At 60.1% G+C, this 57031-nt stretch carries 54 protein-coding genes and 1 pseudogene (2 of these 55 only partly in view); 21 read left to right on the top strand and 34 right to left on the bottom strand.

What is annotated here, in order from left to right:
* Positions 1-185, top strand: partial view of a tellurite resistance TerB family protein gene (locus tag MLC70_RS07105; protein ID WP_248182563.1) — the 3' portion only. The gene continues 541 nt to the left of window position 1, outside the view; the window shows 185 of its 726 coding nt (coding positions 542-726); its start codon lies off the left edge, out of view; the stop codon is at positions 183-185.
* Between the two features lie 23 nt (positions 186-208).
* On the opposite strand, the gene MLC70_RS07100 is transcribed toward MLC70_RS07105, so the two are convergent.
* Positions 209-547: a zinc ribbon domain-containing protein YjdM gene (locus tag MLC70_RS07100; RefSeq protein ID WP_248182562.1), complete on the bottom strand. Its 339-nt coding sequence runs from the start codon at positions 545-547 to the stop codon at positions 209-211.
* A 70-nt stretch (positions 548-617) separates the two neighbouring features.
* Positions 618-1157: a histidine phosphatase family protein gene (locus tag MLC70_RS07095; protein ID WP_248182737.1), complete on the bottom strand. Its 540-nt coding sequence runs from the start codon at positions 1155-1157 to the stop codon at positions 618-620.
* Between the two features lie 316 nt (positions 1158-1473).
* Between MLC70_RS07095 and MLC70_RS07090 the strand changes: the two genes are divergently transcribed.
* The 8 genes and pseudogenes from MLC70_RS07090 to MLC70_RS07050 all read left to right on the top strand — a co-directional run bounded on the left by MLC70_RS07090 (position 1474) and on the right by MLC70_RS07050 (position 12053).
* Complete coding sequence (locus MLC70_RS07090; protein ID WP_248182559.1) at positions 1474-1926, top strand: YaiI/YqxD family protein; 453 nt, start codon at positions 1474-1476, stop codon at positions 1924-1926.
* Between the two features lie 101 nt (positions 1927-2027).
* Positions 2028-3818, top strand: coding sequence for an ABC transporter ATP-binding protein (locus tag MLC70_RS07085; protein WP_248182557.1), 1791 nt, complete (start codon positions 2028-2030; stop codon positions 3816-3818).
* A gap of 109 nt (positions 3819-3927) precedes the next feature.
* Positions 3928-4701 (top strand): ABC transporter ATP-binding protein, encoded by a 774-nt coding sequence (locus tag MLC70_RS07080; RefSeq protein ID WP_248182555.1) that lies wholly within the window; start codon positions 3928-3930, stop codon positions 4699-4701.
* Positions 4691-5623 carry an iron-siderophore ABC transporter substrate-binding protein gene (locus MLC70_RS07075; RefSeq protein ID WP_248182553.1) on the top strand — a complete coding sequence of 311 codons (933 nt, stop codon included), beginning with the start codon at positions 4691-4693 and terminating at the stop codon, positions 5621-5623. Before MLC70_RS07080 ends, MLC70_RS07075 begins: the two co-directional genes overlap by 11 nt.
* On the top strand, positions 5613-7643 hold the full coding sequence (fhuB, locus tag MLC70_RS07070; protein WP_248182551.1) for a Fe(3+)-hydroxamate ABC transporter permease FhuB: 2031 nt from the start codon (positions 5613-5615) through the stop codon (positions 7641-7643). The genes MLC70_RS07075 and fhuB overlap by 11 nt, the downstream gene beginning before the upstream one ends.
* On the top strand, positions 7630-8490 hold the full coding sequence (locus MLC70_RS07065) for a (2Fe-2S)-binding protein (protein WP_248182549.1): 861 nt from the start codon (positions 7630-7632) through the stop codon (positions 8488-8490). Before fhuB ends, MLC70_RS07065 begins: the two co-directional genes overlap by 14 nt.
* 163 nt (positions 8491-8653) lie before the next feature.
* Positions 8654-10839 (top strand): annotated as a pseudogene (locus MLC70_RS18640) (TonB-dependent siderophore receptor).
* Between the two features lie 86 nt (positions 10840-10925).
* Positions 10926-12053, top strand: a complete 1128-nt coding sequence (locus MLC70_RS07050; RefSeq protein WP_248182547.1) for a PQQ-dependent sugar dehydrogenase — start codon at positions 10926-10928, stop codon at positions 12051-12053.
* 29 nt (positions 12054-12082) lie between these two features.
* Here the strand turns inward: MLC70_RS07050 and MLC70_RS07045 are convergent, their stop codons facing one another.
* A complete protein-coding gene (locus MLC70_RS07045; RefSeq protein ID WP_248182545.1) occupies positions 12083-12496 on the bottom strand; it encodes a GFA family protein in 414 nt (137 codons plus the stop codon).
* A 132-nt stretch (positions 12497-12628) separates the two neighbouring features.
* On the opposite strand from MLC70_RS07045, the gene dkgB reads away from it, so the two are divergent.
* Positions 12629-13438, top strand: coding sequence for a 2,5-didehydrogluconate reductase DkgB (gene dkgB, locus MLC70_RS07040; RefSeq protein ID WP_248182542.1), 810 nt, complete (start codon positions 12629-12631; stop codon positions 13436-13438).
* Positions 13439-13492: 54 nt separating this feature from the next.
* On the opposite strand, the gene MLC70_RS07035 is transcribed toward dkgB, so the two are convergent.
* Together MLC70_RS07035 and MLC70_RS07030 are read right to left on the bottom strand one after the other, a co-directional pair.
* Positions 13493-14263, bottom strand: a complete 771-nt coding sequence (locus MLC70_RS07035) for a glutathione S-transferase N-terminal domain-containing protein (protein WP_248182540.1) — start codon at positions 14261-14263, stop codon at positions 13493-13495.
* A 40-nt stretch (positions 14264-14303) separates the two neighbouring features.
* A complete protein-coding gene (locus tag MLC70_RS07030; protein ID WP_248182538.1) occupies positions 14304-14777 on the bottom strand; it encodes a sterol desaturase family protein in 474 nt (157 codons plus the stop codon).
* 314 nt (positions 14778-15091) lie between these two features.
* On the opposite strand from MLC70_RS07030, the gene dacB reads away from it, so the two are divergent.
* The 3 genes from dacB to yfiB all read left to right on the top strand — a co-directional run bounded on the left by dacB (position 15092) and on the right by yfiB (position 18050).
* Positions 15092-16630 carry a D-alanyl-D-alanine carboxypeptidase/D-alanyl-D-alanine endopeptidase gene (gene dacB / locus MLC70_RS07025; protein ID WP_248182535.1) on the top strand — a complete coding sequence of 513 codons (1539 nt, stop codon included), beginning with the start codon at positions 15092-15094 and terminating at the stop codon, positions 16628-16630.
* A gap of 205 nt (positions 16631-16835) precedes the next feature.
* Positions 16836-17210, top strand: a complete 375-nt coding sequence (locus MLC70_RS07020) for a DUF4398 domain-containing protein (protein WP_248182533.1) — start codon at positions 16836-16838, stop codon at positions 17208-17210.
* Between the two features lie 27 nt (positions 17211-17237).
* A complete protein-coding gene (yfiB, locus tag MLC70_RS07015) occupies positions 17238-18050 on the top strand; it encodes an outer membrane lipoprotein YfiB (protein ID WP_248182532.1) in 813 nt (270 codons plus the stop codon).
* A gap of 15 nt (positions 18051-18065) precedes the next feature.
* Here the strand turns inward: yfiB and MLC70_RS07010 are convergent, their stop codons facing one another.
* Positions 18066-18338, bottom strand: a complete 273-nt coding sequence (locus tag MLC70_RS07010; protein WP_248182531.1) for a DUF2798 domain-containing protein — start codon at positions 18336-18338, stop codon at positions 18066-18068.
* Between the two features lie 131 nt (positions 18339-18469).
* On the opposite strand from MLC70_RS07010, the gene MLC70_RS07005 reads away from it, so the two are divergent.
* Complete coding sequence (locus MLC70_RS07005) at positions 18470-19390, top strand: DUF6279 family lipoprotein (RefSeq protein ID WP_248182530.1); 921 nt, start codon at positions 18470-18472, stop codon at positions 19388-19390.
* A 4-nt stretch (positions 19391-19394) separates the two neighbouring features.
* On the opposite strand, the gene MLC70_RS07000 is transcribed toward MLC70_RS07005, so the two are convergent.
* The 5 genes from MLC70_RS07000 to MLC70_RS06980 form a co-directional block, all read right to left on the bottom strand.
* Positions 19395-20165, bottom strand: coding sequence for an SDR family oxidoreductase (locus tag MLC70_RS07000; RefSeq protein ID WP_248182529.1), 771 nt, complete (start codon positions 20163-20165; stop codon positions 19395-19397).
* Between the two features lie 15 nt (positions 20166-20180).
* On the bottom strand, positions 20181-20870 hold the full coding sequence (locus MLC70_RS06995) for a histidine phosphatase family protein (RefSeq protein ID WP_248182528.1): 690 nt from the start codon (positions 20868-20870) through the stop codon (positions 20181-20183).
* Positions 20870-21934, bottom strand: coding sequence for a phosphotransferase family protein (locus MLC70_RS06990; RefSeq protein ID WP_248182527.1), 1065 nt, complete (start codon positions 21932-21934; stop codon positions 20870-20872). The genes MLC70_RS06995 and MLC70_RS06990 overlap by 1 nt, the downstream gene beginning before the upstream one ends.
* 47 nt (positions 21935-21981) lie before the next feature.
* Positions 21982-22800, bottom strand: coding sequence for an SDR family oxidoreductase (locus MLC70_RS06985; protein WP_248182526.1), 819 nt, complete (start codon positions 22798-22800; stop codon positions 21982-21984).
* Positions 22801-22972: 172 nt separating this feature from the next.
* Positions 22973-24184: an acyl-CoA dehydrogenase family protein gene (locus tag MLC70_RS06980; protein ID WP_248182524.1), complete on the bottom strand. Its 1212-nt coding sequence runs from the start codon at positions 24182-24184 to the stop codon at positions 22973-22975.
* 146 nt (positions 24185-24330) lie between these two features.
* On the opposite strand from MLC70_RS06980, the gene MLC70_RS06975 reads away from it, so the two are divergent.
* Positions 24331-25224: a LysR family transcriptional regulator gene (locus tag MLC70_RS06975; protein WP_248182522.1), complete on the top strand. Its 894-nt coding sequence runs from the start codon at positions 24331-24333 to the stop codon at positions 25222-25224.
* A gap of 8 nt (positions 25225-25232) precedes the next feature.
* Here the strand turns inward: MLC70_RS06975 and MLC70_RS06970 are convergent, their stop codons facing one another.
* Together MLC70_RS06970 and MLC70_RS06965 are read right to left on the bottom strand one after the other, a co-directional pair.
* Entirely contained in the window at positions 25233-25589 is a 357-nt protein-coding gene (locus MLC70_RS06970) for a hypothetical protein (protein ID WP_248182519.1), read from the bottom strand.
* 19 nt (positions 25590-25608) lie between these two features.
* Positions 25609-26373 carry an EAL domain-containing protein gene (locus MLC70_RS06965; RefSeq protein WP_248182517.1) on the bottom strand — a complete coding sequence of 255 codons (765 nt, stop codon included), beginning with the start codon at positions 26371-26373 and terminating at the stop codon, positions 25609-25611.
* Between the two features lie 183 nt (positions 26374-26556).
* Here MLC70_RS06965 and MLC70_RS06960 point away from each other — a divergent pair, with 183 nt between their 5' ends.
* On the top strand, positions 26557-27708 hold the full coding sequence (locus MLC70_RS06960; protein ID WP_248182515.1) for an isocitrate/isopropylmalate dehydrogenase family protein: 1152 nt from the start codon (positions 26557-26559) through the stop codon (positions 27706-27708).
* 32 nt (positions 27709-27740) lie between these two features.
* On the opposite strand, the gene MLC70_RS06955 is transcribed toward MLC70_RS06960, so the two are convergent.
* From MLC70_RS06955 to MLC70_RS06945, 3 genes are all read right to left on the bottom strand, one after another.
* A complete protein-coding gene (locus tag MLC70_RS06955) occupies positions 27741-28310 on the bottom strand; it encodes a YceB family lipoprotein (RefSeq protein WP_248182513.1) in 570 nt (189 codons plus the stop codon).
* An 89-nt stretch (positions 28311-28399) separates the two neighbouring features.
* Entirely contained in the window at positions 28400-28594 is a 195-nt protein-coding gene (locus MLC70_RS06950; protein WP_248182512.1) for a CPXCG motif-containing cysteine-rich protein, read from the bottom strand.
* 7 nt (positions 28595-28601) lie between these two features.
* Positions 28602-29828, bottom strand: a complete 1227-nt coding sequence (locus MLC70_RS06945) for a pyridoxal phosphate-dependent aminotransferase (protein ID WP_248182510.1) — start codon at positions 29826-29828, stop codon at positions 28602-28604.
* A gap of 258 nt (positions 29829-30086) precedes the next feature.
* Here MLC70_RS06945 and MLC70_RS06940 point away from each other — a divergent pair, with 258 nt between their 5' ends.
* Positions 30087-31076: a D-2-hydroxyacid dehydrogenase gene (locus tag MLC70_RS06940; protein ID WP_248182509.1), complete on the top strand. Its 990-nt coding sequence runs from the start codon at positions 30087-30089 to the stop codon at positions 31074-31076.
* 27 nt (positions 31077-31103) lie between these two features.
* Here MLC70_RS06940 and MLC70_RS06935 read toward each other — a convergent pair whose 3' ends face one another.
* From MLC70_RS06935 to MLC70_RS06920, 4 genes are all read right to left on the bottom strand, one after another.
* Positions 31104-32192 (bottom strand): fatty acid desaturase family protein, encoded by a 1089-nt coding sequence (locus MLC70_RS06935; RefSeq protein WP_248182508.1) that lies wholly within the window; start codon positions 32190-32192, stop codon positions 31104-31106.
* A gap of 302 nt (positions 32193-32494) precedes the next feature.
* Positions 32495-33160, bottom strand: a complete 666-nt coding sequence (locus tag MLC70_RS06930) for a response regulator transcription factor (protein ID WP_248182507.1) — start codon at positions 33158-33160, stop codon at positions 32495-32497.
* Between the two features lie 40 nt (positions 33161-33200).
* Positions 33201-35147 (bottom strand): acetate--CoA ligase, encoded by a 1947-nt coding sequence (acs, locus tag MLC70_RS06925; RefSeq protein WP_248182506.1) that lies wholly within the window; start codon positions 35145-35147, stop codon positions 33201-33203.
* A 281-nt stretch (positions 35148-35428) separates the two neighbouring features.
* Positions 35429-36964, bottom strand: a complete 1536-nt coding sequence (locus tag MLC70_RS06920) for a fatty acyl-CoA reductase (protein WP_248182505.1) — start codon at positions 36962-36964, stop codon at positions 35429-35431.
* A gap of 796 nt (positions 36965-37760) precedes the next feature.
* Here MLC70_RS06920 and MLC70_RS06915 point away from each other — a divergent pair.
* Together MLC70_RS06915 and MLC70_RS06910 are read left to right on the top strand one after the other, a co-directional pair.
* A complete protein-coding gene (locus MLC70_RS06915) occupies positions 37761-38414 on the top strand; it encodes a class I SAM-dependent methyltransferase (RefSeq protein ID WP_248182504.1) in 654 nt (217 codons plus the stop codon).
* A 51-nt stretch (positions 38415-38465) separates the two neighbouring features.
* Positions 38466-39473 carry a DUF2156 domain-containing protein gene (locus MLC70_RS06910; RefSeq protein WP_248182502.1) on the top strand — a complete coding sequence of 336 codons (1008 nt, stop codon included), beginning with the start codon at positions 38466-38468 and terminating at the stop codon, positions 39471-39473.
* Here the strand turns inward: MLC70_RS06910 and murI are convergent.
* Together murI and nudC are read right to left on the bottom strand one after the other, a co-directional pair.
* Entirely contained in the window at positions 39451-40284 is an 834-nt protein-coding gene (gene murI / locus MLC70_RS06905; RefSeq protein WP_248182501.1) for a glutamate racemase, read from the bottom strand. The two genes, MLC70_RS06910 and murI, sit on opposite strands and share 23 nt — an antisense overlap.
* A gap of 25 nt (positions 40285-40309) precedes the next feature.
* The gene (gene nudC, locus MLC70_RS06900) at positions 40310-41122 is read right to left on the bottom strand and encodes an NAD(+) diphosphatase (protein WP_248182499.1); all 813 of its coding nucleotides are present in this window, start codon (positions 41120-41122) and stop codon (positions 40310-40312) included.
* A gap of 165 nt (positions 41123-41287) precedes the next feature.
* Here nudC and plsB point away from each other — a divergent pair, with 165 nt between their 5' ends.
* Positions 41288-43753, top strand: a complete 2466-nt coding sequence (plsB, locus tag MLC70_RS06895; RefSeq protein ID WP_248182497.1) for a glycerol-3-phosphate 1-O-acyltransferase PlsB — start codon at positions 41288-41290, stop codon at positions 43751-43753.
* Here plsB and MLC70_RS06890 read toward each other — a convergent pair whose 3' ends face one another.
* The 7 genes from MLC70_RS06890 to ppc all read right to left on the bottom strand — a co-directional run bounded on the left by MLC70_RS06890 (position 43754) and on the right by ppc (position 51496).
* Complete coding sequence (locus tag MLC70_RS06890) at positions 43754-44572, bottom strand: class I SAM-dependent methyltransferase (protein WP_248182495.1); 819 nt, start codon at positions 44570-44572, stop codon at positions 43754-43756.
* Positions 44572-44928: a UDP pyrophosphate phosphatase gene (locus MLC70_RS06885; RefSeq protein ID WP_248182494.1), complete on the bottom strand. Its 357-nt coding sequence runs from the start codon at positions 44926-44928 to the stop codon at positions 44572-44574. Before MLC70_RS06885 ends, MLC70_RS06890 begins: the two co-directional genes overlap by 1 nt.
* A gap of 85 nt (positions 44929-45013) precedes the next feature.
* Positions 45014-45811 carry an undecaprenyl-diphosphate phosphatase gene (locus MLC70_RS06880; RefSeq protein ID WP_248182491.1) on the bottom strand — a complete coding sequence of 266 codons (798 nt, stop codon included), beginning with the start codon at positions 45809-45811 and terminating at the stop codon, positions 45014-45016.
* Between the two features lie 33 nt (positions 45812-45844).
* The gene (gene tsaB / locus MLC70_RS06875; protein WP_248182490.1) at positions 45845-46540 is read right to left on the bottom strand and encodes a tRNA (adenosine(37)-N6)-threonylcarbamoyltransferase complex dimerization subunit type 1 TsaB; all 696 of its coding nucleotides are present in this window, start codon (positions 46538-46540) and stop codon (positions 45845-45847) included.
* A gap of 47 nt (positions 46541-46587) precedes the next feature.
* A complete protein-coding gene (gene adk / locus MLC70_RS06870) occupies positions 46588-47241 on the bottom strand; it encodes an adenylate kinase (protein ID WP_248182489.1) in 654 nt (217 codons plus the stop codon).
* A gap of 208 nt (positions 47242-47449) precedes the next feature.
* Positions 47450-48820 (bottom strand): HDOD domain-containing protein, encoded by a 1371-nt coding sequence (locus tag MLC70_RS06865; protein ID WP_248182488.1) that lies wholly within the window; start codon positions 48818-48820, stop codon positions 47450-47452.
* A 30-nt stretch (positions 48821-48850) separates the two neighbouring features.
* Positions 48851-51496, bottom strand: a complete 2646-nt coding sequence (ppc, locus tag MLC70_RS06860) for a phosphoenolpyruvate carboxylase (protein WP_248182487.1) — start codon at positions 51494-51496, stop codon at positions 48851-48853.
* 83 nt (positions 51497-51579) lie between these two features.
* Here ppc and MLC70_RS06855 point away from each other — a divergent pair, with 83 nt between their 5' ends.
* The gene (locus MLC70_RS06855) at positions 51580-51813 is read left to right on the top strand and encodes a hypothetical protein (protein ID WP_248182485.1); all 234 of its coding nucleotides are present in this window, start codon (positions 51580-51582) and stop codon (positions 51811-51813) included.
* Positions 51814-51885: 72 nt separating this feature from the next.
* Here MLC70_RS06855 and MLC70_RS06850 read toward each other — a convergent pair whose 3' ends face one another.
* From MLC70_RS06850 to cysM, 5 genes are all read right to left on the bottom strand, one after another.
* Positions 51886-52230 carry a pilin assembly protein gene (locus MLC70_RS06850; protein ID WP_248182484.1) on the bottom strand — a complete coding sequence of 115 codons (345 nt, stop codon included), beginning with the start codon at positions 52228-52230 and terminating at the stop codon, positions 51886-51888.
* Between the two features lie 148 nt (positions 52231-52378).
* Positions 52379-53221: a nucleoside triphosphate pyrophosphohydrolase gene (gene mazG, locus MLC70_RS06845; RefSeq protein ID WP_248182482.1), complete on the bottom strand. Its 843-nt coding sequence runs from the start codon at positions 53219-53221 to the stop codon at positions 52379-52381.
* On the bottom strand, positions 53218-55455 hold the full coding sequence (gene relA, locus MLC70_RS06840; RefSeq protein ID WP_248182480.1) for a GTP diphosphokinase: 2238 nt from the start codon (positions 55453-55455) through the stop codon (positions 53218-53220). Before relA ends, mazG begins: the two co-directional genes overlap by 4 nt.
* A 54-nt stretch (positions 55456-55509) precedes the next feature.
* Complete coding sequence (gene rlmD / locus MLC70_RS06835) at positions 55510-56868, bottom strand: 23S rRNA (uracil(1939)-C(5))-methyltransferase RlmD (RefSeq protein ID WP_248182477.1); 1359 nt, start codon at positions 56866-56868, stop codon at positions 55510-55512.
* A gap of 21 nt (positions 56869-56889) precedes the next feature.
* On the bottom strand, positions 56890-57031 hold the 3' end of the coding sequence (cysM, locus tag MLC70_RS06830) for a cysteine synthase CysM (RefSeq protein WP_248182475.1). 752 nt of this gene lie beyond the right edge of the window; only the last 142 of its 894 coding nucleotides appear in the window; the start codon falls outside the window, past its right edge; the stop codon is at positions 56890-56892.

The following is a 57031-nucleotide window of genomic DNA, read 5'->3' as shown; positions in this document are numbered from 1 at the left end:
CCGCGGAACTGGCACGCAATGCCGACTCTCCCCAGGCAAGCCGTGAAATCTATCTGGTCAGCGCGATCATGATCGACAACCAGAACCCCATGGAACGGGCATGGCTGGATCAACTGGCAAACGCGTTAAAACTGGAACCGGAACTGGCCCGGCAGCTTGACCATCAAGTCCAGAGCGCCGCCTGACCGCGGCGCTGTTCAAGTCAGTCTCAGGCTTTTTTCACAAATTCCGATTTCAGCTTCATGGCGCCAATACCCTCGACCTTGCAGTCGATGTCATGATCACCGTCCACCAGACGGATGTTTTTCACTTTGGTGCCCACTTTCACCACCAAACTGGAGCCTTTCACCTTCAGATCCTTGATCACCGTAACCGTATCGCCGTCCTGCAGCTCGTTACCGTTGGCGTCGCGGATAGTATTGCTCGCTTCGGCGGCCGCGGCTTCCGCCTCCGTCCATTCATGGCCACACTCCGGGCAAACCAGCTGTTCTCCATCTGTGTAGGCGTATTCGGACTGACATTGGGGGCAAGGCGGTAGCTGGGACATGCGCTGATTCCTGTAGCGGTAAAAAAGTACGCAGTTTACCAGAAACCGCCGACACCGGTTGCAAGGCCCATCAGGTTTCGGGCGAAACCCGCGCCAGAATGGTCGGGGCCTCAGACAATGGCAGAGCAATGATGACCCCCTCGTTGGACGCCGGAAACACCCCTGCGAGCCGGGTGATATTGACCTGATGAGACACCAGCACAACCGGCAGCCCCTCACCCAGCTCGTTGACCCGCGCGATGGTCTGCTTCGTTGCCATACCGCCATCCGCCCGATTGCGGAAGAATGAATTCAGCGACGGCCACTCCGTCACCTCCCCCACATCCATCCCGCGGGCCGTTTCCAGGCAGCGGCACCACTGGCTGGTGAACACCCGGGCCTCATCAATGCCCTGATCCCGCAAAAACGGCTTCCAGGCCTTCGCCTGCGCCCGCCCCTGATCATTCAGATTGCGCTGGGTGCTGCAGTCATCCAAATCGAAGTTGGCCGGATCACCGGTGCCGGGCGCCAGGGCATGACGCAGCATCAGCACGGCCCGGCCTTCTCGCAGGGCTTCCCAGGCCTCCGACTCGTCGGCATTCACGGTTTGCGGTGCCCCAATGAGCGCCATCAACACAAAAACGAAAGCAAATCGTGCCATTCCTCAAACTCCCCTGAGCTGCTATTTAACACGGCTCGGTCGCGGAGTTTTCCGTGAAGCCGGACGGCGCTCTTGCGGATCACGTTCCAAAAATGTCGGAGGCCATGGATGGCCGGAGATCAAGCGCACACGGATGTGCTCGTAGCGTTTTTTGGAAAGTGATCTGCAAGAGCGCCCCGCGCCCAAGTCGCAGGCCTGATCATAAATACGCGGACCAGAACTACCAGGCTCACAACAACAAACGGTAAACTCCTCCCCAAGAGCCAAACCGACAAAGGAACCAACCATGCCAATCTGGGTCGACGCCGACGCCTGCCCCGTGCCCATCCGGGAAATCCTCTGCCGTGCCGCCGCCCGCTGGCAAATCCAGACCACCTTTATCGCCAACCACGCCATCACCCTGCCTCCGAGCCCCTACATCAGCCGCCGGCAGGTCCCCCAGGGCTTCGACGTCGCCGACAACGAAATTATGGACCAGATGCACAAAGGCGACCTGGTCATAACCCAGGACATCCCGCTGGCCGCCGAAGCCATCGAAAAAGGCGCAGACGTCTTCAACCCTCGGGGCCAGGCGTTCACCAAAGAAAATATCCGCCAGCGCCTCGCCATGCGTAACTTCATGGAAGAGATGCGAAACGCCGGGCAGGTTACCGGGGGCCCCGCGCCGTTCAACCAGGGCGATCGCAAGGAATTCGCAGACAAACTGGACCGCTGGTTGCAACAGAACAACCGTAAGTGATAATGATTCTCTTTTAAACGATCAGTAAATCCGCTACCCTTGCCGCCTTTACACCTGCAGGCCGCTCATTGCCCGCGCGTTTCACAGGAGAGAAGCGGAGTATGTCTTCAACCAGCCAGAACACCACCAGTAGCTTTGCCGCCCTGGCACGCCTGCTCAGGTATGCCCGGGGTTACCGCCGCCAGATCATCGCGGCCGCCACCTGCTCGGTCATCAACAAGCTGTTCGACATTGCGCCGGAAATTCTCATCGGCGTGGCCATTGATGTGGTGGTCAACAAGGAAGCAAGCTTTGTGGCCGGCCTCGGGTTTGAGACCGCGCAAGAACAGATCACCATTCTGGCCATCCTGACCTTCTTCATCTGGGCCGGTGAGTCCCTGTTCGAATACCTGTTTCAGATCCTCTGGCGCAATCTGGCCCAGCGGCTGCAGTCGGATCTGCGACAGGATGCCTATGAGCATGCCCAGCGCCTGGACATGAGCTTTTTCGAGGCCCGCAGCTCCGGTCAGTTAGTGGCCACCATGAACGACGACGTAAACCAGCTGGAACGCTTCCTCGACGGCGGTGCCAACGCCATGATCCAGGTGGTGGTCACCGTGATCGCTGTGGGCGCGGTCTTCTTCGTCCTATCCCCACTGATTGCGCTGCTCGCCTTCACGCCGATCCCGCTGATCATCTGGGGCGCGTTCTATTTCCAGCGCAAGGCCGGCCCGCTGTATGCCGACGTGCGGGAAAAAGTGGGGGATCTGTCCAGCCGCCTCGCCAACAACCTCGGCGGCATTGCCACCATCAAGAGTTTCACCGCTGAAACCCGGGAAGCCCGGCGCCTGAAAGAAAGCAGCGAAGCTTACGTGGAGGCCAATCGCCGCGCCATTCGCATCAGCTCGGCGTTTATCCCGATCATCCGCATGGCCATTCTCGCCGGCTTCCTCGCGACATTCACCGTGGGTGGCATGATGGCCCTGAGTGGCGACCTGAACGTGGGCGCCTACGGCGTGCTGGTGTTCCTCACCCAGCGCTTGCTCTGGCCGCTGACCGGACTGGCGGAAGTGATTGACCTGTTCGAGCGCGCCATGGCCAGCACCCGACGCATCCTCGACCTGCTGTCGGAACCGGTCCACGTGCGGGACGCAGCCGGCAAGGCGCTCAGCGAGCCGGTTCAGGGCGAGGTCACCCTGAACAAAGTAAGCTTTCACTATCCCAGCAGTGGCGCCGGCATTTGCGATATCGACCTGCATGTACCGGCGGGCAATACCCTGGCGCTGGTGGGCGCAACCGGCTCCGGCAAGTCGACGCTGATCAAACTGCTGCTGAGGTTCTACGACCCCAGCCACGGCGATATCCGCATCGATGGCCAGCCCATTCAGGGCATCAGCCTGAAATCCCTGCGTAAAGCCATCGGACTGGTGAGCCAGGATGTGTACCTGTTCGAGGGCAGCATTCGCGACAACCTGACCTACGGCAAGCCAGATGCGTCAGACAGCGAGATCATCGACGCCGCGAAGACCGCCGAAGCCTGGTCCTTTATCGAAGCCCTGCCCGATGGCCTCGATACCCCGGTGGGGGAGCGTGGCATTCGCCTTTCCGGTGGCCAGCGCCAGCGCCTTTCCCTGGCCCGCGCGCTGCTCAAGAATCCGCCCATTCTGGTTCTGGACGAAGCCACCAGTGCCGTAGACAACGAAACCGAAGCCGCCATCCAGCGCTCCCTCAAGCGCATTGGCCATAACCGCACGGTGATCATGATTGCCCACCGCCTGTCCACCATCGTCGATGCGGACACCATCGCCGTTGTGGATGCCGGCACGGTGGTGGAAAGCGGCACGCATCAACAGCTGCTGGACCACGATGGCGCCTACGCGGCCCAATGGCGGGTGCAGACCGGCCAGGTCTGAACCACCGTAGCTCTGGCTTAAATTATATTGATAGTAATTCGCATTTAGATTATTCTGCAGGCCCTCGGAGCTTATCCCTCTGAAACGTCCCACAAATCCGGGAGCCTGCATGTCTGCGTTCTTCAAAGTATCCGGCCTGGGTGTGCGCATCGGTGACGCCGCCATCCTTCGCAATGTCACTCTGGACTTTCGCGAAGGCGAAGTGACTGCACTGCTCGGTCACAATGGCTCCGGCAAGTCCACGCTGTTGAAAATCCTGGCGCGTCAGATGGCGCCGTCTGCTGGCGACGTCCGTGTGCTGGGCACCTCTTTCCAACGCACCGGTGCCCGCGAGTTTGCGCGTACGGTGGGCTACCTGCCCCAGCACCCGCCGGGAACCGACGGACTGACCGTGCGCGAACTGGTTGCTCTGGGTCGCTACCCCTGGCGGGGGCCACTCGGGCGTTACAACGCCGAAGACCATCGGTTGATCGACCAGGCCATCAACGATACCGGGCTTACCCGGTTCCAGCATCGCTCGGTGGATACCCTGTCGGGCGGCGAACGGCAGCGCGCGTGGATCGCCCTGTTGCTTGCCCAGCAGACCCGCTGCCTGCTGCTGGACGAGCCCATCTCCGCCCTCGATGTGAAACACCAGGTCGAGACCCTGCGGCTGGTGCATCGCCTCGCAGAGGAACGGGAACTCACGGTGGTGGTGGTGCTGCACGATGTGGACCTCGCGGCCCGTTTCTGTGACCGACTGGTGGCGCTGAAGTCCGGAGCGCTGGTCGCCGATGGCAGCCCCCGCAACATCATGGATTCCGGCATCCTCGAGTCTATCTACGGCGTGCCCATGGGCGTGCTCGAACGCGCACCGGGCCAGTGGGTGTCCTATGTTCACTGAACACCGGCCGGTTCACCTGGTTATGGCACTGCTGTTGAGCCTGGCCCCCATGCTGGCGGGTGCGGCTACATGGCAACATGAGTACGGCACGGTCAGCCTGGATGAACCGCCAGCGCGGGTGGTCACCCTCAACTGGGCGGCCACGGAAGCGTTGCTGCTGCTGGGTGTGACGCCGATCGGCATGGCGGATCGTGACGGCTATTCCGTCTGGGTCAAGGAGCCGGAACTCCCGGAGGGTGTGCACAATATCGGCACCCGCGTGGCACCCAGCCTTGAGGCCATTGCCGAGCTGAAACCGGACCTGATTGTCACCAGTGCCGAAATGGCACCGGCCGCAGAACTGCTGGAGCGGATCGCCCCCACCTACGTCATCAGCGTGTACCGGGAAGGCAGCCGACCACGGGAGAAATCTCGTGAAATGCTGGTGACACTGGGGCAGATGCTGGGTCGCGAAGACCGCGCAGACGCCGTGATTGCCGATATCGAGGAAACCCTGGCGATCCAACGGCAAAGACTGGAAACCGCAGACCTGAGCGACCGCCCGGTGGCTCTGGTGAATTTTCTGGACGACCGCCATGTGCGGATCTACGCCCCCAACGGCCTCTACCAGACCGTTCTGGACGGCCTCGGCCTGAGCAACGCCTGGCCGCGGAAGGGCAATTTCTGGGGATTTTCCGTGGTCGGTCTGGAAGCGCTTGCGCCTTATGGGAACAGTCGCATCGTGGTGATTTCCCCCCTGCCGCCGGGGCTCGCGGACACGCTGGCGATCAGCCCGTTCTGGACCTATTTGCCACCGGTAAAACAGCAGCAGATCTATCCGGTCGATACCACCTGGCCTTTCGGCGGCCTGTTCCAGATCAAACGGCTGGCGGTTCAGCTCACCGACAGCCTGTTGGCCGGAGGCCACGACAATGTACGCTGAGTCCGCCCGCCTGCCATCGGCGCGCCCGACCATCCGGGCCACGCTGCCCATCGCGGCGGTTGTCCTCTGGCTGGGTGCCCTGGCCGCAAGTGCCATGCCCTGGCTCAACCAGCTGCAGCCCGCTGCCCTGGTTGCCGCCTTCTGGACTTTCGATCCGGATCAGTATTCCTCGGTGCTGGCGCACTACAGCTGGGCGCCGCGGGTGTCGATCGCCGTACTGATTGGCTGCGGCCTGGGCCTGGCCGGCGCCGTGACCCAGCAGATTCTCGGCAATCCACTGGCGTCGCCCACCACACTCGGGGTGGAAGCCGGCGGGCAATTCGGGGTCACGGTGGCCACCCTGTTCGCTCCAGGCCTGCTGGCCTTTAACCCGGATCTGGCGGCACTGGCCGGCGGGCTGCTGGCCATCGGGCTGGTGATCGCGCTGACATGGCGCCTGGGCTTTTCGCCGGTCACCGTGATTCTGGCCGGGCTGGTGATCACCTTTTTCCTCGGTGCCATGAACATGGCCTTCCTGCTGCTGAAAGGCGAGTGGCTCGGCAACCTGTTTATCTGGGGTGCCGGCTCTCTGGTTCAGAACAACTGGGGGCCGTTCATGGATCTCTGGCCGCGGGTGCTGGTGCTGGCCATGCTGATGCTGGCACTGATTCGGCCCTTGCAGTTGCTGCAGCTGGGGCAGGCCTCCGCCAGCTCGCTGGGGGCAAAAGTCGCCCTGGTCCGGATGCTGGCCCTGCTTCTGGTGGTGGTCATGAGCACGACCGTGGTCAGTCGGGTCGGTGTCGTGGCGTTTATCGGGTTGGCCGCTCCGGTGCTGGCGCGCCTGCTCGGCGCCCGCACCCTCGGCAGCCGGCTGCTGTGGAGCACCTTGCTGGGCGGCGGCCTGTTGCTGCTGGCCGACACATTGGCGCACTGGGCCTCGACCTGGGGTGACGGCTCACTGGTGCCCACCGGTACGACCACCGCATTGATCGGCGGACCGGTTATCCTGCTGGCTCTGCAGGGCTTCAGAGACACCCACCGTATGCCGGGTCAGGAATCAGGCCCCGCCAGGTTCCCGCCGCAACGCCGGTCCCCCGTGCTGATTGGGGGTGCACTGGTCACCCTGCTGCTGGCCACCATCGTGATCTCCATGGGCTGGTCACCAGGCCTGGAAGGCTGGAACTGGACCCTGATCAGCCAGTGGCACGAGGCCTGGGTCTGGCGGGGGCCGAGATTGCTGGCAGCCATGCTGGCCGGAGTCGCGCTGGGGCTGGCCGGCACGCTGATACAACGGATGACCGGCAACCCCATGGGCAGCCCGGAAATGCTGGGCATCAGCGGGGGCGCGGCACTGGTGATGGTGGTGATCGTGGTTTCCGGACTGGAGGTGGGTCGGGTGGGTCAGCTGGGCGCGGCCACACTCGGTGCCGCCGCGGCCCTAGGCCTGCTGATCCTGCTGGCCCGCAAACACCGCTTTGCCGGCAACCAGCTTCTGCTTGGTGGCCTGGCACTGTACGTGTTCATGGACGCCGGCCTGCGACTGGTGATGGCCTCCGGCGGCCCCGTTGCGGCCCCGTTGCTGAACTGGATGTACGGCTCCACCTGGCTGATTTCGGAACATGAAGCGTTCGGCCTGATGGCCTTTGTGTTGCTGATCTGCGGGCTGTTGGGCCTGGTAGTGCGTCCGCTCACCCTGCTGCCTCTTGGCGACACCTCGGCCTCATCGCTGGGGTTGCCGGTGGCTCGGGCCCGACTGTTGCTGCTGTTGGTAGCGGCGGTGCTGACGGCTTCCGCCACGGTGGTGATCGGGCCGCTGAGTTTTGCCGGCCTGATCGCGCCCCATCTGGCCCGTGTGCTGGGACAGCAAACTGTTGGCCGCCAGATGATTGTGGCGGGTCTGGTGGGCGGGCTGCTGCTTGCCGTTGCCGATTACCTGTCCCGCATCGTGGTGTTCCCGGCTCAACTTCCGGCCGGGTTGTTGGCAGCGCTGGTTGGCGGCGTTTACTTCCTGTGGGGATTAAGCCGACATGGCCGCGCCTGACACCGACAACCGGCAATGGCCGCAACGCTACCACGACCTGCTGGCAAAGGCCGGGCTGGACCGGGATGCCGAACTGGGGGTAGCGCTGAAGGGAGCAATTAAGGGAGCGCTGCAACCACAGGAGCCCCGGCAGCCTGCCCTGATGTCTCTGGCACAATGCCTCAGCGAACCGGAACGGCTGACACGACAGATCCGCGATGACTATGCAGACGCGCAAACCGCCAGAGCCGTCACCGCGCGGTTATCGGTATTGCAGCAGGATCTCGCACTCAACATTATTGCGCCGCTGACCCTGCGGCTGTTTCTGCAGGGTGAAACGCCACTGCCCGATCCGGATCGCATCTTTTTCACAATGCTCCCGACGCGCACGGCGTTCGATGCTGTGGACACGCCCCCGACACGCTGGGGGATGACAAGCAGCGGGCCCCCGGTGTCGGTGCCCGGGTTTGTCAGCGGCATGGCAGCCCTCGCCAACGACTGGTATCCGATGTTCCGCAAGGTACTGGGGATCAGCCCGGGGGCCTACTGGAGCAGCATCGGTCTCGGGCTGGGCGCCCCTTTCTCGGTGGTCTGGAACCGGGCCGAACCCACGGCCCTGTGCCAGCTGGCGCAGGCCTGGCTCAAGCAGTTCGAGTGCGATGCCAATCGTTTTATCGACTGGATTCCCACCGAGTTCAGCAAGCAGCCCTGTGCGATTCCGCAGCGCAGAGGCTGCTGCCTGAAGTATCTGCTGCCGGATGGCGGCTACTGTGGCACTTGCGGCATCTACCGCAAGGACCGTATCGCCGCGGCTAGACGCCAGCCAGTGCCGAGCCAAGCAGCAGGATACTGGCCAGCACCAGAATAGACAGGCCGCAGCTTGCGGCCAGTTTCAGTCCTTCGATGGCTTCCTCTTCCGGTGTCATTGCGCCCTCCCTAATCGCTACCTGACGTCACCCCACCAATTTACATCACAACATTGCAAATGTTAATCGTTATCATTATTATTAGCGCCGAATTAAAACCCGGCAATGTTACTTGTTCGTCGGCGAGCATCTTCCATACAGACCAAAGGTAAGCTGTCCATGTTGTCTGAAAAATGCACCCGTGCACCCCGTGTTTCCTCTTTAACTGCGTCCGCCTGGCTCACGTCCGGCCTGTTGTTGACACCGCTTCTCGCTCCCGCTGCCCAGGCCGAAACCGCCACGCTGGGCGCCATCGAAGTGACCGGCGAGCGCCTGGAAGATCCCCGGGCACCGGTCGACGGCTACCGCGCAAAAACGGCGTTGAGCGCCACCAAAACCAGCACGCCGATTGCAGAAACCCCGCAGGCCATTTCGGTCGTCACCCGTCAACAGATGGAAGATCAGGGCGTCACCAGTGTGCAGGAAGCCCTGCGTTATTCCGCCGGTGTCGGCGCTGAACAGTTCGGCCTGGACAGCCGGGGCGACTGGCAGTCCATCCGCGGTGGGGATCCGGTGATTTTCCTTGATGGCATGAAGAAGGGCTTCGGTTTCTATAACCGCCCCCGCACCGAGCCCTACACTCTGGAACGCATTGAAATCGTAAGGGGGCCTTCGTCGGTGATGTTCGGGCAGGGCAATGTCGGCGGCATCATTAACCTGGCCTCCAAACGCCCGCTCGCGGAGCAACAGAGCGAACTGAGCCTGCAGGTTGGCAACAACGGCCGCAAACAGGCCGCCATCGACACCACCGGCCCGCTCAATGCCGACGGCACCCTGCTCTATCGCCTGGTAGCGCTGGGCCGGGACAGCGACACCCAGGTCAAACAGGTGGAAGACAACCGCGTGGTCATTGCCCCGTCCATTACCTGGCGCCCGAGCGACCGCACCGACTGGACCCTGATGGCGTTGCACCAGGAGGACCGCGGTGGCTCCACCACCCAGTTCCTGCCCCACGCCGGAACCGTGAAACCGGCGCCCAATGGCCTGCCGGACATTCCCATCGACGTCTTCATGAGTGAGCCGGATTTCGACCGCTATGACACCAAGGAAGATGCGGTAACGTCCCTGTTCAGCCACCGCTTCAACGACACCTGGGCCGTTCGCCAGAACCTGCGCTACTCGGAAAGCGAAGTGACCTACCAGTCAATCTACCCGTCTTTCCCGCCCACTCTGCAGGACAACGGCGATATTTCACGGGTGGCCTACGCCAATGAACCCAACCTGAAATCGCTGACAGTGGACAACCAGGTGGAGGCGGTCTTCGGCCCCGACAACTTCACCCACACCGTCATTGCCGGGCTGGATTACCAGCGGGCCGAGAGCGACGGTCGCACCGCGTTTCTGGCGGACATCGGTGATTTGAACCTGTACAACCCGGTGTACGGTAATGACACGCGCATCACCGATGCCGATTACAGCGACATTCCGGAAAACACCGTGCGTCAGACTGGCGCGTACCTGCAGGATCAGGTGGCCATCAACGAGCGCTGGATTGCCGTGCTGGGACTTCGCTACGACAACGCCCGTAACAAGACCGAAGGCGGGGAAAGCTTTGAGGACAACGAAGTTACCACCCGCGCCGGGTTGATGTACAAGACCGGCTTCGGGCTGTCGCCTTACATCAGTTACTCCGAATCGTTCGAACCTATCAACGCGCTCGACGCCTTCAACCAGCCCTTCAAGCCGCTGGAAGGTGAACAGATCGAGCTGGGCGCCAAGTATCAGCCAGCTTCTTCACGGCAACCGTTTACGACCTGCAGGAGAAGAACCGCCGCGCGCCTGATCCGGCCAACCCCAATAATCAGATCCAGAACGGGAAAACCGAGGCCCGGGGTGTGGAACTGGAGGCCTACATGGCGCTCAATCCGGGATGGAATGTTCTGGCCAGCTACGCCTACACCGACACAGAAGTGAAAGAAGGCGCCAATGAAGGCGCACGCCTGGCCAGTATTCCCGAGCACACCGCGTCTGCCTGGAGCCAGCACGACTTCGCCATCGCCGGTATTCCGGGATTCCGTGCCGGGGCGGGCGTACGCTATGTCGGTAGCAGCTGGGACGGTGCCGATGAGCTCAAGACACCCGCCGTAACGCTGTTTGATGCCATGATTGGCTACGGCCGAGGCAACTGGGATCTGAGCCTGAACGTTAACAACATCGAGAACGAAACCTACTTCTCCACCTGCCTGGCCCGGGGCGACTGCTTCGTTGGCACCAAGCGGACGGTGATCGGCTCTGTGACCTACAAATTCTGATACCTGCAGCGTCTCCCTTCGTATCCGATGCTAGACTGCATTCATAATGGATGTTCCGGCAGACACGAACGAAGGGAGACGGGTACATGAACCTGGCCGCTCGAATCGCAACCGCACTGACGCTCACCGGTATTGCCACTGTCAGCCACGGTGCCGCGCAAACCCTCACTTCCGACAAAGCCACGTTCCAGCTGGAAACCATCGCGGAGGGCCTTGCCCACCCGTGGGCACTGGCCTTTCTGCCCGACGGCTCGCAACTGGTCACCGAGCGTAACGGGCAGCTTCGCCGCATCCGCGACGGAAAGCTTCAGAAAGTCCCCATCGAGGGTCTGCCCGATCTGGTGGTATCCGGCCAGGGTGGGCTGCTGGACGTCATCCTGCACCCGGATTTCGAGAACAACCAAACTCTGTTTCTCAGCTACGCCCACAAAGTCAGCCGCGAGGGTATGACCACCCGCGTCGCCCGGGCAACCCTGCAGGGAGACCGGCTTGAGGATGTGGAGGTGATTTTCGAAGCCATGCCACGGGGTGACACCAGCCGGCACTTCGCCGGCCGCATGGAGTTTGATGCCGAGGGCCGCCTCTATGTAGCCGTGGGCGACCGCGGCAAGATGGACCGGGCCCAGCTAACCGACGACGACGCCGGTGGGGTTCACCGCATTACCATTGAAGGCGACCCCGCCCCGGGCAACCCGTTCCTCGACGATTCGGCGGTAAACGATTCTTTCTTCACCTATGGCAACCGCAATATCCAGGGTATGACCATTCATCCGGAAACTGGCGAGATCTGGAGCAACGAACACGGTCCCAGAGGCGGCGACGAGATCAACATCATCCGCGCCGGCAACAACTACGGCTGGCCGACGGTGACCTACGGCATTGACTACTCCGGCGCTACCATCTCCAACAAGACCACCATGGAGGGCGTTACCGATCCCCTGCACTACTGGGATCCGTCCATCGCTCCATCCGGCATGGCGTTCTATACCGGGGAACAGTTTCCGGAATGGCAGGGCGACCTGTTCGTGGGCGCTTTGAAAATGCGCAAACTGGTGCGTTTGCGCATTGAAGACGAAAAAGTGATCGAAGAGGAGGATTTGCTGACCGACCTCGGTGAGCGCATCCGCGACGTACGGATGGGACCGGACGGCGCCTTGTGGCTGCTGACCGACTCTTCCGACGGCAAGGTCTATCGCATCAGACCCGCGAAGTAGCGGCCTGCGGGACGCTTCACCACCGGGTATCAGTTCGGGTCGTTGGTTCTTGAGGTTTTCTCGAACTGGGGAATGGCATCGGTGATCTCGAACCAGTCAGATCTGGAACCCACGTAGACGTGCTGGGCGGGTGATTTACCCAGGGGTTCGTTGATCACACCAACACGCAGGCGCAGGACACCCGGGATGGCGTCAAGGCGGCTGTAAAGATGGCTGCCACAGCGACTGCAGAACGCTCGATACTTGCCGGGGCGGGACTCGTATTCCTGTATCCGGTCCTCGCCGCTCAGAAAACGGAAGCGAACTTTCTGGACCGGAGCGCTGGCGGAAAACGCACTGCCGTGGGCGCGGCGACACTGGCTGCAATGACACAGAGCGATAGGACCCAACGGGCCTTCGTATTCAAAGGTGATGTCGCCACAGAGACACTGGCCGGTCAGCATGATTTACCCCTTCGTTTCGCGCCGCCGTGATGGCGGGCCCGGTTGAACGGTCGCCATGATACCTGCGGCCCACTTGAAGAACCAGCACGCGGACACCACATTACAACCACAGATTTCGCACAGGAGGACATCATGTCATTCAATGCACTTCCGAAAATCGGCATGGGCACCTTTCGCCTGAAAGGCAACGACGCCAGAGACGCTGTAAAAAGTGCCTTGTCCCTCGGTTACCGTCACATTGATACCGCCCAGATGTACGAGAACGAAGCAGAGGTGGGTGACGGCGTTGTGTCCAGCGGCATTCCCCGCCGCGAAGTCTTTCTGACCACCAAGATCTGGCACGACAAACTGCACGCCAGCGATCTGATCAACAGCCTCCACAGTAGCCTGGCAAGGCTGAAAACCGATCATGTGGACCTTGCCCTGATCCACTGGCCGTCGCCGGACGATCAGGTGCCCATGGCCGAATACCTTGGCGCGCTGCGAGACGCCCAGCGCGAGGGGCTGGCGGAGCACATCGGTATTTCCAACTTCACCTGCGCGCAAATGGATCAGGCCAGGGACATTCTGGGCGACGGCGCCCTGTTTACCAACCAGGTGGAGGTGCACCCGTTTCTGAGCAACCGTAAAGTGGTGGATCACGCCCGGGAGCTGGGCATTCCGGTCACCGGCTACATGCCACTGGCCGTGGGCAAAGTGATGGAAGATGAAACCCTGATCCGTATCGGCAGGGATCACAATGCGTCGCCGGCGCAGATTGCCATCGCCTGGGTTGTTGCACGGGGCGTGGTGCCTATTCCCTCCTCAACCCGCTCCAATCACCAGAAAGCCAATCTGGACGCACTGAACATCAGTCTGAGCACCGAGGACATGGCGGCCATTGATGCCCTGAACCGGGGTGAGCGTATTGCCAATCCGGGCTTTGCCCCGCACTGGGACTGAGCGCCTGCGAGCAGGCCGCCCGGCCCCTTTGTGGCAGGCCGAGCGGCCATGGGCTCAGCCCGCGTAGGTGCGGGCCAGATAGTCAAGAATGCGTGACGACTCGAACAGGCTCGCGTCGGTATTGGGATCTTCCAGGTACGGAACCTGCACTCGTTGATGCTGCTGAAAGAAGACATCCCGCTTGCCACCGGGAATCGGCCGGTAGGGTCCGGGCTTGATCCGTTGTTTGGCAGGACCGATTTCTGTCCAGTGCTCTTTGCCCAGATTGTGCAGCGTGTAGGGTATCTCCAACTCGCACAGCTTTTCCCGCACCAAGCGTGAAAAGGGGCTGCCCTCGAAGCTCCACAGGTGCAGCGGCTGCGCCGGCGCCCGGGCGGCCTCTGCCCTCAAACCGCGAAGCCCACTGGTGGCCGAGGCGATCGATCCAAGAGCGCCCTGATGGGCCCTGGCACTGTAGAAGCGCGGCACTGGCCGGCCGGCGTATTCACGGAACAGGTATTCCACAATGGCGGTCGATTCGTACAGAACCTTGCCGGTGTTGTTGTCCACCAGCAGGGGGTACTGCTGCTTACCACCCATCGCCTCGGCTTCCGGGCGGAACCGGCGACCTCCCTTCGGGCAGGGACGAATGTCCACGTCGAGATTCAACGCCGTCAGCGCCTCCCGCACCCGGCGGCAATAGGGGCAGGCTTCCATGTCGTAGAGCACCAGGGGCTTTTCCGGCTGAGCAACAGACCGGACCACCAGACATCCGCGCCAGGCGGTGAGCGAGGAGGTGGCAACCGAGCCGAGAACATTCACATTGTGAAGCAACATATTGGGCATGAAACAACCTTACTGACGATGAAAGAAAGTGGCCCTCTTATTACGCAGGCCTGCGATTCTGCATGGGCTCACGGGTGCCCATCAGGTGATCAAACCAGGGTTTTGTCACGCACCAGTTGGCGTTGGGATTCGGGCCCATGTGATGATCGTAATGCCAGGGCAGATGATCACGAGCCCACTCCGGATCCAGGTGGGATTTCTTGTGCACACGGTAGTAGTTCCAGGCACAATAATACAGAGTCCCCACAAAGAATGGCGCAACCGGCATCAGGGGCGTGACCGCCGCCGCACCGGCAAACAGGGCCGCTACCTCTTTGGTCTGGGCGTTCCAGGTGAGTGGCGGTTGCCGGTAATCCTCATCCAGAAACCCGTTCTTGCGAACGCTGCGGTGGTGGTCGTGCCAGTGAAACGCCCAGAAACTGTTGCGATCCCGCCCCATATCGTGAAGCACGTGCTTGTGAAACACCCACTCAACGGCATTGGCGGTGATCAAACCCAGCGGTATTCCTATCATGGCAGCCTCCCATCTCATTGTTTTCAGGAACCATTGATGGCCATAGTTCTAGGAGACGCGTTTTGACGACCGGATTCCATGACCCCACAGCCGGTGAAAGCCGCTTAAAATTGAACGCAGAGTCATTGACAGCACCCTGATTACGTTTGGTTCACCTAACTTGCTGATTCCAAACACTACTTACATGGGGTCACAAAAGTGCTGTATAAACAATGACACTACTGGCATTTATTAACGTCATGTAGAGCTTTTCCACATAGTACGCACGACGAATTTGGGCTATTGTAATGGCATAACTCATAACGGGTCCGGCCATGCGACGTTCGGCGACTTTCCACTTCCGAAAATCAGTCTCTCGTTTTCCGCTGGCAGGTGCCCTCGCCCTTGCCCTGGTGGGTAATCCGTTGTCTGCCACGGGTGATGACTCAAACACCGCCAGCGCCAAAACCTGGAGCAATCAGGTACGGGATTTCGCCTCTGAATCACTCCGCAATGACGAAGCGTTGAGTGTTGCGGCTGTTCCCCTCAATGGCCCCGGTATCGACCAGTACATCAACGCCGATGCCCTGATGAGTCCCGGCTCCATTATGAAGCTGGTCACAACCTACGCCAGCCTGGAAATTCTCGGGCCGACCCATCACTGGAATACCGACTTCTACACCGACGGTGTCCTGTCGGGCAACACCCTGGACGGGAATTTCTACGTCAAGTTCGGTGGCGACCCGAAGCTTACCATCGAGCGGTTATGGAGCACCCTGCGCGAGCTCCGTGGCATGGGTGTCACCGAAATAGATGGCAACCTTGTACTCGATGGCAGGTACTTCGAAATCGCCGGCGGGCTGCCGGCCTTTGATGACAACGGCAACAACCCCTATGCGCCCTTTCTGGTGGAGCCGTCAGCCTTCCTGACCAACCTGAACCTGCTGCACTTCCAGGTTCGTGCAGACGAACGCGGCACCCAGGCCTGGAGTACGCCGGCGCTCCCGGACGTGGTGATTGATAACCGTGTCACCGCCGTTGCCGAAGGGCCCTGCCCGTCCCGCCGCGGGTTCACCTGGGAGCCGGTGTTCCATGCCGATCAGCGCGTCACCGTGCGGGTCACCGGGGAGCTGCCACAGGGCTGCCGTACCACCGCCTACTTCTCGCTGCTGCCCCATGAGCAATATTCAGCATCTCTGGTACGCTCGCTGCTGTCGGAAATGGGCATCTCGGTGTCGGGTGACAACCTCAGCGGCCAGACGCCCGAGGATGCCCGTTTGATGTTACGCACCACCTCTCCCGATCTGGTCACCATGGTGCGGGATATCAACAAGTGGAGCAGTAACGTCATGGCCCGTCAGTTACTGCTGACCCTGGGCGCCGAACATCGGGCGGAAGGCGAAAATGATGACCGCGCCGCCGGCATCCGCGTGATCTACGACTGGCTGGAGAACAAAGGCGTTAACACCGCCGGCATGGTCATCGATAACGGCGCGGGCCTGACCCGCCACGGTCGCATCACCGCTCGCCAGGGCGCCCAGATTCTGCAGCATGCGTGGAACAGCCCGTTCTCCGCCGACCTGATGGCTTCAATGCCGTTGATCGCGATGGATGGCACCATGGCGCGGCGGCTGCGCAATGTCGGTATGGATGGCCAGGGGCGAATCAAGACTGGCTATCTCGAAAATGTCCGTTCCATTGCCGGCTTCACCCGCGACGCCAGCAACACCACCTGGGCTGTCGTTGGCATTGTCAATACCGACCCGGCATGGAATGGCCAGGCCGTTCTTGATCGCGTTCTGTACTCTCTGCATCACCGTCCGCCGGTCGGCACTACCCTGTCCCGCGCCAAAGGCAACACCAACATTCAATAAGCCCGGCGCAACCGCCGGGTTCCTTTCAATTTTCTTGCCAATCCTTCATGTGCGTTACGAAACCGGGTGCTACGCTTATTCGTAGTGTGCTCCTGTGAAGTAAGTCATCTGAGTCACCCGTCGATTCTGGATCGTAGCTGTACCAGAGGGTGGCTACCGTTCCGGCAGCGCTCAGTCACTGCCCATCACTGGAAGGAGATAGTGCATGAACAAGCATACTTCGAAGGCAGGCACCGCCGGTGTCCTGTGCGCCATGATTGTGCTGGGCGGCTGCGCCAGCTCAGGCGAGCCACCCGAAAGTGAATTGCGGGCTGCTGAAACCTCGGTGCAACAGGCTGTGTCCTCGGACGCCCGGGATTACGAACCGGTGCTGCTTAACCAGGCCCAGAACAAGATCGCAGACGCGGAAGAGCTGATTGAGCGCGAGGAATATCTGGACGCGGAGCGACTTCTGGAACAGGCCGATGTGGATGCCCAACTGTCGGGCGCCCGTGCCAACACTGCCAAGGCAGAACAGGCGGTGGAAGAGATCAACCGGAATATTGATGCACTCCGCCAGCGCATCGAAGACCGCCAGTAAAGGCCGCACCGGATAAAGGAGATTGTTATGAACAAGCGCAACATGACTCTCAGTATGGCTGTGGGCTTTTCTGTCTTCATGGCCGGCTGCGCAAGCACACCGCCGGAGAATGACAAGGTGAGCGAGGCTCGCGGCATCTACGAGGAAATTCGCAACGACCCCAATGTCGCTCGCAGCGGCGACCGCCAGCTCAGGAACGCAAGAGATCATTTGGCCCGCGCCGAGAATCTTCTGGAAGAGGGTGAAGAGACCATTGCGGTGGAACACGCGGCATACCTTGCCAAGCGGCACGGCGAGATTGCCCGTGAGCAGGGCCGTCGCGCACAACTGCAGGAAGAGATTCAATCAGCCGAGGCGCGCCGCAAGGAGCTGGAACTGGAGATGAGTTCCACCGCGGCTGAACAGGCAAGGCGGGAAGCAGAAATGCTTCGTGCCCGCATGGAGGAAATGGAAGCGGAGCAGACAGACCGTGGTATGGTCCTGACCCTCGGGGACGTGCTGTTTGACCTCAACAAGGCCGACCTCAAGCCGGCCGGCGAGCAGACCATTTCGCGCCTGGCAGACTTTATGTCGGAGTATGAAGAGCGTCGCGTTCGCGTAGAAGGCTACACCGACAGCACGGGCGAAGCGTCCTACAACCAGGGACTGTCCGAGCGCAGAGCCGAAGCGGTCCGTGATGCTCTGGTGGACATGGGGATCAGCCGCAACCGGGTGGAAACGTACGGCTACGGCGAAGAATACCCGGTCGCCAGCAACGACACGTCCTCCGGGCGCCAACAGAACCGCCGTGTGGAAATCGTGATTTCCGACGAAAACGGTAACATCGAAGGTCGAATGTAAAGGCTGATCACAGGCTCACGGTTCAGGACCGTGGGCCTGCCCGCCGACACGGTCGAGTCGCCGTGTACTGAGTGCCGTCAGCTTGGCTGCCACTGGCGCGATAAAGGTCACCAGCGGAAAGGCAACGGCCCATGCGACAAGAAAGGCCGCAGCCCAGCGCCCGGCAAAGCCGGCGTCGACACCGGTGTTGATAAAGGTGATGACGGCAGACATCAGCAGTGACATCATGCCAGACATATAAAAGCCGAAGACAAGCTGGCGGATACGGGCAGGTTTAACACGAGGCATGATGGCTCCTGGGAAAGCCTGCGATCACATCTGTTAACGCCGGCATATCGTAAATAAAGAAAGTACGACCTCACATACTAGTGAGCTTGCAATCTTTATTCGATACGACTTTTTACCGACCCAGGCATGCTATGAACTTCCGACACCTGACCCTTCCCAGCGTGCAGCGCATCTTCCAGTGTTCCCTCACAACACGCACTTTACTGGCGCTTCTGGTCGTTATTTTGATCGCCGGCTGCAGCTCCACCAAACTGGCTTACCGCTACGCCGACTGGGGCATCGTCTGGTGGGTGGAAGACTACGTTACCCTCACCGGCGACCAGAAGCAGCAGCTCAACCGCGATATCGAGACCCTGAGGCAATGGCACTGCAGTGCAGAACTGCCCCGCTACCGCGCCTGGCTCGACGAGCTGGAGGCGGATGTCTCCGACGGCCCACCGAGCGAGACCACCGTAACCTACCACCAGAACCAGTTATTCGATTTCTTCCCCAGCCTGCTGGAGCAGGCCACGCCGGTGGCCGTCAACTTGCTTTCGAGCCTGAGCGATGAACAGGTCCGGGAGCTTGCCGCCAATATGCAAGAGAGTCAGCAGGACATGGAGCAGGAGTTTCTTGCCGATTCCCCACAGGCTACCGCCGCAGCTCGGGCGAAACGGACCGCCGAACGGGTGGAACGGTGGCTGGGCGACCTGAATGAAGAACAGCACAACATCGTGCGGGACTGGTCCGCCAGCCGGGGAGCACAAACCGAGATCTGGCTGCAGGGCCGCCGGAACTGGCAACTCGCGCTGCTGGACTTGCTGGAGGATCGGTCTGAACCGACATTTCCACAGCAACTGGAAGTACTGATTCTGAATTCAGAGGAGGTACGGGGCGAGGCCTACCAAACCATGATGCGTGAGAGCCGTGTCGCCATGGCAGACCTGATGCATGAGCTGATCCAGGCCGGCGACCGCACGACCCTTGCTCACCTGCAGGGCCGAGCAGAGGAACTGAACGGCGACTTCGAAATCCTGAGCTGTGCGCCGGAACCCGAAGTCGCCGGAAGCTGACCGGTTAAATGGTCAGATAACCGCCGTCAGCGTTGATGCACGCACCGGTGGTGTAGCTGGATGCGCCGGACGCCAGATACAGCACGGTACCGGCCATTTCACTGGGATCGGCCACCCGCTTCATGGGAATATGGGCCATGGCCTGCTTCTTGATGGCGTCGTTGGTGGTCAGGGCGCTGGCGAATTTGGTGTCGGTCAGGCCGGGCAGCAACGCATTGACACGGATCTTCTGCTGCCCCAACTCCATCGCGAACGACTTGGTCATGGAAATCACGGCGGCCTTGGTCACTGAGTAGATCCCCTGGAAATGGCCCGGGTTAACGCCATTGACCGACGCCACGTTGACGATGGAACCCCCGCCGTTTTTCTTCATCAGTTGCGCGCCACGGGCACACATGAAGAAATAGCCGCGAATGTTGACGTCCACGGTTTTGTGGAAAGCCCCAATATCGGTGTCTTCTACCGGGCCGAAATAGGGGTTAGCGGCAGCGTTATTGACGAGAACGTCCAGCTTGCCATGGGCTTTCTCGATGTGTGCCCAGATCTCTTCAATCTGATCCATCTCACCGATGTGGCAAGCATAGGCTTCGGCACTGCCACCGGCCGCGCGGATACTGCTGGCGACGGCTTCACAGCCGTCAATCTTGCGGCTGCTGCAGATGACGTGGGCGCCGTATGCCGCCAGGGTGCGGGCAATGCTTTCGCCAATGCCGCGGCTGGCACCGGTAATCAGCGCCACTTTGCCGCTCAGGTCAAACAGGTCTTGGTTGCTCATAGTCACCTCAATACGTTATCGGAAGGTCACCAGGGCGGGGTCTTCCGCTTCCAGGTGGCTGTAGTTGTTGAACACCGCCAGATTGCGACGAGGACCGGAGTGCAGAACCCGGGACACGCTGGTATTGGCGATGACGTTGTTCATCTCCAGCGCTTTCTGGTCGCTCAGTTCAAGCAGGTGCTGGGCAATCACCGCGATGGGGCCGCCGGACGTGGAGACCAGCGTATCGCCACCATCGGCGTATTCGATCAGCGCGTCCAGGGCGGCAATCACCCGCGCACGGAACGCCGGCCAGGTTTCGGTGTAATCGCTGTCAAACTCACCGCCGACCCATCGCGCCATGGCTTTCTCGAAGGCCTGCTGGAACGCCCGCGCCGGTTTCGGGAACGCCGCCAGGTCTGAAGCCATGCGCTGGCGGTCCGCCCACTCCGGGCGAAGACGCTCAACCACCTGCATGTGATCGAACTCGTTCAGACCCTCAACAGCCTGCATATCGGGCAGCGCGTCACCGAAACCGCTGGCGATGGCCTCTACCGTTTCCCGGTGGCGCTCCATATTGCCGCCAAACACTGCATTGGGCTGTACCTTGCCTGCCAGCCAGCGGCCCAGCACCCGCCCCTGCTCCCATCCGCGGGGCGAAAGCTGGTCGTAATTCTCCTTACCGAAACTGGCCTGGCCGTGACGAATCAGATAAATCGTCGCCATTAAAGAGAGCTCTCTGTGATCAGACGCTGGCAGCGTTTTTCCAGGTAATTGACGGCGTGACCGAACGCGGCAAAGCGCTTGTCTTTGGTCTGGCCGTGAAAGAAGCGGTAATAGATCTGCTGGACGATCACCGCGAGACGGAACAGGCCGTAGATCTCATAGAAGTCGAAGTTGTCGACCCGGAAGCCGGACTTGTCCATGTAGTACTCCACCACCTCCTTGCGGGTCAGCATGCCTGGCCGGTGGGTGGGTTGGCGCCGCAGCATCTGGAACGGGCCATCGTCGTCCGCCTCGATCCAGTACGCAAGGCTGTTACCCAGATCCATCAGCGGGTCGCCGATGGTGGCCATCTCCCAGTCCAGTACGCCAATCACTTCAAACGGGTTGTCCGGGTTCAGCACCACGTTGTCGAAACGGAAGTCGTTGTGGATGACCACCTGGGCGATGTCTTGCGGCATCTTGTCATTGAGCCAGCTCATCACCGCTTCGAAATCCCCGACATCGTCGGTGCGGGCCTTGCGGAAGCGGTCGCTCCAGCCGCCGATCTGGCGCTGGACATAACCGGCACCCTTGCCCAGCTTGTCGAGGCCTGCCGCGGCGGCGTCCACGGTGTGCAGGTCAACCAGTTTGTCGATCACGTTCAGACAAAGCTTGCGAGTGTCTGCCTCACTGAGCTCGAAATCCTTGGGAAAATCCTGGCGCAGAATAATGCCCTTGAGCCGTTCCATTACGTAGAAATCGCAGCCCAGCACAGCGTGGTCATCACAGATGGCGATGATGTCGGGCACATACGGGTAGACCGGCTTCAGCGCTCGCATCACCTTGGCTTCGCGGAGCATGTCGTGGGCGGACTTGGCGATCTTGCCAAACGGCGGCCGCCGCAGCACAAAGGAACGGTCACCGTAATCCACCTGATAGGTCAGGTTGGAGGCGCCACCGGGGTACTGGCGGATAGCGGGCTCACCCTGCAGATCCGGAATGGCCTGCTTCATGAAGCGGTCAACAACGCTGGCGTCCAGTTCCTCGCCTTCGCGAATGTCCACGGCCTGGTCAATCTGGGTCATTCAGGATTCTCCTGTCAGCTTTTCAATCTCGGTCAGCGGCAGCACGATCAGGCTTTTCCGCCACCCATCTTGTTCATCCAGCGCTTGCTTTCCTGGTGCATCAGCCAGTCAAAGGCCCAGGGCGCGTGGCGTTTAACCATCCACATGCGACGTTCCTTGGCGTGGGGCAGCACCCAGAAATTCTTGTCTTTAACGGCGCGAAAAATATCCTCGGCAACATCTTCAGCCGTGATCGTGGAGCGCTTCATTAGCTTGTTCACGTTCTGCTGAATGCCGGGGATATCTGAGCGCATGCTGCTGGTCAGATTGGTCTGGAAGAATGCCGGGCACACACAGCTCACATGAATCCCGGCGTCCCGCAGCTCCTGGCTCAGGGTCTCAGACAAAGCGATGACGCCAGCCTTGGTCACATTGTAGCTGTCCATCAACGGCGCCAGCATCAGCCCCGCCATCGACGCCACGTTCACAAACGCGCCGGAACCCTGCTGCTTGAACTGGGGCGTGAACGCCTTGCAGCCACGCACCACGCCCAGCACGTTGATATCGAGGATCCATTCCCAGTCCGCCATGGTGGTGTCTTCAATCGACCCCGCCGATGCCACGCCGGCGTTATTCACGACCACATCGACACCGCCCCACTTCTTGACCAGATCATCCCGGACTTTCTCGAAATCGGTCAGCCTGCGGACATCACACTCCACAAAGTAGCCTTCGCCGCCCGCCGCGTTAATCTCTTTCTCAACGCCAACGCCCTGCTCCGGGTTAATGTCGCCGATGCAGACCTTGGCGCCTTCTTTGGCGTAACGCAGTGCGATGGCACGGCCCAGCCCGCTCGCGCCACCCGTGATAAATACTCTTTGTGTCATGGTGATTCCCGTTGTATTGGATGTTTAGTCAGCTTAACTCGGAGGTATACGAGAGTGGGCGGGGCTGGCCTTCTGAAACTGTGCGGAGCCATGGATGGCGAAGCCAAGCGTACATGGACGTATTCACAGCGTGTTTCAGAAGGCCAGCGCCGCCCGCTCTGCCACCGAACTATCAGTTCTTATACTTTCTCAATTCGAGCCTGGCCACCATCGCCCGGTGTACCTCGTCAGGCCCGTCAGCCAGGCGTAACACACGAGCATAGGCGAACAACTGCGTCAGCGGGAAGTCGTCATCACTGACCCCGGCCCCACCGTGAATCTGAATGGCCTGATCCACAATCGTTTGCAGCATGGACGGAATCACCGCCTTGATCATGGAGACTTCCTGAAGCGCCCCCATGATACCCTTGGTATCCAGTGCCCAAGCGCATTTCAGAGTCAGCAGGCGGGCCTGCTCAATAGCCATACGGGCATTGGCGATGATATCCGGATTGCCGCCCAGCTTGGCGATTGGCCGCCCGAAGGCCTCACGAGTAGTGGCCCGCTTGATCAGCAACTCCAGTGTGCGCTCTGCCGCACCGATGGCCCGCATGCAATGGTGCACGCGGCCTGGGCCCAGACGTCCCTGGGCGATCTCAAAACCACGGCCGGGGCCGGCGATGAAGGCGCTCTTCGGCAGGCGCACGTTCTCGAACGCGACAACGCCGTGGCCATAGGGCTCATCGTAGGCACCAAACACCGGCAACATGCGTTCGATGTTCACTCCCGGGGTATCCAGCGGCACCAGCACCATGGAATGGCGGCGGTGCTTGTGGGCATCCGGGTCGGTCAGCCCCATGAAGATCGCGACTTTGCAGTCGGGGTGGCCGATGCCCGTGCTCCACCATTTGCGGCCATTGAGCACGACTTCGTCGCCCTCCACCACCGCGGTGGCTTCCATATTCGTGGCGTCAGACGAGGCCACGGCTGGCTCGGTCATACAGAATGCGGAACGGATCTCGCCGCTTTGCAGGCGCGGCAGCCACTCAGCTTTCTGTTCCTCGGAACCGTAGTGGATCAGTACTTCCATATTGCCGGTGTCCGGCGCGTTGCAGTTGAAGATTTCCGGCGCGATGAAGCTGCGCCCGGTTTCCTCGGCAATCAGGGCGTAGTCGGAGTTGAGCAGGCCACAGCCATTTTTCTCGTCCGGAAAGAACATGTTCCACAAGCCCTGGGCTTTGGCCTTTGCCTTCAGTTCCTTGATCACCGGCAACACAACCCAGCGGTTATCCAGGGCTGCCAGTTCCCGGTGGTACTGTTCCTCAATCGGGAAAATCTCATCCTTCATGAACTGCTTCACGCGGTTGAGATAATCCTGACCTTTCTCGGAAATGTTGAAATCCATAACCCTGCCCTCGTCGTTTTTGCACCGATGCGCGTCACCGGTCATTTGCCATTGACCCAGTCTAGGGGCCACATCACTATTACGCGACTGAATTATTCTTATCGTTTATCATAAGCAGTACTTATTCAAGCAGCGGAGCCTTCGGCATGGCACTGAACCGGCTGGACCTCAATCTCCTGAACGTTTTTGACACCATCTATCGGGAGGGCAGCCTGACACGGGCAGCGCGGGCATTGCACCTGACGCAGCCTGCCGTCAGCCACTCCCTGTCACGCTTGCGGGATCATTTTGACGACCCACTGTTCACTCGTCAGGGCAACCAGATGATTCCCACGCCCCTGGCGCGGCGCTTTCTGGAGTCCATGCGCCCGGGCCTGACGCAGATCCAGAGCGCGGTTAATCAGTTTCACGCCTTCGACCCTGCCAGCCAGCGCAAAACGTACTCTCTCGCGCTACGGGATATCCTGGAATCAACCTTCCTGCCGCAACTGATGCAGCGGCTGGCCGACTATCCGGAACTGGAAATTGTCAGCCAGCGCATACCGAGGCGGGATATGGAAACCCAACTGGCCGCAGGGAAACTGGATTTTGCGGTGGATGTGCTGTTACCCGTGAGTAACCAGACCGCCCACGAACGCCTTCGCAAGGATCGGCTGGTGGTTCTGGCACGAAAGGATCATCCGTTGGCGGAGGAGGCGATGACTATGGAGCGGTACATTGCCGCCCGCCATGTGCTGGTATCGTCACGCGCGGAGGGGCCGGGCATCGAGGATTTTGAGCTGTCCCGGCTGGGTGTTCAGCGTCACATACGCCTGCGCTGCCAGCATTATTACGCGGCCTGCCGCGTAGTCGAGAGCACAGATCTGCTGTTAACCATGCCCGAGACCTATGCGCGCATCATTGCGGAGCGGGCCAACATCCGCATTCTGACTCCACCGGCGGACTTGCCGGATCTGGACGTGCATCTGTACTGGCACAAGGCCTACGAGCGGGAGCCTGCACTGATCTGGTTCCGTGAGCAGCTGAGCCAGATCGCGTAGGCGATGACTCAGTAGGCGCCGACCAGAGCCAGAAACCCGAGGAAACCGGCAGCGGTGATGCCCAGGGACAGGGCCACAATACCAAAGCCCCACCAGATAGCCGCGCCACCGGACACCGTAACATCCTGCCCCTGAAGCGTTCGGTAGAAAGCAAATGGCCCAAGCACGAACGCCCCCACCACCGCGAAGATCATGCCGACACTGATACCGGCGAATGTCCAGGTGGCCAGCACGGTGGCCCGGTCAGACGTCCCCTCATTCACGCCCTGACGCAGCAGAAACTGCTTACAGAAAAACCAGATCAGACCAAACAGGACGATAACAAAGACAAGTCCGCCAACGACGGTGATTACACGATAGAGCAAGATGAGACCTCGATGTCAGTCAATCCGGAAAATAAGGTTCTGGAAGGGCCTCGAATGCCGGGCGGGCAAACAGATACCCCTGAAACAGCGCAATACCCTGAGACCGCAGCCAGGCGTATTCGTTCTCGGTTTCCACACCTTCCGCAATGATTCTACCACCGAGCATGCTCATCATGGTGATGATGCCGGCCACGACAGCCTGTTTATTCGGTTCGTGATCAACGTTACGCACCAGGGCCATATCCAGTTTCAACAGATCCGGGGGACTGGCCATCATGATGTTGTATCGGGAGTAGCCGGCACCGAAGTCGTCAATGGCCGTGCTGAACCCCATCTTCTTGTACGCCGCGATGATGGAGGCGAGATGCTCGACCGAGACCAGTTCCTCGTCCTCGATCACTTCAAATATGATCTTGGAGGTGTCGAAGTTGTAGGTTTCTGCCGCAGCCAGCGTGGTCCTGATGCAATACTCCGCCTGATAGACCGCATTGGGCATGAAATTGATACTGAGCTTCGGCTCCATGCCGAGCTTGGCCGCCAGCTTGACCGCTTTGACGCGGCAGATCTGATCAAACGAATAGCGGTTCTGCTCATTGACCCGCTGCAGTACGCTCAGAGCTCCCTCGCCCTGGCGCCCGCGCACCAGCGCCTCATAGGCAAAGACCGTTCTGGTGGTGACATCCACAATGGGCTGGAAGGCGAACGAGAAGGAGAAGTCCAACCCTTCGCCGTACGCACATTGCTCACAATGGGACTCATCAAACAGGATGGCTGACTGATTCACTGACACTCCTTCATTACCCATAGCCGGGCAAACTGCATTTGGAAACGCTACCCCGTTTTCACTATCGCTGCGCAGCTCGTCCCGGTAAAAGATCGATGACGTAAAGCTCTGGCATCCGCAACCCACATGACTACACTGACACATACAGTGCACGACGATGATCACGCCAACAGGAGTTTTTGAATGGCTCAGAAATCGCGAATCGCAGTCACCCCCGGGGACGGTATCGGCCCGGAAGTGGTCGCCGAGGCAGTGCGCTGCCTGGAAACCCTTCGGGCCAGGCACAACCTCGCCCTGGAGTGGACACGCTTTCCCTGGCCCTCCCACGCCTGGCATGAAGAACATGGCGAGTCCATGCCGGAAGATGCGCTGGACCAGCTCAAGGCGTTCGATGCCATCCTTCTCGGCGCCCTCGGCGATCCGGGGCCGCTGGATGACCCGCAACGCTACCTGCTGCCGGACAGCATCTCGCTTGCACCGCTGCTGGACATGCGCAAGGGTTTTGATCAGTGGGTCTGCGAGCGACCCGCGCGCTTGCTGCCTGGCGCACGGCAGTATCTCGCCGATGAGCGTGCCAAAGACATCGACATGCTGGTCATTCGCGAAAACAGTGAGGGCGAATACGTCAGCCAGGGTGGTCGCCTGCGCAAAGGCACGCCGGACGAAGTCGCAACGCAGATGGAGGTGTTTACCCGCCGCGCCACCGACCGCATTATCCGTTACGGCTTCGAGCAGGCGCGCCAGCGTGCCGGGGAGCGCTCACAGCAGGACCGCCCTCGCCAGTTCCGGACCCTCGACGGCCGCACCTGCAACAGCCAGGTGTGCCTGGTCACCAAGCGCAATGCGCTGCGTTACTGGGGGGACATGTACAGCGAGGCGTTTGAGCAGATCAGTCGGGAATATCCGGACGTGGCCACCCACCACGAACTGGTGGATGCGGCCTGCATGAAGTTTGTGCAAAGCCCCTGGGCTTTTGATGTGGTGGTGGCCAGCAACCTGCAGGGCGACATCCTGACCGACCTGGCGGCAGTGCTGTCCGGGGGGATGGGCGTTGCACCCTCATGCAACCTGAACCCGACCGATCCGGACATGCCCTCGATGTTTGAGCCCACCCACGGCAGCGCGCCGGATATTGCCGGCCAGGGTCTGGCGGATCCCACCGCCATGCTGTTCACCACCGCCCGTATGCTGGACTGGCTGGGCCGCAGGGACCCGGCCGTGGACGCCGCTGGCAAGGCACTGTTTGAAGCGGTGGCCGCCGATCTGGCAGAGAATGCCGGCGCCCAGCGAGGAACCCGTGAGATCGGCGACGCAATCTGCCGTCGCCTGGCCTGACCCACATACCCCCGGGCCAGGTGGCACGGGGACTATTCAGACATCACAAATTCCAGTCGCCCGGGGGCGACCCGCACATCCATCGGTACCATGCCGAACATCCGCTGGGCGAAATCCGTCTCGTCGAGACGGTACACCGGCATGGTCTCCAGCATTTGCGCCACCGCCCGCATCACCGTGTCGGTGACCGGCTTGAGATCACCCTTGAAGAACGGCGAGTCGATGCTGCTATCCAGCAGCTGCAGGCGACGAATGTATACGGCCTTTTCCTTGGCGTCATAGACCGGCGCACCCTCGACTTTCAGGGAAATATCGACCGGGAGCCTGGTCATCAGCGCATTGAGTGCCACCTGCCCGCCAAGGTCGATCACAGCAACGTCACGACCGTCCGGTCCGAGAGTGATATCCGCATTACTGAGACTAAGGCTCAGAGGTGAACCGCTCTGCAACTGATCCCGGTCAAAGGTAGCCACAGCATCCTGAAGGTGCCGTTCCAGCTCACCCTCCGAGATGGAATACGGGGACAATGTGGCACAGCCACTGATCAGGGTGACGGCCAGTATCATCAAGGCCGATAAAACAGAGGACCGCTTGGCGAACATGCACATTTCTCCGGAGTGAACACGAATTCAAGAGGGGTAGACTATGCCATCCCGACGATCGGGAAGGTTAAGGATTTGTCAGGAAGCCCCTAACTGTTTTCCGCACAGGCTTCCACGTGAGGTGTCAGGTCATCGTCCATCCACACCTTCAACAAAATAGGCTGACAGCAGACCTGGCAATCTTCCACGTATTCCTGTTCCGCCTGTACTGAGGGATCGACGCTGATATCCAGCATCTCCCAGCAGTACGGGCATTGAATCAGAACCGAGTCCAGGGCTGACATGTCTACCTCAGAACTGTTGTTTGGCCATCCATGGAATCACCCGGTCAAACGCTGCTTCAAGCTTCTCACAGGTGGTGGAAAAACTGATGCGCACGGCGTTGGTGCAGTGTTCACCGAAGGCATCGCCCGGCACCATGCACACCCCGGTTTCCTTGAGCATGCGCAATGCCAGATCGGAACCGTCGACATGGCGCGGCAGATCCGGGAACGCAAAAAAGGCACCGCCAGGCTTATATCCGGTCAGGTGCGGTGTCTGTTCGATCAGTTCAACCACCTTGTCGCGACGTTCCCGGTAGATGTCGACCATATCTTTGACGCATTGCTGATCACCGGTCAGTGCTGCCACGCCGGCAAACTGCGAGGGCGTATTGGCCACCGAGGTAGTGAACATGTGAAAGCGCCGCAAGGACTTGATGGCGGCCTGACTGGCGATCACCCAGCCGACTCTTAGTCCGGCCATGCTGTAGGTTTTTGAAAAACTGCTGATGCACATGATGTTATCCAGGTCCATCGAGCAGTTGAGGACACTGGCAAAGTCCTCGTCATCAAAAATCAGGTGGTCGTAGACTTCGTCCGCATACACCTGGATGCCACGGTACGCACATTCTTCGAGAATGGTCTCCACCGTGCTGCGGGGGTAAACCGCACCGGTCGGATTGTTGGGGTTGTTCAGAATCAGCGCGAAGGTGCGCGGGCCCATGGCCCGGATCACTTCGTCCGGATCGAGCTGATGGTTATTCTCGGCGTGGGTGGGCACGAACTTGACCTCGCCACCGTTCATCCGGATCAGCGGTGCGTAAAGCAGGAAAGAAGGATCGGTCACGATAAACTGACGGCCCGGCGCCGACGTGGCGGAGATCGCCAGATACATGGCCTCGGTCGCACCGCTGGTGATCAGAATATTGTCGCGGGTCAGCTTGCGGTTATAGCGCTTGCCGTAGTAATCCCGCAGCGCCACCAGCAGCTCCGGCAGCCCGGCGTCCATGGTGTAGCCTGTCTGCCCGGCATGCAGGGCATCAACATAGGCATCTATGACATGCTTGGGTGTCGGCAGGTCTGGCTGACCGATGGAAAGATGAATCACATCCTTCATGGTCGCCGCCATATTCACCATGCGACGAATGCCGGGCACCGGCACGGCTTGCATGGCAGGGTTCCAACTGGCCTTGGAGTTACGGTATTTCACCTTTCTCGGCTTGGACTGGCCAGTGTCGTTGTTGGCGGCTTCTGCCATAAATCTACCTCCTGCGAACAGCGCAAAAAAGAAGCTACTCCTGCAGGTTAGCCAGTATGGAGGGGGCGTACAAGACATAACCTCAGAAAGATTCCACGCCGCCTGACATTGCCTGTTTGCAGCGCTCATATCCCTTTGTCTGACGAACTCAGGTTGACCGCCCGCGCCCCGCAAACCAGACTGTGACAGACAGGGTTACACCGCCAGGCAACCAGCCACCGGCACCCCGATTCCAGGTAACAGGTCCGCGGAGGAAAGATGACTCAACACAGCAAACCGGTCGTAACCGTTCTGACAGCACCGGGGGAACAGGAACCCCCGGGCATGGACGCACTGCGGGCAAGGGCCACGGTACGGTTTGCCTATGACGAACCGACTCTGAAAGACACCCTGCCCGGCACCGATGTGATGATGGTGACCGACTTCCGCACCGAAGCCCTGGAAGCGGCCTGGCCCGCCGCCGACAAGCTGCAATGGATTCACGCCACCAGTGCCGGGGTAGACGCGCTGATGTTCCCGGCCTTGACCAAAGGCCAGGTAACGGTGACCAATGCTCGCGGCATTTTCGACCGCACCATTGCCGAGTACGTGCTCTGCACCATTCTGATGTTCGCCAAGGACTTCCCCCGCTCAATCCGCCTGCAGCTGGACCACAAATGGCAGCACCGGGACACCGAACGGGCGCAGGGCAATCAGGTGCTGGTGGTAGGCGCCGGCTCCATCGGCCGCCAGATCGGCCGCCTGGTCAGCGCCATCGGCATGAAACCCCACGGCATTGCCCGCAAGACCCGCCGTGACGACCCGGACTTTATTGCCGTACACAGCAACGAGGAGTTGTTCGAGCAGCTGGCGCTGGCTGACTACGTGGTCATCGCCGCGCCGTTAACGCCCCAGACCGAAGGGCTGTTTGACCGCAAGGCCTTCAAGGCCATGCGCCCCCACGCCCGTCTCATCAACATTGGCCGCGGCCCCATCGTCAAAACCGATGATCTGATTGAAGCATTGCGCAGTGGCGAGATCGCCGGTGCTGGCCTCGATGTGTTCGAGGAAGAACCCCTGGCCGAAGATCACCCATTGTGGGACATGGACAATGTCATCATGACCGCCCATATGGCCGGCGATTTCATCGGCTGGAAACGTGCCCTCACCGACCAGTTCCTGGAGAACTTTGACCGCTGGCATGGTGGCGAGGAGCTGTTCAATCTGGTGGACAAGGAACTGGGGTATGCCGGGAGCAAGCCGGATTAGCCTCCGGCGTAATCCGACACCCCCTGATTAACGACGATTACTCGCCGCAAACTCTCGCTGCAACGGCAACAAATCAAATACCCGCTCCGGATGATTCGGATCCACCAACTCGGTGGACGACTTGTAAACCCGTGGCGTCGTATGCAGCAGCTTCAGCGCCGTGCCATGGGGCATGGCCATGTAACGTTCGCCATGATTGTCCTCGAGCCACTTACGCACCCTGGGTGCCATGTTATGCCCCATCTTCGGGAAGAAATGGTGCTCCACATGGTGGCTGAAGCGAAAATGCAGGCGATCCAGAAGCGCATTACTGCGCAGGCTCATGGAGTTGTCCAGCGGGTTATTGGTTGCGGTCTGCGGACGCAGGAAATGGTTGGTGAGGATGTACCCCTGCCCCAGCGCATTGGCGACCATGAACGGAATCAACACGGTAAACAACGCCAACGGCCCCGAGATCACCGCCAGTACCGCCCACGCGGCCATACAGTAGAACGTCTGGCGAATCGCTTTGCCGCGGTCCAGCCCCTGAAACTGCTTACGCCGCTTGGCCTGGAACCACAGCACCAGTTGCGCGTGGAACGTGAACGAGTAAGTCAGGAACAGATAGCTGTACCAGGTGCCTGACCCTGGCGCCAGTTTGGTGAACTTCTTCTGTTTGGGATCGGTCTTGTAACGGCGCAGCGTACCAAAGCTGTCAGGATCGGAGTCACCGGTGTTGGTGTTACCGTGATGCACCACGTTGTGCCACTTGCGCCAGAACTCCGGGGGCACAATCATCGGGCCGAAACCCAGCCAGCCGAAGACATTCTGCCAACGTTTGCTCATGCCCAGGGCACCGTGCAGTACCTCGTGCGCCAGCAATGCCTGAGCACCGATGGTGTGCCCCACCAACAAACCCAGCCCCAGATTGGCATACCACGGCAAGCCCGCCAGCAGAATCGCCGCGATGCCTCCCCAGATAATCAACTGCAACGGGAGAAACCAGATCACCCGCCAGGTCTGCGCCTGGAAAGTATCCGCCGGCAGCTCCTTTTTCATTCTGTCCCGCAGCTCACGCTCATCGGGTTGTCCAAACACGGCATTACCCATCGATTCGGGTTTCACAGCAGCGTTCATTCGTCACCTTTCATTCTGAAAATAAAATTGTCCGTTACGCCGTTATTAATTTGAGCGTACATGTGTGAGCCGAATTTACAGAATGAAAGAGCCAATAACAATGGCAGATAGATTAATTTTTAATGACTTCTGAAAAATACGCGTACAGATGTACCGAAATAAATGAAAAACCTTCGCAGAAGTTCAAGGCGTCGGGCGGGTCTGGCCCGACCGGCGCTGACTCCAGCGCACGAGCGCTATTCAAGGGCATAAAAAAAGGGAGCCCGAAGGCTCCCCGTTTCATAATCCCAAACCAGGTCAGCTCAACTGCCAGACAACGACTGATCCGATGGATCGATCTCCATCTGCTGAATCGCGATCACCGCCTGGGTCCGGTTCCGCACCCCGAGCTTCCGGAACACCGCCGTAATGTGCGCCTTAATGGTCGCCTCCGACACATCCAGATCATACGCAATCTGCTTGTTCAGAAGCCCCTCAGCGAGCATACCCAGCACCCGGAACTGCTGCGGCGTCAGCGAGGCCAGCTTCTCGGAGAAATCCGTCATGTCCGAATGCATCCGCTCGATCTTGTCCGCCACCCCTGCTGGCAACCAGACATCCCCCTCCAGGACCGCCTGAATCGCCTCGGTGATGGTCGGCAGCGGCGCCGACTTAGGAATGAAACCCGACGCCCCGTAATCGATCGAACGGCGCATCACCTGCATCTCCTCCGAGCCTGACACAATCACCACCGGCAACCCCGGGTACTGCCCGCGCATGAACACGAGCCCCGAGAAGCCGTGGGCACCCGGCATATTCAGATCCAGCAACACCAGATCCGCATCCGGGTGTGACTCCACCGCCGCCTGCAGCGCCTTGATGCTGTCAACCTCAACCGTTTGCGCATCAGGAACCGCCTGATTGACCGCCTGCTTCAGAGCTGCACGAAACAGCGGGTGATCATCAGCGACGATAATTGTTTGTGCCATTCAACGGATTCCTCACAGATTTCTGGCCTGCTGACAGACCTTATTTGAACGCACGACTGCTGATCAGATCGTCCACCACGCCCGGGTCTGCCAGAGTGGAGGTATCGCCCAGCTGATCGTGCTCGTTAGCGGCAATCTTACGCAAAATGCGGCGCATAATCTTGCCGGAGCGCGTCTTCGGCAATCCCGGCGCCCACTGGATCACATCCGGAGAGGCGATCGGACCGATTTCCTTGCGCACCCACTGAACCAGCTCTTTCTTGAGCTCGTCAGATGGCTCCTGCCCCTGCACCAGAGTGACATAGACATAGATGCCCTGGCCCTTGATCTCGTGGGGGTAGCCAACCACGGCCGCCTCGGCCACTTTCTCGTGGGAAACCAGCGCGCTCTCGACCTCAGCGGTACCAAGGCGGTGGCCGGACACGTTCAGCACGTCGTCCACACGGCCGGTAATCCAGTAGTAGCCATCCTCATCGCGACGGGCACCGTCGCCGGTGAAGTACATACCCTTGTAGGCGCTGAAGTAGGTTTGCTTGAAGCGTTCGTGGTCGCCATAAATGGTACGCATCTGGCCCGGCCAGCTGTCAAGAATCACGAGATTACCCTCGGTCTTGCCCTCCAGGATCTCACCATTGCTGTCTACCAGTGCCGGCTTCACACCAAAGAAGGGCACGGTCGCCGAGCCCGGCTTGAGGTCAATGGCGCCGGGCAAGGGCGAAATCAGGATGCCGCCGGTCTCGGTCTGCCACCAGGTATCCACGATCGGGCACTGGCTGTTACCGATCACCCGGTGATACCACTCCCAGGCTTCCGGGTTGATCGGCTCACCCACCGAGCCCAGCAGGCGCAGGCTGTTGCGGTTGGTGCCGTTCATGCAGGACTCGCCTTCGGCCATCAGCGCCCGGATCGCGGTCGGCGCGGTGTACAGGATATTGACCTTGTGCTTGTCCACCACCTGACCCATACGGGAGCTGTCCGGGTAATTAGGCACGCCCTCGAACAACACGGTAACGGCACCGTTAGCCAGCGGGCCATACAGGATGTAGCTGTGGCCGGTCACCCAACCGAAGTCCGCCGTGCACCAGTAAACATCGCCATCATGGTAGTCAAACACGTACTGGTGGGTCATGGAGGCATACACCATGTAGCCACCAGTGGTGTGCAGGACACCCTTGGGCGCGCCAGTCGACCCCGAGGTGTACAGCATGAACAGCGGATCTTCCGCGTTCATGGGCTCTGGCTTGCAGTCCGCCGATGCGGTCTTCATCAGGTCTTCGTAACGCTCGTCACGGCTGTCGTTCCAGGGCACATCGCCACCGGTACGGCTGACCACGACCACTTTCTCGACCTTGGCGGCGTCGTCATTCTTCAGGGCAGCATCAACGTTTTTCTTGAGCGGGATCTTGCGACCACCCCGAACCCCTTCATCGGCGGTCACCACAAAGCGGGATTTGCCGTTGGCAATACGGGCACCCAGCGCCTCTGGCGAGAAGCCACCGAACACCACCGAGTGAATCGCGCCGATACGAGCACAGGCCAGCATCGCCACAGCGGTTTCCACAATCATCGGCATGTAGATGGTGACCACATCGCCTTTCTTGACGCCCAGGCCTTTCAGGGCGTTGGCGAACTTACTGGTTTCTTCGTGCAACTCGCGATAGCTGACATGACGGGAATCAGCAGGGTCGTCACCTTCAAAAATGATCGCGGTCTGGTCACCACGGGCGTCAAGGTGGCGGTCAAGGCAGTTGGCGGAGGCGTTCAGCTCGCCATCCTCGAACCACTTGATCGAGAGATTGTCGTAATCGTACGTGGTGTTCTTCACCTTGCTGAACGGCTTGATCCACTCCAGCCGCTTACCGTGCTCGGCCCAGAACGCGTCGGGATCTTCAATGGATTGCCGATACATCTGCTCGTATTGGTCACGGTTCAGCAGCGCGTGCTTGGCAACGTCCGGACTCACCGGATAGACCTGTTTCTCAGTCATTGTGCTCCCCCTATGGTTTAGAGTATTTTGTCATTGTGATTTTGCTGGTAGTTCAACATGTGTGCCACCACACAATGAATTAGACTAACGTCCTAATGAGACTGAACTTTTCTACGAGACAGCCACTAAAGCCACACAAAAACAACGGCTAATCACGTTGTGTGGGAGTCTGAACATAGGATAGCTGCGGCAACACGAACCGCAAGGCGGGGCACCCGGGAGGAGCAGAAAGGCAAGAGAGAGCCGCGAGCCCGGCTTACAGACCGGGCCCGCGGACCGGATCAGGCGGCTTTTTGGCGAGTTTTGGCGGAACGCAGGCTGGAGAGCTTGCGTTCCGTAAGCGCGTACTGATTCAACCCTGCCAGGTGGATCTTGCGCAGATAAACGGCCCAGTCGATCTGCCGTGCGTCCACGGGAAACAACATCCGGTCCAGCTCGCCCATGCGAGACGCCAGCGCCTGCAGCGCATCGTTACGGAAGATGTAATCCGGAGCGGTATAGAACCCGAAAATGGTGGCCAGGGAGCGGCTGGTATCCAGATTCCGCAGCATTTTCAGCTCACGGTTCTGACCCAGCAACTTCATCACCTGCCCGGTCACACTCAGTGGTATCCGCATTCCGCCGACCACCACATCAAACAGCTTGCGGTTAACGGCGATGAACGGCTTAGTGGGCCGACGATAGAAGAGTTGATCATAGGCGGCATGATTAGACCGGGATTCGGCCATCAGGTGATCGATGAATTCGCCCAGGGTGATCGGATTGCTGCTTCCGCTGCAGCACTGGTAGATGCGCCGCTGCGCCGTCTCGGCAAGCGCTTCCGCCAGCGAGAGGATAATGGCGTTGGCCACCATATCCACCGGAATAACGTCAATCACGCCGCTGCGCTTGCCCGGGAACAGAGTGACCTTCTCGCGGGCGTAGGCCAGAATGATGGCGTCGGCCACCTTCACACCTTCAATCCAGCCCGGCGCCGGTTCCTCCAGTGCACTTTCAATAATCGACGGCCGGACAATGGTCAGCGCGCGCTCATCCAGAGCCTTCATCAGCAGCTGCTCACCCAGCCATTTGGTGAAGGTGTAGGTATCACTCCAGCCGTAGCGGTTGGCTTCCTGAATGCCCAGATCCACCAGCTTCTTTTCCAGTACCTTGCCCGAATAACGGGAGCGGACGTCGGCAATCTTGTCGTCCAGCAGACGCACCAGCTCCTCGATCTCGTAATAGCCGGCATTGCTGCGGGGGATGTCCTCACCCGCTGGCTTGATGGTCGACTCGGTGACCTGTCCGGAATTCTTGCCATTCACATAACACGTGGACACCTGGATAACCGCCATTTTCCGGTTCAGCCGGGCCAGCTGTACCACGTTATTCAGACACAGGGTATTAATGGTCAGGGCCTTGTCCAGTTCCTCCCGGAAATTCACACTGGCGGCAGAATTGATGAACGCATCCACCCGGTTAGCGAGCGCGGTAAAGCGCTCTGCCGGCAATCCGAAACGGGGTTGGGTCACCTCACCGGTGATGCAATGCACCCGCTCCTCGAGAAAGGTTTCGAACGCATCGTTGTCTTCCTTGCGAAGGTGCTCGAACACCGAGGAGGTAGCGATCTCGTGGACAAAACGATCGCGGGCGTTAGGGTGGCGCTTGTTGCCCCGGATCAGCAGGTGAATGCCGCCGATATCCGGTACTGCGCGAATGAGTTTCTCCAACACCACCTTACCAAGAAAGCCGGTGGTACCGGTCACCAGAACGTGTTTGCCACGCAGCTGCTCAAGAACGGTGGATGATGATGCTGAAGTTTGATGCTGATCTGCCATGCCGGGAACTCCTTCTCTTAACAATCTATGGCCACGAATGCTCTTGTCCGGCCCCGAGCCACCTGGTATCTCTCCATCAGAGACACTGGTTAATGCACTGCATTAAGCGGGCCATCATTCGAAATAATGAGGTTAATATTTGCACGACTTCCATGACGATGCGGTGACACAGAGCAAAGTTACGCTACATAAAGAGTAAATAAAATGACGAAAAAATAAGGATCATTCCGGCCGGAATGGGAAGAGAATGGAACGAGGAATGCAGAAGATTTGACGTCAGGAGTCGTCGGCGTCCGAACCTGACAGCGCCCCCGACAACTGCTCCACAAAAACATCAGGGAGCGGCGCGAGTGATGCACGGCGCGCGCCCCATCAGTGCACATTTCCGATTGAGCGCCTCATAACGTAGCAGCGATGTATCACCGTTGCTGCCAGTAACATGCCAGTCCCAGCACGCAGGCTGACGTGATTGAAAAACCTGGCCACCTGACCGCCAAAGTCGCACCTTCTTGCGCCCGACCTTACCCGATAATCCGATTACCCTTTTCTGACGATACATTGTCGGACAATCTGATTATAAATGTTGACTTGGTTTGCAAAGTATTTCTTTGCGTTACTTTGTGTATCCGGAAATGCGCGGTGCTGCACATATTTGCCCAAACGCCTTCACTAGAGTGAGTTCACGAACAGAGTGAAAGCACGCAGGCGTTGTCACCGGAAAGCCGACAGGCAGTCGAGCCAACAATCACAACAACGGTGACAGCAAACCACAGGATCTGAACAGGCAGCAGTCACCATGCGCGACAAGTACAAATACATCGGCCCGGTTTACGACTTCCTCAGCAACCTCTACAGCGGCAAGAACATTCACCGCTGCAAAACCGCCATGCTCGACGTGGAAACCATTCGCCCGGGCGCCCGCATTCTTTTTGCCGGCGTGGGTCATGGCCGCGATGCCATCCGTGCCGCGGAACTGGGCGCCGACGTCACCGTGGTTGATCTGTCGGAAACCATGTTGCGCAAGTTTGGTGGGGCGCAGGAGAAAGAGGCGCCGCACCTGACCATTCGTCGCATCCACAGCGACATCATGAAAGTGGATGAGTTCGAGCAATACGACATGGTGGTGGCCAACTTCTTCCTCAATGTCTTTGACGAAACCATGATGGTACGGGTACTGGAGCACCTCATCCGTCTCGGCAAAGCCGACGCCAAAGTGGTCGTGGGCGACTTCTGCTACCCCACCGGCAACCTGATCGCCCGGCTGTTCAAGAAAATGTACTGGTACATGGCGGTCTTCATCTTCTGGCTGTTTGCCAACAACGCATTCCACAAGATCTACAACTACCCCGAGCACATGCAGCGTCTGGGGCTTCAGGTCACCGAGAAGAAGCACTTCAAGCTTCTGAATATGAACTGCTACTGGTCAATCCTTGGGCAGAAGCAGGCATAACCGGCACCCGCAAACCATGCTCTGAACAAAAACACATCGGGGAGCATCACCATGTCAGACCAGATTCTTCCACTGGACGGAATCCGCGCGCTCGATGCAGGCGCTCTCAGCTTTGCTGAGCGTGTCGGCTATCTGAAACAGTACGGCGTGCACTCGCAGTCTTTCTCCACTCTTCAGCCTGGTATGAAGTACTTTGATGTGCCGGGCATCGGTTATGTTGCCTACATGCGCAAGTGGGGGGGCACCTTCGTGCTGTCGGACCCGGTCTGCGCCCCGGAAAATTTTGCGGTGATCCTGGAACAGTTCCATACCCGTTTTCCGAACGCCTGTTATATCCAGGTGTCCAAGGCCGTGGTGGATTTCCTTCATCTGCGCTTTGGTCTGTTCGGTACCCAGTTTGGCAGCGAGTCACGGATCCGTCTGCAGGACTGGTCAGTGAGCGGCAAGAAAAAGCAGATTCTGCGCACCGCCCTGAACCAGGCCGAGAAGAACGGCATCAGTGTCAAGGAACGGTTCAGCGATGATCACACTCGGGAGATCTCCGACGCGTGGATTCGCACCCGGAAGTGCAAGAGCAAGGAAATTCGCTTTCTGATTCGCCCGATGGAAATGGACTACCGTGAAAACGAGCGCCACTTTTATGCTTACCAGGGTGGCAGAGCCGTGGGCTTTATCTATTTTGATCCGATCTACCGCAACAACGAGATCATCAGTTATGTGCCCAACATTTCACGGGCCAACGCGGATTTCCGGCAGGGCATTTTCTACACGCTGATGGCACACGCCATGGACGTGTTCAAGGCAGAGGGCGTGCCCTATCTGGATCTGGGACTGATTCCCCTGTCACTGGACCCGGCCACCGAGCATCAGGAAAGCCGGCCGCTCAAACGTCTTCTCCATGGCCTCTACGAAAAAGGGAACTCCCTATACAATTTCAAAGGACTGGAATTCACCAAGTCGCGCTTTCGCGGTGACAACTTCAAGACCTACTGCTGCCACCGCAGGACCATCCCTGCGCTGGAGTTCCTCGCCATGTTCAGACTGACCCGGTTGCTGTAATACCCTGCGCGCCGGGCCATGGGCCACAAACCTCCGCCGGGGCCAGCCCCATATTGGTCATATACGCCGTCAACCCGCTGGGCACGGGCCCGGAAAACAGCACCGCCCTGACTGGCGGCCCGGCACCGGGCGATGACGACACCAGAGCTCCCTGTTGCTCCAGCAGCCATTCCGAACGACGGGCAATAGCGTCGCCCGAATCCACCCAGAAACGCACATCGGGCAGGCAGGCCTCAAGCTGTGGGCGAATCAACGGATAATGGGTGCATCCCAGCACCACCGTATCCACCCCGCTGTCCCGGAACGGCTGCAATGCGTCACTTAATGCCGGCTGCGAAATTGCCTTGCCGGTTACCGCACCTTCAATCCAGTGAACCAGAGATGGGTGACCGATGCGCTCGACCCGGCAGTCACTGGCGAATTCCCGGATCAGACCATCCAGGTAAGGCCGGCGTGCGGTCGCCGGTGTGGCCAGCACGCCAATGCGGCGATTAAGGCTGCACGCCGCGGCCGGTTTCACCGCGGGCACCACGCCCACCACCGGAATCCGGGTCATGGCCCGCAGCTCGGGCAGCACAACGGTACTGGCGGTGTTGCAGGCAACCACGATCAGATCACAGGGAAAAGCCTGTAACGCCGCAGCGATCAGTGTTCGGCAACGCCCGATAACCGTCGGCTCTGGCTGATCACCATAGGGGAAGCCAGCGTTGTCCGCCACGTACACCAGCTCCACCGAAGGAAGCCGCTGACGGATACAGGCGGCCACACTCAGCCCGCCGATACCGGAATCAAAAACCAGAATGCGCGGCATGATCAGCGGCCCCGGCCCGGCAGTTTCATTGGCCGGGCTCCTGCAATGCCTCGACCATGTCGCGTATCAGGCGTCCGGCAATGGTAGTCACCGGTGGCACGGGCGGCATGTCACTCGGCAGGAACCAGTCAGCATGGGCCAGTTCGTCCTCCTGTAAGACCAGTTCCCCGCCACAGTAATCCGCAAAAAAGCCCATCATCAACTGATGCGGGAAGGGCCAGGGCTGAGACGTACTGTAGCGAATGTTGTTCACGTCCAGGCCGGTTTCTTCCTTCACTTCCCGCACCACGGCCTGCTCAAGCGTCTCGCCTGGTTCCACAAAGCCGGCAATCAGACTGTAAAAATGCCGCTTTACCCGGGACGATCGGGCCAAAAGCATGCGATCGTCCCGTCGAATCATCACGATGACGCAAGGCGCCACACGGGGATACCAGGGAATGCCGCAAGGCTCACACCAGCGGGCTCGCTCCAGCGCATGCAGGCCGGTAACACCACCACAACGGCCGCAGTAGCGGTGATCCCGCCACCACTGCCAGACCTGGAAGGCGGTGCTCAGCATTTCGGTGGGTGCGCCCGGCATGCCGAGGATGGCGTCTCGCAGCGGGACCTCTTCCTGGTCGCCCTCGAAACCGGAATCCGCCTCTACCACAAAGCACGGCTGGCCTCCCCACTGCCCCAGGTTAACCGGCTCCACAGCCCCGGAGACCAACGGCCGCACCTGCTGCCACGGGCTCAACCAGTCGCCGTTGATCCGCAACACAGCGCTACCCCGGATGGCGAGCACCGGGCTATCCGGCTCCGGAGCACGGGTGGACCAGCCGGGTATCCAGGTTGTCATAGAGCGTATCCTGCAGCAGTGGGTGGAGAGGCCCCGGGTTCGGGACGATGCTTATCGCCGAAAATGTATCACACCAGACCGGCTGGCAGAACGCCGGGATGGCTTTGCGCTGTGACTACAACCAAGTAAACTTAGCGCCTGTTTTGGAAACCGGAGCAACACCTTATGCGAATTTTCCAGGCCCTTCGCAGCCTGATCCTCACTGTTTTCCGCAAGATTCTGTTTTTGTGGGTTCGAACGGATGTCAGTGGTAACCGGCGCGAAGCACTCGGGCTCGATCCCGACACGCCTGTTTGCTATGTGTTGCAATACAGCTCCATGTCCAGCCGCCTGGTCCTTGAGCAGGAGGTGCTCAGGGCCGATTTGCCCGGGGCAGAGTCCAGCCTGCCGGTCAAGAATGGCCCGGCACACTCCTTCTTTTTCCTCTACCGCCGCATTGGCGGAATGTTCCAGTCGCGGCAAACGCCGGTCCCCACCGCCCAGTTTCAGGCACTGGTGCGCTATGGCCTGGAACACCCGGAAAAGGATGTGCAGATCGTACCGGTATCGTTGTTCTGGGGCCGATCCCCGGACAAGGAGAAATCACTGGTCAAGCTGCTGCTGTCCGACACCTGGTCGGTGGCTGGCCGGCTGCAGAAATTCCTGATCATCATGCTGCACGGGCGCAACACCTACGTTCAGTTCAACCAGCCACTGTCGCTCAAGCAGGTCATCGACGAGTACCGTCACAGTGAGGAGCGCGCCAACCGTAAGCTGGCGCGCATTCTGCGCACTCATTTCCGGCGTGTGCGCCAGGCGGTCCTGGGGCCGGACCTGTCCCACCGGCGCACGCTGGTTGAGGGTCTGGTGCGAACCCAGGCGGTCAAGGAAGCCATCCGTGAAACCGCCCGCAAGGACGATATCCCGCCGGAAAAAGTGCGGGCCAAGGCGTACAAGTACGCCGACGAAATCGCCGCCAGCATGTCCATCGTCACCATCCGCTTTCTGGAGGTGGTGCTGGCCTGGTTATGGAACCGGATCTACAACGGCATTGCCGTTAACAACATCAACGTGGCCAAGGAAGTAGCCCAGGATAACGCAGTAGTCTATGTACCCTGCCATCGCTCTCACATCGATTACCTGCTGCTGTCCTATGTGCTGTACAAGAATGGTCTGATGCCGCCGCACATCGCTGCCGGCATCAACCTGAACATGCCCGTGGTCGGGCCTATTCTGCGGCGCGGCGGGGCCTTCTTCATGCGCCGCAGCTTCAAGGACAACCCGCTCTACGCCACGGTGTTCAATGAATACATGCACGTGATGTTCACCCGCGGCTATTCGGTGGAATACTTTGTGGAGGGTGGGCGCAGCCGCACCGGGCGCATGCTGCAGCCCCGTCCCGGCATGCTGGCAATGACCGTGCGCAGCTTCCTGCGCAATCACCGCAAGCCGATCGTGTTTGTTCCGGTCTATGTCGGCTATGAGAAGGTGATGGAAGGCCGCTCATACCTGGGTGAGCTGCGCGGCAAGAAAAAACAGAAAGAGAGTGTGTTCGGGCTGGCCAAGACCGTGCGCAAGCTGAGCAATTCCTTTGGCCGGGTGGCTGTGAACTTTGGCGAAGCCATTCCGCTGGCCGAGGTGCTGAGCGAAGTGCATCCGACCTGGCGTGACGAGGCCTATGACACAGAATACCGTCCGGCATGGCTGCCCGATGCCGTGGAAGCACTGGCCCTGAGAGTGGCGTCCAATATCAACGCTTCGGTGGCGGTCAACCCCATCGGCATGACCGCCACCGTGCTGTTGGGTGCGGAGCGCATGGCGATGGATGAAAGTCAGCTGATCCGCCTGATGGATCAGTACGCTGACCTGCTCAGGGCCTTCCCTTACGCCGACACGGTGACTCTGCCCGAAGGCAGTGGCAAAGACTGGGTGGCTTACTGTGAAAACATGGGGTTGATCTCCCGCCAGCCGCAGAAACTGGGTGACATCATCGCGTTGCAGGGCAGCAACGCCACCTTGATGACCTATTACCGGAACAACATTCAGCACCTGTTTGCGCTGCCTTCGCTGATTGCCAGTCTGTTCGAGAACAAAAACTCGCTGCAGCGGGAGAAAATCGTGTTTCTGGCCAACGTGGCCTACCCCTATCTGCAATCTGAGCTGTTTCTCAAATACCAGCCGGACGAAGTGGAAGGCGTCGTCAATCAGTGGATTGATCTGTTGATCGAGAAAGGTCTGATCTTTGAGAGGGAGGGACGGATCTGCCGTCCTGAGGAAGGCACCGACGCCATGTTGCGGCTGCGGGTGTTGTCGCGGTTCATCATCCAGACATTGGAGCGTTACCACATCGCCATCGGCATTCTGCGCAAGTACGGATCGGGGCGGATCAGCGCGGCCGAACTGGAGGAACAGAGCACCCTGCTGGCCGAGCGGATGTCGATCCTGTTCGGCCTGAATGCGCCGGAATTCTTCGACAAATCCCTGTTCCGCAACTTCATTGCCAACATGCAGAAAAACGGCGTCATCACGACCGACGACGACGGCCTGCTGTGCTATACCGAGGGCCTGAATGAGGTGGCGGAGGATGCCCGCCTGGTGCTCAGTGTGGAAAAACGCCAGGCCATCCAGCAGGTCACCATGCTCGGCGCCTGATCAGCTGGCGCCGGGCAAGGCCCTTACCGGATAGAGGTCATAGCGGCTGCTTTTGCCCTCAATGCGGGTGGCCGGCTCCGGGCCTGCGATGGCCGCTGCCTTACGGGGCCGCTTGACCACCACACGATAGGTGACCGCCCTCAGGGCCGCCGCCAGCAGTGCTTCGGCGTCATCGTCGTCGCCAACGACGGCGCGAAACACCTGCATTTCCTTTTTCACCAGCGCCGATTTGTCCCGATGCGGAAACATCGGGTCCAGGTAGACGATGTCCGCAGCGCCCTCCGGTGCCTGCGACAACCAGTCAACACTGCTGCCCTCTTGCAGGGTCATGCGCGCGATGATCGGCGCCACCTCGGTATTCAGCGCCGCCCGTGCCAGCCCGTCGGCCAGCAACGCATGAATAAACGGATTCCGCTCAAACAGCGTGACCCGACATCCCAGTCCGGCAAGCACAAACGCGTCCTGCCCGAGGCCGGCGGTGGCATCCACTACGTGCAGGGGCGCGCGAGTCTTCTGCAGGCCGATGGCCTTGGCCACCAGTTGCCCTGTGCCACCGCCATGCTCGCGGCGATAACCCGCCTTACCGGACACGAATTCTGCTCTCACAGGCCCCGGCGCACCCTTGCCGGTCATCTGCAGGCACAGGCCCTGCTCGTCAGACAGCAGCAGCACGGCGACGTCAGCCATTTGCCGGGGTTTCACAACCCCGAGAAAAGGTACCGCGAGGCGATCCGCCAGCGCGCGCGCCTCTGCCGCATTGCCCAGAGGGCTGCAGGCCACGGCAACGGAGGCTTTGACAGGATTGGGATCAGACAACATCAGACCAGTATATCAATACCAGCCAGACTGTTTTCGCCAGACTCACCTCGGGTGGCTATGTCTGCAAAGGTCGACAGAGCCCGGGATGTGGCAAGGGGGAGCTCGTCTGCGCGGAAGCGCTCCAGGCGAGCGTCTTCGGCGGCACGGCGGGCCTCCACGCGACGCTCAAGGCTTTCGGTGTCAAGGCGGGGGGCGGCGGTTTCGTCACGACCGGCGGCCAGATCCCGGCGCACGCCGTCGGCGTTTTTTTCCGGCGCAGAGGCCGGGGCGCGGGCCACATCACTGCGCTCCCTGACCGGGCTGTTATTACCAGTCTGGAAGGCAGCGTTATTGTTCGGGTTGATACCACCGATCATGGGTTAAAACCGAAAAGAATTAGAGAAGTCGAGTATGGAACAACCTCGCCAGGATTTAAAGCCCGTTGCACAGTTCTTAACCAATCTACCACAACATAACAAACAGCAGCACACCTAACAGCAGGCGATAGATCACAAACGGCATCATCCCCAGACGCTCAAGAAATTTGAGAAACAGGTGAATACACACCACCGCACTGACAAACGACACCAGCGTACCCAGCAGAATCGCTGTCCAGTCGGTTGCGCCACCCTGCTCGGTCAGTTCCAGCGTTTTCAGCAGGCCCGCCGCCAGAATCAGTGGAATAGACAACAGAAAGGAAAAACGTGCCGCCGCTTCCCGCTTCAGCCCGAGGAACAGCGCGGCGGTGATAGTGATGCCAGAGCGGGAGGTGCCCGGAATCAGAGCCAGTGCCTGGGCCAGGCCCACCACAATGGCGTCTTTCATGGTCAGAGCCGGCAGGTCGCGAGTCTGACGGCCCACGACATCGGACCACCACAGAACCAGTCCAAAACCGATGGTCGATACGGCGATCACCAGCCCCGAGCGCAGCTCGGTTTCGATAAAGTCGTTCAACAACAGGCCCGCCAGCCCTGCGGGGATCGTACCCGCGATCACCGCCCAGGCGAGACCGCTGTCACCACCAACGCGACCCCGAACCGTGTCGCTACACCAGGCCAGGGTCAGGCGATAGACTTCCCGGCGGAAATACCACATGACCGCGGTCAGCGTTCCCACGTGCACGGCCACATCGAACGCCAACCCCTGGTCGGGCCAACCGAGCACCTGTGATGGCAGAATAAGATGGGCAGAACTGCTGATCGGCAGGAATTCCGTCAGCCCCTGGACCACGGCCAGAGCAATGATATGCCACAGTTCCATCGGCAAGATTTCCACAAAGGAGTGAGGGTTTGATCAGCGACCGGGAAGCTTTTTCCAGGTCACTTCGTCCCGGATATAAACCGGCTGAGCCTGGGCCGCGGACACCCCGCCACCCTTCGCCAGCTCGTCGCTGGCCAGGCGGGCCACGCAGCTGGCGCGGGGCACCAGCGTGTCGTCCACCACCACGGCGGCAGTCACAACACCTGACGGCATCTGATTCTTCAGGCGCCAGCCCTGTCCGGCTCCGGCCCAGTGGCCGGAGACCGGCGGCAGGCTTACAGCCTCGGGCGCACATACCTGTTCAGTACCCAGTAACCTCGGGCGACCGGCCTGGGCCTGGAAGCAGCCCCAGTAAACTTCGCTCATGCGCGCGTCGAAAGCCACGGCAACACCATCGCCGTCTTTCATGTCCAGCGTATCCATCGCCCCGAGCGCAACGGCCGCCAGTGAGGATACCGGCAGAACCGGCAGATCCAGCCCCCACGCCAGGCCCTGCACCACGCCCGTGGCAATCCGCAGCCCGGTGAACGAACCGGGGCCGCAGGCAAACGCCAGTGCATCCAGGTCCGCCGGCACCAGATTCTGTTCGCTCAGCAGCTCACGAATCATCGGCATCAACAGCCGGGTATGGCCTCGCGGCGCGAGATCGAAGCGTTCAGACACACGGCCGTCGACCAGCAGCGCGGCCGAACAGCCTTCCGAAGAGGTATCCAGGGCCAGTAACTTCACGAATGCTGCGGTTGCCTCACGCTGACGGGTTGATAACAGTGGAACCGTTACTTCAGTTTCTGAAGAATCTGATCGCGGATAGAGTCCAGGCTGCCCACACCCTCCACCCGCACATATTTCGGCGCGGCGGTTGCGTCGCGGGAGGCCCAGTCCTGGTAATAGTCAATCAGCGGCGCGGTTTGTTCATGGTAGATTTTCAGACGCTTGCGTACGGTTTCTTCCTTGTCGTCCTCACGCTGAACCAGTGCTTCACCGGTTTCATCGTCCTTGCCTTCCGCCTTGGGGGGATCGAATTTCACATGATAGATGCGGCCACTGCCTTCGTGAACGCGGCGACCGGACAGACGGCTGACAATTTCTTCGTCGTCCACGGCTATTTCGACGACGTAATCGATCACGATACCCTGGTCTTTCAGGGCTTCCGCCTGGGGAATGGTGCGGGGAAAGCCATCCAGCAAAAAGCCGTTCTTGCAATCCGGCTGCTGGATGCGCTCTTCGATCAGCGCGATGATGATATCGTCAGACACAAGACCGCCGGTTGCCATGACTTCTTTGACCTGCTTGCCCAGCTCGGATTCCGCTTTCACCGCAGCGCGCAGCATGTCGCCCGTGGAAATCTGGGGAATGCCGAAGCGCTCGGTAATGAACTGGGCCTGGGTGCCCTTACCCGCGCCTGGTGCGCCTAACATGATGATTCGCATACCGCTGTGCTCCCATAGTATTTAGTCATTATCGTTTGAAAAGCTACGGCAAAAACATCTGCCTTTGCGACAGCCTCTCTGCCCTCTCCGGGGCACGGCCAAAAAATGGCGAACGCGCATTATACGAAGTCAGCCGGCTCAGAGAAAGTCGACCTCCGTATCATGCAACAGTGTGGATCAATCAGGGTCCCGCCCGAAAACGTGGCGATCAGGATGACAGGGATGCGGCCAGGGCGTCCAGTTCTCCGGCAACCCCGTCTATATCAGCGCCAAGGGCTGCCAACGCGGCGTCATCCAGTCCCAGCGCTGCTGCCAGCGCGGGCAGATCATCGGGGTTGAATTCGTCCCCGATACCACGCTCTTTCAACAGGCCGTTGGCAAGCTGCACCATCAATACATACTGATCGTGCTCACCATGATAACCGGATTGCTGGTGCATACCGGCCGCCTTCACCACCGGATCGGGCAATTGCCAGAGGCGGTGGAGAATACCGCCGATGGCACCGTGCCCGACCGCGAGGATGTCCTGATCGTTTCCGGCACCGAATACCTGCACCTCCAGCGAGTGCATGCTGGCTTCCGGATTGGCTTCCCGCAACTTGTTGAGCTCATCAAACTCCGCCGGGAACAGGTGACCTACCAGCAGCAGGCCGAAGTTGTGCAGAAGCCCACAAAGGTACGACAACCCCTTGTCGGCATCGCACCAGGTGGCCATGCGCTGACACAGAAACGCGCAGTACAGGGAATGCCGCCAGAAACTGTCCATGCCCAGCATGCCGTGGCGCGGAACATCAAAGGCGCGAACCGAGGCAATGCCGAGGGCAATGTGGGCGACACGATCAAAGCCCAGCACGCGGGTAACCGCCTCCTGAACGGACGTGATCTGGCCGGGATAATTGAACAGCGCGGAACGCGCATACCGCATGATCTGGGCCGTCAGACTGGGGTCGAACTCAATCAGTTCGGCCAGCTCCCGGGCCGTAGCCTCGGTATTGGCCGTCAGTTTGAGAATACGAAGAGCCAGTGCCGGCATCGGGGGCAGCCGGTAAAGCTTCTGCAGCTTATCGGCCACTTCTTCCAGCGTTAGCGACTCCCGCTTATCGTTACCCTGACCACGAATAACCAGATGCCCACCCCGCGCGCCGGCCAGCGCCAGACGCAGCGCGCGACCCTCCAGTTCTATCAGGGTATGGTCGTTGCCGGCGGTCATCAGGGCGCGACCGACCTGCAGCACATCTTCATCAACCAGCACCGGAATGTCGTAGGCAGCGCCGATCGGCGGCTGGAACCCCGGGTCGCAGTCTGCGAACAGGCGGCCGCCCTGGCGGGCGGTCAACGGTTGCAGGCGACGGCCGGTGAGCTGCTGCACCGCATCCAGATCCAGAGAGCTGTCAAAACCGTGAACAGCCATCACCACACCATTGATGTCGATCAACAGCGTGCCCCGGATAAAGTCCTCCGGGGGCAGCCCCGAAGCCATCACCGAGGCATCCTCATTGAGTGCCTGACCGATGGGCAGCTCCCGGTATGAAATGCCCTTGCGGGTTAAAAACCCTGCCAGCCGCGCCGCTACCGCCACCTGATTACTCCTGTCCTGAACACTGGTCCGTCAGCCGGTGTTGCGCATGCCGGCCGCAATCCCTGCCATGGTCACTTTCAGAGCCCGCTCCACCATCTCCGGGACCTCGCCCTTGCCCTCACCTTCCCGATCACGCCGGAGAAGCTCCGCCTGCAAGTAATGAAGTGGGTCAGTATACGGGTTCCTCACCCGCATGGAATGGGCGAACACCGGTTCGCCTTCCAGCAGGGTCTGCTGTTCCTTGAGTTCCAGCAGCCGTTCGATGCAACCGGCCAGGCGGGATCGCAGGCTTTCTCCCAGCGTACGCAACTCGTCATCATCCAGAAGGGTCTGCTCATAATAGCTGGCGATACGCAGATCTGCCTTGGCCAGTACCATCTCCAGCATATCCACGTAGGTACGGAAAAAGGGCCAGCCTTTCATCATGTCCCGCAACGCGGGCAGTCGGTCACTTCTCGCCGCCTCTTCCAGCGCGACGTCACTGCCCAGCCAGCTGGGCAGCATCAACCGCATTTGTGTCCACGCGAAGATCCACGGAATCGCGCGCAGGCTCTCCACGCCACCACTGGCCTTGCGGCGTGCCGGGCGACTACCCAGCGCCAGCTTGCCCAGCGCCTGCTCCGGCGTCACCTGCCGGAAATAGGGTACAAAATCCGGGTCTTCCCGCACCACATCGCGGTAGGCTTTCAGCGAGCGTTGCGTCAACCAATCCATAGTTTCCCGCCATGCCGGTTCCGGCTCAGGGGGCGGCGCCAACGTCGCCTCAATGACCGCCGTGGTATACAGGGTCAGGCTCTGCTCCGCCAGCCGGGGCAGGCCGAACTTGAAACGAATCATCTCGCCCTGCTCGGTGATGCGGAAACTGCCGTTCACCGATCCCGGGGGTTGCGACAAAATCGCGCGGTTGGCAGGACCACCGCCCCGACCCACCGTGCCGCCACGGCCGTGGAACAGGGTCAGATGAACGCCGTACTGATTGGCCACCGCGGTGAGCTTTTCCTGGGCCTGGTACTGGGCCCAGGCGGCCATCAACTGGCCGGCATCCTTGGAGGAATCGGAATAGCCGATCATCACTTCCTGTCGGCCCTGACAGTATTCGCGGTACCACTCCACCTCATACAGCGCTGCCATACTGTCCGGTGCTCCGGTGAGGTCATCGAGAGTCTCGAACAGCGGTACCACGCGCATCGGGAAGGTCATCCCGGATTCCCGCAGCAACAGAATCACGCTGAGCACGTCAGAAGGCTTGCTGGCCATCGAAATCACGTAGGACCCGAGCGCTTCCGGGGTTTGACGGGCAACCACCTCGCAGGTCGCCAACACTTCCCTCACGGGCTCGGACGGCTGCCAGTTCCGCGGTACCAGGGGGCGACGCCCCTGTAGTTCCTCCAGCAGGAAACGCTGCCGCTCCTCCTCCGGCCAGGAGAGGTAGTCGCCCAGCCCGAGAAAGTCGACCATTTCCGCCACGGCCTCGGCGTGGCGGGCCGCCTCCTGACGGATGTCCAGACGGATCAACGGCAGGCCGAAGGTGTGCGCACGGCGAATGGTATCCAGCAGCGGGCCGTTGGCGATGTGTTCCAGTCCGCACGCCACCAGCGAGCGGTAGCAGACCTCCAGTGGCGCGATAAAATCCTCGTTCTCGAACAGGATATCGCTGTCATCCGCAGGCTCGCCGTTCACCGCGGCCTCGGCCCAGTCACGGGTTTTGACCAGACGCTCCCGCAACCCGGCCAACACATGCCGATAGGGTTCACGGCTGTCGCCGACCAGAGCCTTGAGCTCGTCACTGGCCTGCCACATGGAGAGCTCGGCACGCAGGGCCTGGATATCCCGCAGGTAGAGATCCGCCGCCATCCAGCGCCCCAACAAGAATACCTTGCGGGTCACCTGGTGGGTCACGTTGGGGTTACCGTCGCGGTCACCGCCCATCCAGGAGGCGATGCGGATCGGTGCAACAGCCAGAGGCAACCCGTTCCCGGTGGCCTCCGACAACGACAGATCGAGACTTCTCAGGAACCGCGGCAGCGCCTGCCACAGACTGTTTTCGATCACTGCAAAGCCCCACTTTGCCTCGTCCACCGCGGTGGGGCGCTCGTGGCGAATTTCATCCGTGTGCCAGGCCTCGGCAATCAATTGCTCCAGGCGGTAGACGACTTCCTCCCGCTCCGCCGGCATCAGATCATCATGATCCAGGCGCGCCAGGCAATCGGACATTTCGTCGTATTTCATGATCAGGGTGCGACGGGCCACTTCGGTGGGGTGCGCGGTCATCACGAACTCAATACGCAGGTCCGCGACCCGTTGATGCAGCTCCGCCGCACTGATGCCCGAGGCCTTCAGGCGTTCGAACACCTCACCGAATGACTCCACCATCAGGTCTGACTGATGACCGCGCTTGCGGCGTATACCGTGATACTGTTCCGCCAGATTAGCCAGATTGAGGAACTGGTTGAAGGCGCGGGTGACCGGCAACAACTCGTCATCACCAAGCTTGCCGAGCAGACTGACCAGGCGCTGACCGGATCCGCTTTCCTGGCGCCGATCGGCTTTCGCAGCGGCGCGAATTTCCTCAATGCGGTCGAAACATTCCTGCCCCGGGTAGCGCCGGATGCTCTGGCCCAGCAATTCGCCCAGCATGCGCACGTTTTCTCGAAGATCGGGATGTAGCTCTGTCACATTGGCGTCCTTTTAAATTGACGGAGGCGAAGTAAACTAACGATACTAATAACGATTAACGCCCGTAGTCGCAAGGAGAATTCATGAAAGTTACCGATCTGCCCAAGCACTGGGAAAGCAAGAAAGAAAACGTCGAGCGGACCCACGACTACAACCTGCGACTGCCGCTGGAGGACGCCGCGCGTGTTGCTGCCCTGGCGGACCTTTACCCGGACAGAACCGAGAGTGACATTCTCAACGACATGATCGGAGCCGCCCTGGATGATCTGGTCAGACAGACCCCGTTAAAGGGAAAACTGGAAGGGAAGGATAAGTAACGCAGGCAAGTCCGTCACAGGGTGGCAACACCACCCTGTGACCTGTCTTTACAGCGGTTGGCGTCAGCGCTTTTAGGCGACTGACTCCAACTGACGGGCTTTGAGACGCTGGATATGCTTCTGACTCAGGCTGACGAAGCGCGGTGTCATGCCCTGGTCCTCATAGATCTCGAAGCCATCCTCGTCATACGCCACGACCTTGGTGCCCTGGACGTAAGGGAAGCTGGTTTCCAGCTCGTCCAGGGACGCGGAAATCAGGTCCCGCATCAGGTCCTGCGGCGATTTCATCGGGTAAAGAGCGGCCAGTTTTTCCAGTCGCTTGTGATGCTGGTCAGACAACTCCGTAAAATAGGCATCCCGGGTCAACCGTCCCCGTGCGTGCTTATCCCAGTAATTGACCAGATCTTTTATCTTCATGGTGCCTTCACTCCTGCATCTTCTCGACGGCATACGGCGCACTGCTTCAGTGCAGCCGTTTAGGAAAGTGTAGTCGAAGGAAGCGGGGTCCGGTGCAACAAATTGGTAACGGATTGTACTTACCGAAGTCCCGCCTCAGCCCTTGTTTTCATTGCTTTTCGACGCCTTTCACCTGTTGCCAGATGGCATCCAGGGCCTCCAGGGACTGGTCATCGAATTGGCGACCCTCGTCGTTGAGGCGCTGCTCGATCGCCCGGAATCGCGCCTCGAATTTGTGGTTGGTGCGGTTCAGCGCCTGCTCTGGATTCACCCTGGTGAAACGCCCCAGATTCACACAGACAAACAGCAGATCGCCGAGCTCGTCTTCCACCGCATCGGCAGGACCGGTGCCCGCCTGCGCCGCATGCCAGGCTTCCTTGAGTTCGTCGATTTCCTCATGCAGCTTGTCAAAAACCGGCTCGATATCGGGCCAGTCAAAACCGTGGTTGGAGGCGCGCTTCTGCAGCTTTTCGGCACGCGCCATGGCCGGCAGGGTCCTGGCAATGCCATCCAGCAGGCTGGCTTGTGCGGCCTCCGGCTTGGGGGCCAGGGCCCGCTCCTCGGCTTTGATGCGCTCCCAACTGGCTTTGATCCACGCCTCATCCGGGCGGTTATCCGGATCAATCCGACTTTCCAGGGTGCCGTTGGGGAACACATGGGGATGACGACGGATCAGTTTGCGGACCAGGTTGTCCACCACGGAATCGAAATCAAAGTGCCCCTGCTCCTGCCCCATCCGGGCGTAGAAAATCACCTGAAACAGCAAGTCGCCCAGCTCATCCTCGAGGTGCGGGAAATCGGCCCGATCAATGGCATCGGCCACCTCGTATGCCTCCTCCAGCGTATGGGGCACGATGCTGCCGAAGGTCTGTTTGATGTCCCAGGGGCACCCGGTGTCCGGATCCCGCAGCCGGGCCATCAGTTGCTTGAGGTGCTCGATGGAGTAGCTCATCCGCGCTTGCGCCTTACATCAATGATGTTGGGGAGATTACGAATCTGGGCCAGCAGCCGGGCCAGCTGTTCCAGGCTCGAGATTTCCACGGTTACCGTCATGGTGGCCGTATTCTCGTCCTTGTTGCTGAGCGTGTTCAGCGACAGCACATCGCTTTTGGACGAGGACAGCACCTGGGTGATATCCCGCAGCAGCCCGGAGCGATCATAGGCTTCAATTTCCACATCCACGGGATACACCGAGGCTGGCCGGCCACCCCAGCTTACCTCGATAATCCGGTTCGGTTCGAACTCCCGCAGGTTCAGGAAGGTAATGCAGTCCTGCCGGTGCACTGTCACACCCCGCCCTACGGTGATGTAGCCGCCGATCTCATCCCCCGGCAACGGCTTACAGCACTTCGCCACCTGAGTTTTGAGTTTGCCAACGCCCACAATCTGGATATCCGATTCGGTGTCGTACGGTTTGCGGCGCTGGGCGGTGAGCTTCAGGTCCAGCTGCTCGGACTTGGGCTCCAGCATCTGCTGGGCAACATTGGCCACGTGGGTCGGGCGCAGATCCCCGGCTCCGACCGCCGCGAACATATCCTCTGCATCCTGATAGTTGACCTTGCGGGCAAGATCGCCAAGGTCGACGTCGTAAAGGGATAGCCGCCGGAACTCGTCTTCCAGGATGGCCCGACCATCGATGATGTTGCGGCCGCGATCCTGCTGCTTGAACCAGTGGGTCACCTTGGCCCGCGCCCGCGAGGTCTGGATATACCCCAGACTGGGGTTGAGCCAGTCGCGACTGGGTGCGGGGTTGTTGGAGGTCAGGATAAAGATCTGGTCCCCGGTCTTGAGGGGATAGATCAGTGGCACGATGCGGGCATTGACCCGCGCACCCCGGCAGGCATGGCCGACCTCAGTGTGCACCCGGTAGGCGAAATCCACCGGGGTGGCGCCCTGGGGTAAATCCACCACATGACCCTCCGGCGTGAACACGTACACCCGGTCCGATGCCACATCGCTCTTCAGGTGATCCGCCAGGCCGGACAGATCGCCCAGCTCTTCCTGCCATTCCAGCACCTGGCGCAGCCAGTTGATCTTGGCGTCGTACCCGGTCGAGCGGTTGCCCTTGTCGGTGCCCTTATACAGCCAGTGGGCACAGACCCCCAGCTCGGCTTCCTCGTGCATCTTGTGGGTGCGGATCTGCACCTCCATCACCTTGCCTTCCGGGCCAATCACCGCCGTGTGCAGGGACTGGTAGCCGTTCTCCTTGGGGTTGGCGATGTAATCGTCAAATTCATTGGGAATGTGGCGCCACAGGGTGTGGACAATGCCCAGCGCGGCGTAGCAGTCCCGCACCTCCGGCACCAGTACCCGCACCGCACGGACATCATAGACCTGGGAGAAATCGATGCCCTTGCGGCGCATTTTCCGCCAGATACTGTAGATGTGCTTGGCCCGCCCGGACAGCTCGCCTTCAATGCCGAAGTTCTTGAGTTCGGTTTTCAGGGTGTCGATCACCCGCCGGATGTAGCTCTCGCGGTCCAGGCGCTTTTCATCCAGCAGCTTGGCGATTTTTTTGTACGCGGAACCGTGCAGGTAGCGGAAAGACAGGTCTTCCAGCTCCCACTTGATGTGACCGATGCCCAGCCGATGGGCCAGAGGCGCATAGATATCGAACACCTCCCGTGCCACCCGCATGCGCTTTTCTTCTGAGCCATCCTTGACTGCCCGGATCGCGCAGGTACGTTCCGCCAGTTTGATCAACGCCACGCGAACGTCGTCGATCATGGTCACCAGCATCTTGCGGACATTGTCGAGCTGGCCCTCGCTCTGCCCCAGCACATTGCCCTTGAGCGGGTGGTGGATGGAGGAAATCGCCGCCATCTGCTGAACACCGTTGATCAGCTCGGCGACCTCGTCCCCGAACTCCTTGCGGATCGTCTCCAGGGGCACGCGCTCCTCACGCACCGCGCGATACAGTATGGCCGCCACCAGGCTGGCCTGATCCATGTGCAGTTCCGCCAGCACCTGAGCCATTTCGATCCCGGTGCGGAAACTGCTGGCGCCCTCGGCCCACAGGCGGTCTTCGCGGAACGCCTGCAGGTCAATCTCGGCGGCCGTCTCGCAGGCGCGACGGAACTGATCAACGTTCTCCAGGTGGATTTGCGACTCGATCTGCCGCACCCACCGCTCGATGTCGATCTGGCCGTCTCCTGTGACGGCGTAGTCTTCCCGAACTTTTACCATATCGGCTTTGTTATTCCCGGTTATTGATCCGGCCATCCCTGACCGGATTATCGGTTACTTGTCCACGCGCTCGAACAGCGCGATGGACTCAACGTGGGTGGTGTGCGGGAACATGTCCATCACACCGGCCCTGACCAGACGGTAGCCGTTTCGCACCATCACCCCTGCGTCCCGGGCCAGCGTGGCCGGATTGCAGGATACGTAGACAATTCGTCCGGCACCGAACCGGGTCAGGTATTCGCACACCTCCAGCGCACCGGATCTGGGGGGATCGATCAGTATTTTGTCGAAGCCTTCCCCGGCCCAGGGCTGGGCGGTAAAATCCGCCTGCAGATCGGCGCCGTGGAAAGTGACATTTTCGAGGCCATTGAGTTCCGCATTTTCGCGCCCGCGAACCACCATGGCTTCATCGCCCTCCACGCCGACGACCTGCCCGGCACGACGCGCCAGCGGCAACGTAAAGTTGCCAAGCCCACAGAACAGATCCAGCACCCGCTCGCCCGGCTGGATATCCAGCCAGTCCACCGCCCTGTGTACCATGGTGCTGTTGATGCCCGCATTGACCTGGGTAAAGTCCATGGGATGAAACTTCATGGTCAGGTCAAATTCCTCCAGCCGATAGCTGAGGCGCTCATCCTGGTTGCTGCCATCCGTTTCCGGCAGCGGCCAGATCCGGTGCACAGTATCCGGGCCCTTGGGCTGGAGATAGATATGCAATTCATGGGCCTGACCGAAGGCAATCAGCTTCGCCCGATCCGCGTCGCTGAGTGCATCCATATTCCGGAACACCATCACCGCCACATCGTCCCCACAGGCAATTTCCACCTGTGGAATGCGGTTGAAGGCTTCCAGCCCATGCAGCAACTCCCGCAGCGGGGTGATGCGCTCACCAATACGCGGGTCCATCACCACACAGCGGTCGATGTCGGTCAGGAAGCTGTTGCGCTTCTCGCGGAAACCCACCAGTACCGACTCTCGGGCCGGCACATAACGCACCCCCATGCGCGCCTTACGGCGATAGCCGAGGGTGTCAGGGGAGCGCATCGGGGCCACCCACTGGTCCGGCTCGATGCCCCCGAAATGGGCAAAGTGTTCCCGCAGAGTGTCCTCCTTGAACCGGATCTGGGCATCCGCCTCCATATGCTGGAGACTGCAGCCACCGCACAGGTCGGCATAGTCGCACGGCGGCGTTACCCGTTCCGGGGCCGCCTCCAGCACCTCCAGGGTGCGCAGCTCATCAAACTTGCTGCGCGAGCCCACCACCTTGGCCATCACCGTCTCGCCCGGCAGCGCTCCGTCGACAAACTGGATCTTGCCGTCCTGACGGGCAATGCCCCGGCCGTCATGACTCAGGGTCTCAACCACACAACGGACCGGTTCCTTGGGAAGAACCTTCCTGCGTCTTCTGCTCATACTTAATTCTCTTGCTGCGGTTCAGGCGCCGGGGAAGACGCCGGTGGACAGGTAGCGATCGCCCCGGTCACAGATAATGGCCACGATGACTGCGTTTTCAACCTGAGCGGACAGCTGCAGGGCCGCAGCAATTGAGCCTCCGGAGGAAACACCGCAGAAAATG

Source organism: Marinobacter goseongensis (assembly GCF_023156235.1).
GTDB classification, from domain to species: Bacteria; Pseudomonadota; Gammaproteobacteria; order Pseudomonadales; family Oleiphilaceae; genus Marinobacter; species Marinobacter goseongensis.
Note: the sequence above shows the minus strand (reverse complement) of the source record. Positions and strands in the feature narration are given on the sequence as shown.

Excerpts from the sequence above, each read along its gene's own strand:
- MLC70_RS07030 (WP_248182538.1), bottom strand. The coding sequence starts at position 14,777 with ATGATAGGAATACCGCTGGGTTTGATCACCGCCAATGCCGTTGAGTGG.
- MLC70_RS06855 (WP_248182485.1), top strand. The coding sequence starts at position 51,580 with ATGAAAGTTACCGATCTGCCCAAGCACTGGGAAAGCAAGAAAGAAAAC.
- MLC70_RS06985 (WP_248182526.1), bottom strand. The coding sequence starts at position 22,800 with ATGACACAAAGAGTATTTATCACGGGTGGCGCGAGCGGGCTGGGCCGT.
- MLC70_RS07065 (WP_248182549.1), top strand. The coding sequence starts at position 7,630 with ATGGCCGCGCCTGACACCGACAACCGGCAATGGCCGCAACGCTACCAC.
- MLC70_RS06980 (WP_248182524.1), bottom strand. The coding sequence starts at position 24,184 with ATGGATTTCAACATTTCCGAGAAAGGTCAGGATTATCTCAACCGCGTG.
- murI (WP_248182501.1), bottom strand. The coding sequence starts at position 40,284 with ATGCCGCGCATTCTGGTTTTTGATTCCGGTATCGGCGGGCTGAGTGTG.
- MLC70_RS06880 (WP_248182491.1), bottom strand. The coding sequence starts at position 45,811 with ATGGAACTGTGGCATATCATTGCTCTGGCCGTGGTCCAGGGGCTGACG.
- MLC70_RS06975 (WP_248182522.1), top strand. The coding sequence starts at position 24,331 with ATGGCACTGAACCGGCTGGACCTCAATCTCCTGAACGTTTTTGACACC.
- relA (WP_248182480.1), bottom strand. The coding sequence starts at position 55,455 with ATGGTAAAAGTTCGGGAAGACTACGCCGTCACAGGAGACGGCCAGATC.
- MLC70_RS07045 (WP_248182545.1), bottom strand. The coding sequence starts at position 12,496 with ATGCTGACCGGCCAGTGTCTCTGTGGCGACATCACCTTTGAATACGAA.
- MLC70_RS07035 (WP_248182540.1), bottom strand. The coding sequence starts at position 14,263 with ATGCCCAATATGTTGCTTCACAATGTGAATGTTCTCGGCTCGGTTGCC.
- MLC70_RS07010 (WP_248182531.1), bottom strand. The coding sequence starts at position 18,338 with ATGCCTCGTGTTAAACCTGCCCGTATCCGCCAGCTTGTCTTCGGCTTT.
- MLC70_RS07005 (WP_248182530.1), top strand. The coding sequence starts at position 18,470 with ATGAACTTCCGACACCTGACCCTTCCCAGCGTGCAGCGCATCTTCCAG.
- fhuB (WP_248182551.1), top strand. The coding sequence starts at position 5,613 with ATGTACGCTGAGTCCGCCCGCCTGCCATCGGCGCGCCCGACCATCCGG.
- MLC70_RS06850 (WP_248182484.1), bottom strand. The coding sequence starts at position 52,230 with ATGAAGATAAAAGATCTGGTCAATTACTGGGATAAGCACGCACGGGGA.
- MLC70_RS07085 (WP_248182557.1), top strand. The coding sequence starts at position 2,028 with ATGTCTTCAACCAGCCAGAACACCACCAGTAGCTTTGCCGCCCTGGCA.
- MLC70_RS06940 (WP_248182509.1), top strand. The coding sequence starts at position 30,087 with ATGACTCAACACAGCAAACCGGTCGTAACCGTTCTGACAGCACCGGGG.
- MLC70_RS07075 (WP_248182553.1), top strand. The coding sequence starts at position 4,691 with ATGTTCACTGAACACCGGCCGGTTCACCTGGTTATGGCACTGCTGTTG.
- MLC70_RS07095 (WP_248182737.1), bottom strand. The coding sequence starts at position 1,157 with ATGGCGCTCATTGGGGCACCGCAAACCGTGAATGCCGACGAGTCGGAG.
- MLC70_RS06890 (WP_248182495.1), bottom strand. The coding sequence starts at position 44,572 with ATGTTGTCTGATCCCAATCCTGTCAAAGCCTCCGTTGCCGTGGCCTGC.
- acs (WP_248182506.1), bottom strand. The coding sequence starts at position 35,147 with ATGACTGAGAAACAGGTCTATCCGGTGAGTCCGGACGTTGCCAAGCAC.
- MLC70_RS06945 (WP_248182510.1), bottom strand. The coding sequence starts at position 29,828 with ATGGCAGAAGCCGCCAACAACGACACTGGCCAGTCCAAGCCGAGAAAG.
- MLC70_RS06935 (WP_248182508.1), bottom strand. The coding sequence starts at position 32,192 with ATGAACGCTGCTGTGAAACCCGAATCGATGGGTAATGCCGTGTTTGGA.
- MLC70_RS07100 (WP_248182562.1), bottom strand. The coding sequence starts at position 547 with ATGTCCCAGCTACCGCCTTGCCCCCAATGTCAGTCCGAATACGCCTAC.
- dacB (WP_248182535.1), top strand. The coding sequence starts at position 15,092 with ATGCGACGTTCGGCGACTTTCCACTTCCGAAAATCAGTCTCTCGTTTT.
- plsB (WP_248182497.1), top strand. The coding sequence starts at position 41,288 with ATGCGAATTTTCCAGGCCCTTCGCAGCCTGATCCTCACTGTTTTCCGC.
- MLC70_RS07050 (WP_248182547.1), top strand. The coding sequence starts at position 10,926 with ATGAACCTGGCCGCTCGAATCGCAACCGCACTGACGCTCACCGGTATT.
- MLC70_RS07090 (WP_248182559.1), top strand. The coding sequence starts at position 1,474 with ATGCCAATCTGGGTCGACGCCGACGCCTGCCCCGTGCCCATCCGGGAA.
- MLC70_RS06960 (WP_248182515.1), top strand. The coding sequence starts at position 26,557 with ATGGCTCAGAAATCGCGAATCGCAGTCACCCCCGGGGACGGTATCGGC.
- nudC (WP_248182499.1), bottom strand. The coding sequence starts at position 41,122 with ATGACAACCTGGATACCCGGCTGGTCCACCCGTGCTCCGGAGCCGGAT.
- adk (WP_248182489.1), bottom strand. The coding sequence starts at position 47,241 with ATGCGAATCATCATGTTAGGCGCACCAGGCGCGGGTAAGGGCACCCAG.
- MLC70_RS06920 (WP_248182505.1), bottom strand. The coding sequence starts at position 36,964 with ATGGCAGATCAGCATCAAACTTCAGCATCATCATCCACCGTTCTTGAG.
- MLC70_RS06885 (WP_248182494.1), bottom strand. The coding sequence starts at position 44,928 with ATGATCGGTGGTATCAACCCGAACAATAACGCTGCCTTCCAGACTGGT.
- MLC70_RS06930 (WP_248182507.1), bottom strand. The coding sequence starts at position 33,160 with ATGGCACAAACAATTATCGTCGCTGATGATCACCCGCTGTTTCGTGCA.
- dkgB (WP_248182542.1), top strand. The coding sequence starts at position 12,629 with ATGTCATTCAATGCACTTCCGAAAATCGGCATGGGCACCTTTCGCCTG.
- yfiB (WP_248182532.1), top strand. The coding sequence starts at position 17,238 with ATGAACAAGCGCAACATGACTCTCAGTATGGCTGTGGGCTTTTCTGTC.
- MLC70_RS07080 (WP_248182555.1), top strand. The coding sequence starts at position 3,928 with ATGTCTGCGTTCTTCAAAGTATCCGGCCTGGGTGTGCGCATCGGTGAC.
- MLC70_RS06995 (WP_248182528.1), bottom strand. The coding sequence starts at position 20,870 with ATGGCGACGATTTATCTGATTCGTCACGGCCAGGCCAGTTTCGGTAAG.
- MLC70_RS06950 (WP_248182512.1), bottom strand. The coding sequence starts at position 28,594 with ATGTCAGCCCTGGACTCGGTTCTGATTCAATGCCCGTACTGCTGGGAG.
- MLC70_RS07020 (WP_248182533.1), top strand. The coding sequence starts at position 16,836 with ATGAACAAGCATACTTCGAAGGCAGGCACCGCCGGTGTCCTGTGCGCC.
- MLC70_RS06990 (WP_248182527.1), bottom strand. The coding sequence starts at position 21,934 with ATGACCCAGATTGACCAGGCCGTGGACATTCGCGAAGGCGAGGAACTG.
- rlmD (WP_248182477.1), bottom strand. The coding sequence starts at position 56,868 with ATGAGCAGAAGACGCAGGAAGGTTCTTCCCAAGGAACCGGTCCGTTGT.
- MLC70_RS06910 (WP_248182502.1), top strand. The coding sequence starts at position 38,466 with ATGTCAGACCAGATTCTTCCACTGGACGGAATCCGCGCGCTCGATGCA.
- MLC70_RS06915 (WP_248182504.1), top strand. The coding sequence starts at position 37,761 with ATGCGCGACAAGTACAAATACATCGGCCCGGTTTACGACTTCCTCAGC.
- MLC70_RS07000 (WP_248182529.1), bottom strand. The coding sequence starts at position 20,165 with ATGAGCAACCAAGACCTGTTTGACCTGAGCGGCAAAGTGGCGCTGATT.
- MLC70_RS06955 (WP_248182513.1), bottom strand. The coding sequence starts at position 28,310 with ATGTTCGCCAAGCGGTCCTCTGTTTTATCGGCCTTGATGATACTGGCC.
- mazG (WP_248182482.1), bottom strand. The coding sequence starts at position 53,221 with ATGAGCTACTCCATCGAGCACCTCAAGCAACTGATGGCCCGGCTGCGG.